We start from the raw sequence: 46,575 nt of genomic DNA on the forward strand, positions 1-46,575 counted from the left end.
TGCTGTTCACCTTAAGTGAGCAGCATTACCGTAAAAAGCGCTTAATTTTATCTAGTGAATAGTGGTAGTAAAATTAAGCTCGGTTACCACTGGTGTGGTTAGTTTTGGCTTAGGCAATATTTGCCAGCTTGAACCATCAGGACCCCGCAATACAAAACTTTGTTCACCAAACTCGTTTTGTTGGATGGTAGTAGTATGAATACCCTGTTGTTGCGCCAACTGGTTAATCAATTCAGGTTTCTCAGCAAACAGGGAATGTAAGGTAATGCCAGCATATCCCGGTTTTTGAAATGCTCTACGATCGGGCCGTTGATCGGGGTTAACAAAAAATTTGAGTTTGCCAGAAATGTTGTTTGGGCTCACAAATCCACGATAATAATGGCTAGCTCCTTCGGCCATGTTAAAAACTACTTTGGGGCCATCTTGCCAATCACCGTCAAGCACAACGGGGCCCTCTGGTCTAAAACCGAACACATCACGGTAATAATCAGTTTGTGAATGCATATCAGCTGCTGTGTTGCCAGCAATAATAAAGTCATTGTGAGTGATTTCGCTGGTTTGCAATGGGCTATCAGGCGTAATTGAACCATATCCTTTAATCACGTAACCATAACGCTGAAACAACACGAGGTTAAACAACTCGCCATATATAGCCATTTCACGCACTCCGACACGACGGTTAAGAGCGTCGGGCTTACCTTCAGTCATGGCATACAAGTCAGCATAGACTGGAGAGGTGGGTAACCATTTTTGCCCTGCTTTTCTGCCATCAACAAATGCGTCATAGATTCGAAAGATATCTGCAGTGCGCATCACCATCATTCGTTGCCCCACGGTTTCAGGTTGTGCATACCCTACCCCCGTGCCCAAAAGGTTTTCCCACTCCAATATTCGGATTAAACCATGGCTATCGGTGTGGCCATTTTGCATGCGATAGGAAGTTAACCCGCTATCTACTCCATAAAGCGCTAGGGATTTTTCTGCCACTATTTGACCTTTGTCAATTTGTCGAAACCCAAATTGACGCAAATATTTAAGTAAGGTTTCGGCATCATCAGTACCTATCATTACTTCGTAAACGCCACTGACACCAGTATCTGGAAGAGATTCTGATTCGGCGCAACTACCCCATGAAATGCTCAATAAAAGCCCCAAAATCCACAAACCAGTAATTGTCCGCATCTAGTTACCTTTTCTAGTCGAGTTGTATATGATTTATCGACACTAACATTTGTACGGACAAATTTTAAATGAGTTTAAGATTGAACAAGCACTTTTTGATATTAATCATGGGAACTCTGTTAAGCAGCGCGATTACCATGGAATATGCCTACGGCGCATCAAAAGATGCATTAGCCCCCAAAACTCAGGTACAAGACGCACTTGCCCTGCCATTACACACAGTCACTATTGCTACTGTATCCCTTGAACAAAGTTTACTTTTTTACCGTGACGGCATGGGTATGCAAGCAAAAGGCCCAATAACTATTTCTGCTCCACTAAAAGCGTCGCAACGCAAATTATGGAACATGCCAGATGATATAGACTGGCAGACTTATCACTTGTATCGAGAAGGTATTGATAACGCAATTCATATTCGTTTATTAGTGTTAAACAAACCTATGCCGACTATTCACGATAGCTGGAATCCTCGTGAGTTAGGGCCATTTTCTTTAGGTTTTCCTAACAACAATACTGCCGCGTTGGACAAACACGTTCGTACTGTAGGTTTTGGCTCTTTGAATTCTCTTGAGAGTTATCCTATACCTCGCACTGATGGCAGCACCTACCAAATTGACGAAACCATTTTTAACGCTCCTGATTTTAATCATGGTGTAGCGATTACGCGAGGTAATGGCATGTCACAACTGGGTCCAATTGACCAAAACGGTAAAGGGGGTCCGGCTTATTCGGCGCAAATAATCACAGATTCCGAAAATCATTTACAGTTTTATACCGAGGTTTTGGGTCTTGAAATACGTTCAGATAGATTATTCAAATCTGCTGGCGAGGAAGGTGCCATGAATCTACCTAATGGCACGGAATTTAGATTTGCAATTGTTTATAGTAAAGGTGCAACAACTGGCCACATGTTGTTTGTAGACTTTAAAAATATTGAGCCAATTAAACCTAAAAACGCCCCTAGTCTGCCGAATATTGGTTTAGGCATGTGGAGCTTTCCTGTGCGTTCATTGCAACAAGTCTTAAGCAACGCTAAAACTTATGGTTCAGAAATAGTTAGTGGTCCACTTGTTGTTGAAGACCCAATAATTGGCAATAAAAAAGTAGCCACAATGCGCGCTCCTAATGGCTTTTTAATCGAAGTGTTTGAGGAATTAAAATAATGCGTGTTTTGCTAGCGGTACTGTTACTTTTCAGCCTACAGACTCCTGCTCAAGGCTTTAATATTAAAGGCTTCACAGAAACCGTTTTTATTGTTTCAGATATTCAAAAAGCCAGGCAGTTTTACATTGATTATGCAGGTTGGGAAGTGCGTTCTTCAGCGCCAGTTGATCCGAATTTAAAGCAACTTTGGCAGCTTCCCGAAAAGGTTAAAATCACTCAAGTATTGCTGGCAAACAAAGGTGAGCAGCGCGGATATGTGCGCTTAATTGAAATTGCCAACGTGCCTCAAAAAGTCATACGTGCAAACACGCAGTCATGGGACGTAGGTGGCATATTTGACGTGAATGTACGTGTAGCCGACATGGTTAAAAAACGCCAAGCGTTACAAAGCGCTGGTTGGCGCGGCACCAGTGATCCGGTTTCTTTTACGTTCGGCCCTTATGAAGTCACCGAATGGATCACCACCGGATTCGACGGTATTAGTTTTGCGATGATTGAACGAATCAAACCTACCTTAACTGGCTGGCCCAATGTAAAACACATGAGCCGAGTATTTAATTCGACTCAAGTCGTCAATGACATTGATACTTCATTGGCGTTTTATCGAGATGTATTAGGCTTTCAGGTGTACTTAGAACACAAAGGAGCCAGCAAAGAAGCGGGACCAAACGTATTGGGCTTGCCTTATAATTTGACTACAGAAATTCCCCGTTCAGTGTACATTTTGCACCCTCAAAAAATAAACGAAGGTTCGGTGGAATTGTTGCAATTTCATGGTGCTCAAGGAAAAAATGTGAGTGAACTTGCCTCTCCACCTAATTTAGGTATTGTCACCTTACGTTTTCCAGTAGACAATTTGTCAGCGCTAAGTAAACATTTACAACAAAATAATGTCAAAATAGTGTCTCGGGCGACTCTGGATTTACCTCCATACGAACAAGTGGATATGCTGGCGATTAGAACGCCAGACCTAACATGGATCGAGTTTTATCAGGAACGTACAAAAAAATAAAAGTAGGCTGAATATATGTCACTCGATATCAATAAAGTAGTTATTAAAACCTCTCTTACCTCTTGTTTTGGCAATCATTTTAAAGAAGTTGAAGGAGCCAGTGCATTTATCGATGAGCTGGCAGAAGACGCCGAAGAAATATCGTTAGCGCAAGGTGAATATGTATTTAAGGAGAAGGATGTTCCAGAATACATTTATATCCCTGAGTCAGGCTCATTAATGTTGGAGCGCTCTACGGCCTCAGGATCTAGGCAAGTATTTGCGTTTTTATTTACGGGGAATCTGGCAGGGTTATCTGAAAACGTTAGCTACAGTTTTAGCGCAAAAGCATTAACAAATTGCGTGGTTATTAGGATCAGTCGTCAGTTGATGCAAGATATTTTTGATAAATATCCTGCTGTAGCTAAACGTTATCATGACGTGACTGGGCACATATTATCTTTGATCCTTGACCAGCTATTTATCATGGGTCAAAAGTCTGCTCACCAGCGATTAGGGCATTTCTTATTAGATATGGAACACCGTTTAGGACGTGGCACCCATAAGTTTTTTTTACCTATGAGTCGCCAGGACATAGCTGATTATCTGGGAATGAGTTTAGAAACCGCGAGCCGTGGATTTAGCAAACTTAAAAAAGACGGCTTGATCACCATAGAAAGCAATTACCAAATTACGGTTTTAGACAAAGAAAAACTCAAAGTTTACGCCGACTAGCTTTTAAATACTTCTATACACTTGATTATTATCAATGCGCCTTTTTACTAAGGCGTAGATATTAATGGCTACTAAATAACTCTAATAATGAACAATGGATAATCCAATGAAACTCAAACTTCCGCTTTTTTTGCTATTGCTATGTGCCATGCCATCTATGTCGGTTTTGGCAGAGCCGGTTGACGCAGAGCAACGTATTTCTGTCGATATCAGGCGCACCACTTATATAGTTACCGACATCGACAACTCACTCAAGTTGTACCGCGACGCGTTGGGGTTAAAGGTGATTTATGACCAAATGATCAACAGCCCAATGGAAAACGGCGAAACCCGTAAACGCCGCTTAGTGTTGATGCAAGCAAACGATACTTTTATTGGGGCCTTAGGTTTATTGCAATATATTTATCCTGAAAAACCACAGCGCCAAGAAAAGTTTGATGAACCTGTGCCTGGCGATCCCATAGTTGTGATGAACGTTTCAGACTTAGACACACGCTGGCAAGCCGTAGCCGACTCGCCAAAAGTCAACGTGATTGAAGCCCCCCATCGTGTGGAATACCCCCGAGCCGGCGGTGGAAAAATTGCAGTGATGGTGTCAATGATCCGCGATCCAGACGGTTACTGGGTAGAAATAAATCAACTTCTCGATGCGCCAGCTAAAGCTAGCGACTAAAACACTAGCTACACCAAATTAGTCTTTTTAATTAAAAAATACCTATGTAACACATTGTTATTTAGGTATTTTTTCCGTTTCCAAATTTTACTTTTCGTCTTCTAGTTTCAATTTTCTCGCCATTATTTTGATGTTTGACCTTGTTGATTTTTATCAAACCTACACAAAGCTGTCAGTGCTAGATTAACTGAGCTTAAAAAAGCATCAATTTGTCCGTACATATCAACACAACTAGGAAAGCCGATGAAAATAAAAATGAAAAAACTAAATTTGGCAATTGTTACGATCTTAATGGGTCAGTCCATAACACATGCACAGGAAGCTAGCGAAAATCAAACTAGTCAAGTTGAATTAGAAATAATAGAAGTCACGTCCAGAAAAAAAGTCGAGTCATTAAATCGTACTCCAGTTTCGGTAGCTGCGTTTTCCGACACTATGATTGAACAACAAGGTTTTCAGAGCATAGATGATATAGCTCGTTTTTCATCTGGTTTAAGTTTTTCAAAAGCTTTCGGGCGATCTACTGAGCGCCCTGTTATCCGAGGTATGGGCAACGTACTTGCTGGCATACAATTTGGGGTTGAATCTGGGGCAGCTTACTTTATTGATGGTAATTATTATTCAGGTGACGTCCAGAGTTTAGATATGTCTGATATTGCTCGAGTTGAAGTGGTAAAGGGCCCTCAAAGTGCCTTATACGGACGTAATTCTTATTCAGGGGCAATTAACTTTATCACTAAAGGTCCAGATCATGACGAATTTATTGGTAATGTTAAGGCCAATTTTGCACAAGATTCAGAACGAACCGTATCGGCCTATCTGAGCGCTCCCTTAAACGACTGGCTGGCAGCAAGCCTCAACGTGCGTGACTATCAGGTTGATGGTGATGAGCGCTGGCGTAATACAGTTACTGACGAACTAATTGGTGGCGAAGACACTAGATCAGTCAGTCTGGTTTTAGACGCCTCCCCCTCTGACAAACTAGGAGTGCGTTTCAGGATCCAAAACCAAGAAGACAGAGACGAGACTCGTCCATTTTTCACAACCCCAACAACTGAAAATAACTGTGCTCCGGGTTATCGCTCGTTAGCTTCGTGGGCAGCATCTGGTACTGATAACAACTTCCAATATTTTTGCGGTGAAATAAAGAATCAACCCATAGCGCTTAACGACAAAGCTGACGCAGATGGCATTCCAAATGAAGTCCCAGGCGTGCCAGTAGATGGTTTTTTACCCTCAGGTTCTACTTTCTTCGGTAACCCTTATGATACTGCTGATGGCACCGCTTATGATGGAGTTGGCAGAGATTTACTGATTTCCAGTTTAGCTATAAATTATGAAACCGACTCTGGTTATGCGATGTCTTTGGCTTACGGCTATCGTGATAATGATTTGAGCACAGGCTCGGATGGAGACAATGCGTCCGTAAATTATACTTTTGCGCCTGGACAAGAAGCGTTTTTTGCCAATACATCTCGTCAAGAAACTAAAGACCAAAGCTTAGAATTTACGTTGAGTTCACCAGTAGGTGATTTAGAGTGGATGGCGGGTGCATTTTATTATGATCAAGAAAATGACAGCTTTGATTTGACTTTCGCTGATACAAAAGTAGGGGTATTTCAAGACAACAGCACAATCACTAACAAAGCGATTTACGCGTCAGTTGATTATCAACTCAGTGACAAAGTTGATGCAACACTTGAAGTCAGATGGGCTGAAGAAGATAAAACCGTAACAGAGTTCGACCCAGAAGGGGTTGTAACTTTTGATGCCGACGGCAGTTGGAACAACTTTACCCCAAGAGCAACCTTAAATTATCGCTACGATGAGGATACCATTTTTTATGGCATCCTCGCTCAAGGTGTTAAACCTGGTGGTATAAATGGCTCTGCCGGTGCGGATACAGGGAAACCGACTTACGAGCAGGAAGAAATTACTACCTTCGAACTAGGCTTAAAAAGCAAAATGTTGAGTAATGTATATGCGACAGTCGCCATGTACTACAACGATGTAAGTGATATTCAGCTCACCACGCCACTAAACATTCCTTCTGGTAATGTGACATCAGTCGCGACAAATCAAGGGGAAGGCGAAGTATTAGGTATTGAGATTGATATCGATGCTCAATTCAGTGATAACCTATCTGGTAGGTTTACTTATGCATTGGCCGACACAAAATTCACTAAGGGCTGTGACGACTTTCAATGGTCACTATCCAGTGGCGGCGGTGTACTCACTCCAGGAACAACTACCGGAACGGATTTCCGAGATGACTTCGGAGTGACCGAGGAAGCCAGTTGTTCTATAGAAGGCAATGCATTTCCACTAAGCTCAAAACATCAGGCAAGTGCCTTTTTGGAATACATCACCCCCATCACTGGTGAGCTCGAAGCCTTCTTTAATGTAGATGCGAGTTACGAATCAAGAAAATACGTGCAAGTGCATAACCTAGCCTATGTGCCAAGTGCCATTATTGCGGGAGCACGAATGGGCGTTAGTGGTGAAAATTGGAGAGTGAGTTTATACGCGCGCAACTTAACAGATGAGGATGCCCCTATTCTGACATCTCGCTGGTTAGGTATCCCCTACTTTACATTTGCATCTCTAAATACCGCTCCAGAGGGTGCTGATATGGGTTCACCCCGCGCCTTTTTTAGTGCCGCACGTCGCGGTAGGCAAATCGGTGTTGACATGACCTATCATTTCTAAATTTTGGTTTTAATGACAAGTGTTTTGATAGGTTAATGTCTGTAAGTGCTGATTAATTTTGGCAAATGATTGACCGATTAAACTGATATAAATGTAAATCCGATGAGTATTAGTCATCGGATTTTTTTATATGTTTTATGAGCGCTCTCGCTCCTTGCGTGTTTATTATTTAAATAATTGTATACCTCTAACTATGTTTGTTACTTAGCAAATTAGATGGACTGAATACATAAAATGCTAAACCTTCCCCATGACCTCTTGCGCCGCCCGTAATCCTGAGACCATAGCCGATTCCATACCCGAATTCATAAACTCTGTATGTTCTCCAGCAAAATGTAATTTGTCTTCGACTGTGGCCATATGGGGAACTAAGGATTGCACTTGCCCGGCGGCAAACTGTATATAGGCGCCTTTAGAGAATTTTTCATTAGCCCAAGATTGGTGATGCACCACTTCAACTTTATCTTTCAGGCCCGGATAATATTTGTGCAAGGACTGTTGCACAATTTTGATGGCGTCTACCTCTGGCAATGTATCCAACTGTTGTGCTTGTTGGCCATTTATCCAACTCGTCAGATAAGTCAATTCACCTTTATCATTGGTTTGACTGAATACCCTACCTAAGGCATTGTCCGTCCATAAATTGTTTGACTCTAACATTGACACATCAGCTTGTTTTTTGACTGAAAAATGCACTTGAGTAACAGGTGTATAAAAAGCCTCATTTATGGCTTTACGTTTTAAGTGACTAATCGTACCGCTAAGCTCAACGTTTTTTAATACACTAAAAGGTGTAGTGATAATCGCACGCTTAGCGTTGTATTCACTGCCATCACCACAACGAATCTTCACCTTTTGGCCTTGCTGGTTGATATGAGTGACTTCTTTTTGGGTTTGCAGTTCACCTTGTAAATTATTGGCTAAGGCGTCTGTAAATCGGCCGTTACCCCCTTCAACTCGATGAGCGCCTCTGCCGCCAGCACGGGCTAAGCTCAAACGATAAAAGGCGTCAGCCGCTGACAGATTTTGCAAACTTTGGGCGTTGAGATTAGCATTAATTAAACGTAGAGCTTCGTCAGATACTTGCTGTTGTTTAAAATATTCTAATAGCGGAATATCTAGGTGGGTATATTTTGGTGATGTCCAATCAGTCGGCAAACCAAAGGCAGGACCTTTAGCCATGTTTTTAAAATACAAAGCCGAAGGTAAAGTGTTTTTTTCCACTTTGGATAACTGATTAGCAACATGAGAGGGCCAATCAGCAGCATTGATAATTTGTTCATTTACCACATAGGTGGTTTGTTTAGCATAATTTCCCAATGACACCAAAGGCAAGCTTAATCGCTGTGCGTAAGTGCGCATCAGTCCATAACCTTGGCCTATCTGTAGCCCACCTACTTCAGGCTTATTAAGCTGGTTATTAAGGGTTAGTATACGCCCCCCTACTCGCTCCCGAGCTTCAAGCACTAACACTTTATACCCCTGATTTTTAAGGTATTCTGCACTCGTTAAACCGGCAAGTCCGGCACCTATAACTATCACATCAAATGAATGGTCATTCCCAGCAAATAGTGGCGTGGTGATAGCGCTTGCACCCAATAGAACCGAGCTAGCAGCTAGGCCTTTAATAATGTCTCTACGATGCATGATATTACCTACTTTTTAGACTTTACAATAAACGTCAGGCAATAAAAAAGCGAGATAACTCGCTTTTTTGAATTGCATGATTTGTGACTAAAACCGTCTCATGAAGGTTTTAGAATTTGTATGACGCAGTCACACCCACTTCACGACCTCGGCTAGGCGCGATAGGGAATGCACGAGAGCCATAGGCAAAACTTTGCACGTCAACATACCTAAATACATAAGTTGGAGTATCGTCGTCGGTGGCATTGTTCATCCATGCCGTGATACGCCAATCTTCTAATTGCACACCCGCTTTAAGGTTCACTAACTTACGTGAGCCAGTCTCAATCAAGTTATGTACGTGGGCGTAGCGGCTTGAATCATAGCTAAAGTCCATACGACCAAACAATTCCATGTCATCTTTAATAGTGGTCGAATAATTTAATGCTAAGGTCATTTCATTCTTAGGCACTTGTGGAGGCGTATTACCCTTTACGCTACCAAATTCGCGTAGGTTATCCCCTACACAAAAACTTGAAGCACCACCTGGGGCATAGAAACGACAATGATTACTATCAAATAACTCAGTAAACTTGGCATCGGTGCGAGAAATACCAAAATCTAAGTTAAACTCTTCATTGATCAGCCATCTAGCCTGAATTTCAATACCATTGATCTCTGTTGAACCCGCATTAGAAGTATAAGATACAGGTGGGCCTTCTACTTCATCATAACTATCTGTTAGCTGTTGCTTCGTCCAGTCCATGGTATAAGCGGCGGCCGACACGTAAAACTTACCATCTGCCATAGTGGACTTAACACCCACTTCATACATCACCATATCTTCTTCATCGACTACCACTAAATCTGCCGGAAGCTGAGTACTAGTATTAAATGAACCCGGACTATTACCTTCAGAACGCGTTAAGTAAACAAGGGTATCGTCGTTGACGTCATACTCACCAATAAAACGTGTTGTTGTACTATCAAACTCATTGCTGATATCTGAAAACCCTTCGTTTTGAATCAGCGTATCATACGCTTCGGTTGTGACTTCATCACTAGAACGGCGAACCTCAGCAGATAAGCGGAAAGTGTCAGTAAATTCATAAGTTGCCATGGCCATAAAGGCAGTGTTATCTAACTCTTCTGAGAAGTTATCAACTGCTGAAGGATCACGCTCAGAGTGCCAAACATAAGCGCCTACCGACCAATATAACCTGTCATCAAAAGCGCTTGAATTAAATCGAACCTCATGACTGTATTCTTCCGAGCCTGATTCATCGAGAGTATACCAAGCGTCCGCAGGCGTTAGGAATGGACCACCTGCGAAGTAGCCGAAACTAAAGGACTCTTCATCGCCATGATAGGTTTGATCTAAACCAGTTTCACCATCATATGAATTCCAGCCGCTAATGACCGAAACCGTACCAAACTCAAAATGATGTTTTAGATTAAAACTAAAATGTTCACTAGTGGTGCGTAAACCATAGTCTTCGTTGTCTAGGAAACCGCCACCACCTATGCTGATAGGTTGATTTCTAAGAGCTTCACCACAGTAATAAGGGCGAGTGTCTAAGAAACAGTTGTTGAACTCAGCACCTTGTGAACCAAATGGTTGAGCTTCATCATCATTTTCATTGTAGATGTAGTTCAACGCAATATCAGTATCACTTGTTGGTGTAATGTACAGTCCAAACATACCGGATTTAGTTTTTTCACCGCCTACTTCAGGGCCATCTTCTTTGGTATTGACCCAGTCGCCATCATAGTTATCAGCCGAGATAGACGCTCTAAAAGCCACCATATCATTTATTTTACTTGATGCGCCGGCAGCGATTTTACGATTACCGTATTGACCTAGAGTCAAATTGACATAGCCTGTTAATTCATCAGTGGGTTTGCGAGAAATAAAGTTGATTGCACCAGAAAAGGTTCGACGACCATACTGAGCACTTTGTGGTCCTTTGACTATTTCTACCCGCTCAACTAAATCAAGTGGCAAACTTTGAATCGACCCACCAAAGTATACGCCATCTATAAAGTACGAGGCTTTTTGTGAACCAAAACCTGGGATCCAAGACACACCACGAATAACAGGAATATCCGATTGACGACCAAAGGTTTTTTCCATCGACATGCCGACAGCACTAGTGGCGATATCATTAATATTTTGTAATCCAGCTTTCTCAATATCCTTAGAATCAAAGGTAGTCACTGAAATTGGGATCTTGTTCAAGGTTTCTTTACGATAACGAGATGTCACCTCGATCAACTCGATGGCTTCTTTGTTTAATTCAGTTTCTGAATCTGACGCAGCCTCTTGTGCAAAGGTGCTAAGTGGCGTTAATACAAGTGGAGCCACTAGGGCTAACTTTATTAGTTTTGCTAATTTGTTGGGACTGTAATGCAAGTTCATGGTTGTTCCCTCTAACATTATTATAATAATTGGGTTTTTGTGCATCCCCGAAAACATTAATGTATCGAGTTGACATGCATCACTCTATCCAAATTTGCACGGACAAATTTGTCCAAGAATTCCACGATTGACATTTATCAATGGAATTCCCTTGATAAATGTCAATGTGTCGCGGTGTTAGTGAATTTGTTGTCACACCAATCTGATCCTTTTTTTTGAGCTTGATTTGAACGTTTTAGTAGGCAATAAAAAAGGCGGGTTAATAATTAACCCACCTTTTTTTTCAACTTACACTACCAACAACACTAAAAGCCAAAGTGTGGTCGTGTTTCTTTTACTTTTAAGCCTGCTTGCATCCAACGTAGGTTCATTCCTGTGGTTGGATTAGTGCGATCGCTCCAGATATAGGTAATGGTTTTTCCTGTGGCATCATCAATCAACCCTAATTTAAAAATGGGGTCTGAAGTATTTTGATAGGTCAACAACGCTAGCTGAATAGAATACCCAGATTTTTCACCGGTTTTGGCATCTTGTAGTGCCACGATTTGCCCTTCGTTGTGTAACAATAAATCTCGACTAAAGGCCCATTTTGCATCTTCAGGGGCATCTTTTCCGCCAATACGCGCGCCGCCCCAACCTGTGAAATATACCACTTTACGGTTGATGTGTGGAATGCCCGCTTTGTTGCCAAAGATATAATTGCCGTCTGCATCCGAGGCTTTATCGGCAATCCAAATTTCATTGTCTGTTAAACGCAAAGTATCGTTGAAGAATATTTTTTTACCACTGCGTTTGGAGACTATGCTGCAAGTGTTAATCCCCATATTGCCGTCGAAATATTCGCCATTGAAGGTCCAATAAACTTCGCAACCAGGATAAGTTGTGATCTCATCCTTAGTAAGAGTTTGATAAAGTTCTGGTTGTAAGTGGGCATCTTCATATTTGGCATCATCGTTAAAACGATAAATATTAAGTTGTAACGCGCCTTTTTCTTGATTTTGAACAAATTGATACAAGCGTTGACGGTACACCTTGCTTGGGTCGCCATCCATATACTGCTTCACAAAATAGGTAGTTCCTTCAAGCGCAGGGGTGGCCAAAGGTGCAAACACATGGTGAATATGTTCGTGCACTTGTATATCTGGGTTCTTTTCTTTTTCGATATTGTCTTGCCAGTGTTGTTCGTGATTATCAAACTCCGCAGCAAACCACTTATGAAACAGCGCTTCCTGAATGGTGTCTACTTTAGGGGTTGATACTTGAGTTGTATTATTTTGATTGGCGCACCCTGCCAAGCTAGCCGTTACACATAAGGCTGCGATTATTTTCTTCATATCACTCTCTATTAGGTTAGATAAACGCATTGTTTTTGCGCATGGTTGTAATTTGTTGCTCGCTATACCCCAACTCACGTAACAGCGCTTCAGTATCTTCGCTGAATTTGGGTAACGTAAATTTCGGTTGAGCGGGCTCTTGCTGATATTTTACTGGCACCCCTAAATGTAAATTGCCATTATCGTCTGTCAGTAACATATCTCGCTGCATCAAATGTTCATCACGGATAGCGTCATTTAAGCTGCGCACCGGTGACCAACACACATCAATATTGGCTAAAAATCCACACCAATATTCCAAGGTTTGTGCAGCAAAAGTAGTCTCAAAAAAGGCTTTAACTGGCAGTTGTGCTTGTCCTGGCGGTTGTTGGCACAGTGTAATTAAATCTTCACGGCCCAAAGCAGTCAGTAGGTTTTTAGCGAATTTAATTTCGCTGCCACCTAGTGTTAAGTGTTGACCATCACTAGTCTGATAAATGTTATACATTGCCGCGCCGCCCCAACTGCGTTCTTGTTGCGGTTCAGGCGAACGGTTTTCGGCAAAAGGAGGCCCCATTACATTGGCATACCAGGCGACCAGTGAGTCTTGCATCGATATATCGATGTAATCACCTTGACCAGTTTTTTGGCTGCGCAGTAATGCCATTAATACACCTGAAAATGCCATTAAGCTGCCTGCCATATCAGCTACTGGCATTGCGGGTTGCGCGGGTTGGCCGTCTTTACCTTGATTGATTTGCAGTGCCCCTGAGTCAGCTTGAATACTTAAATCGTGAGCAGGGTTTAAACGTTTAGGACCGGTTTGCCCATAGGCGGAAATCGAACAGTAAACGATCTTTGGATTGAATTTTTTGATGCTGTCATAGTCGATACCTAAGCGGCTCACTACTCCGGGGCGAAAGGCTTCAACCACTACGTCAACGGTTTCACACAGCTTGTAAAACGCCTCTTTGCCCGCCGCGCTTTTTAAGTTTAGGTTGATACTTTTTTTACCGCGAAATACATTTCTAAACCATACGGATTGGCCATTTTGTTTGAGGCCAATTTCGCGCACTGGTTCGCCAGTTGGCGGCTCTAAACTTATGACCTCAGCGCCGTGGTCTGCCATCATCATAGTAAAGTGTGGACCGGGTAAAAAAAGCGACAGGTCCAGTACTCGAATTCCGTCTAACTTCATCGCGTTCCCCTTAGATTCTGCAGACTAAACCGCAATCTAAACTGAAATCTAAACCCAACCACAATCACACCGCTTTGCTGGCGTTTAGCGCAGCAATTTGCGCCGCGGTGTAACCTAGCTCTTCGAGAATATTCTGGGTATCTGTGCCCATAGGTACTGCTGATTTACCTTGTAAGCGTTGACCATCAAGCTTGATAGGATTAGCTAAAATTTCCATTTCTTTGTTGTCTGGATGGGGCACATTTTGCACCATTCCAATATCACGGATGTATTGATTATTAAGGGCTTCGGGTAAATCGTAAACCGGAGCACAAGGAATACGCCCTTTGAGCACTTCTAACCAATAAGCCGTAGGGTGTGTCGCCAAAACTCTATCGATTTCTTGGGTTAACAAATCACGATTTTCGCGGCGACCTGCTACTTTTGCAAAACGTGACTCTTTCAATACATCGTCATCGAGAATGTCCACTAACACATCCCAAAATTTGTCTGTCATGGCCATAAGAAAAACAAAACTATCTTGAGTTTTATATAACTGACAAGGCACAGTTGCTGGATGAGCCGAGCGCGCGACACGTTCAACTACGTGTTTTTCGTTCAAATACCAAGTAGCGGGATAAGACAATTGATGTAAAGCCACGTCAAACAAAGACACATCCACATCTCGGCCTTGACCCGTTCGATGGGCACCTAACATAGCCGCAGTTAAGCCTAACGAAGCCACCGCGCCTGTCATGAAATCAACCATGGATACCCCAAAACGAGTCGGCGCTTGATCAGGCTCGCCTGTTAGCGACATTAATCCTGCTTCAGCCTGCATTAAATAGTCGTAACCTGGCCAACTAGCGCGGTCGTTGTCACGGCCGTAGGCAGATAAATGACCGCATACTACCTTGGGATTAATGTGTTTTAGTTGTTCATAGGTAATACCTAACTTTTTAGGCTGATCACCACGTAAATTATTGGTTACCGCATCAGCGGTTTTAACCAGCTTTTCAAAAACTTCACGCCCTTCGGGAGATTTTAGATTTAAGGTCAAACTCTTTTTATTAACGTTAAAAGTTTGATAAAAATAACTGTCGTTTTCGCCCAAGAAAAAAGGCCCGGTTTGTCGAGACACATCCCCACCTATCGCTGGGTTTTCGATTTTAATCACTTCGGCGCCTAAGTCAGCTAAATACATAGATCCATACGGACCGGCTCCATATTGTTCAACTGCAATAATGCGAACGCCATCTAGAGGAAGATGTGACATGGCTGTGTCCTTTTTGTCTTGCTGCTAAACCTTTACAGGCTTAGCAGTGAATTAAATTTTATTTTTTTCGATAACTTGTTTTGAGATAATGATGCGCTGCATTTCGTTGGTACCTTCACCAATACACATCAACATGGCATCTCGGTAATAACGCTCAATATCGTACTCCACCGAATAGCTGTAACCGCCGAATATACGCATGGCTTCATTGGCACAAAATACCCCGGCTTCAGATCCAAAATACTTCGCCATACCGGCTTCCATGTCACATCGTTCATTGGCATCGTATTTAGCGGCGGCTTGTTCAATCAACAAACGGGCGGCTTCTACCTGAGTCGCCATTTCGCCGATTTTAAGCTGAATAGCTTGATGCTCACTAATGGCTTTACCAAAGGTTTCACGTTCTTGGGCGTAGCGCACTGCCAGTTCGGTAGCGCCTCTGGCGATGCCGGCACCACGTGCGGCCACGTTAATGCGGCCTAGTTCGAGTCCGCCAATAGCATGTATAAACCCAGAGCCTTCTTTTTCACCCACTAAGTTAGCGGCAGGTACTCGCACGTTTTCAAATACCACTTCACAGGTATCAATTGAGCGGTAACCAAGCTTTTTCATTTTAGAAACACTGATACCTGGTTTGAACTCACCGTTTTCGTCTTTTGTTTCGACGATAAACATACTGGTACCTCTATGGGCAGGAACCGCATTGAGGTCAGTTTTTACCAGTACCGCAAGTGAATTACCGTTTAAAGAGTTAGTGATCCAGGTCTTGGCTCCGTTGATAATATAATCGTCACCGTCTCGAACCGCAGTGGTTCGAATCGCTTGTAAATCAGTACCTGCATTAGGTTCAGTTAACGCCACACCTCCACGTAATTCACCTATTGCCATGCGTGGTAAAAAACGCTTCTTTTGCAGCTCAGTGCCACAGCGCTCTATTGCTGATGCTTGAATCAAATGAGAGTTAAATATGCCACTAGGCGCCATCCACGCAGACGCGACTTTCATGACAATTTTGGCGTAAATAGAAGCCGGTAGGCCTAAGCCACCGAATTCTTGGCCAATAGTTGCACCGAATAATCCCAACTCTTTCATTTGCTCAGCAAGTGCATGGGGATATTTGTCTTCTTGATCATATTCTTTAGCGATAGGACGAACATCGTTCTCTACCCATTTATCGATCATATCTATGATCGCCATCTCATCTTCTTTTGACCAGACGTCAGACATAACAAACCTCTAATGATTAATAATTAACTTTTTCTTCGACCGAATGGCCTATCTTGGCAATCAACATTTTGCGCACAAAACTACACACCATTTTGCCGTCTTGGTTAAAACCTAGGGTTTTCACTGTGACTATGCCGGCACCCGGACGAGATTTAGACTCACGTTTATCGAGCACTTCAGATTCAGCGTACAAGGTGTCATCTTCAAATAGTGGGTAAGTCATCTTGATGTCTTCCCAACCTAAGTTGGCAATGGCTTTTTGACTCACGTCAGTGACACTCATGCCAACCATCAAAGCAACAGTAAAAGGTGAACACACAATACATTTTCCGAATTCACTGGCTTTTGCATACTCGTCATCAAAATGCATCGGATGGGTATTCATGGTTAACAAGGTAAACCAGGTATTGTCGGTTTTAGTGATGGTGCGCCCTGGGCGATGTTCGTATATGTCACCTACTGTGAAATCTTCAAAACATCTACCAAAGGTTTCGCGATAACGGTTTTCACCGACTTTTTTTACATTCTGTACCATAAGTATTCTCTCTCGGTTATGGATTTGAAGACGTGTTTTTGACTAGCGCTAGAATGCGCTGACAAGCTAAAATAATAGGTCGGTCGACCATTCTACTGTTGACTACTACTACACCAGCATCTGGGCCATCAACAACAGCCATCACAGATTCGGCATAGGCGATTTGCTCTTCACTGGGCATAAAAGTTTGATGAATAGCTGCAATTTGACCAGGATGAATTGCCGCTTTGCCGCTAAAACCTAACGCTTTAACTTTGCCGGTTTCGTCGAGTAAACCCGCCTCATTTTTGATATCCACAAAGGGCACATCGATTAAACCAACATTGGCCTTTGCAGCGGCAAATACCAACTGGCTGCGCACAAATAGCAGGGGCTCATAACTAAATTCACAGCGTAGTTCCGCGGCCATATCAGCCCCACCAAACATAATCTGCTCAACTTGTTCACAGGCGCTGGCTATTTGATAAGCATTTTCGAGCCCAGTTATGGTTTCGATTAAAGGGATAAACTTTACGTTCTCTTGGTTAATCACCTGTTTGGCATGTAACACATCGGCTGCAGACTCACATTTTGCCAACATCACAACATCAGGTGCGCACTGTTGATTGGCAAAGCTTTGTAAGTCTTTTTCTCCTTCAGGGGTATTAACCGGATTGATGCGAACACAAAGCTTTTTTGTAGCTTGAACACAAGCTAACACCGCTTTTCTGGCATTATCTTTGTCTTGTGGCAGCACAGCATCTTCTAAATCGATACACACCAAATCGGCACCGGCTGCCAAGGCTTTTTCGAAACGTTCAGGTCTTGAACCCGGCACAAACAATAAAGAGCGCAAAATATTCATATCAATTACTCACTTTCACTGTTTGCTGTCACAAAATTAGTGGCTGGAACTTGGTCTTTAAAGGTTTCAGCAATGGCTTGGCGAGTAGTGAACCACACTCCAGGCTTTTCACTGACATACTTAAGAAAAGCTTCAAGTGCGCCAATTCGTCCTGGACGTCCAATAATACGAAGGTGCAAACCTAAGCTCATCATTCGTGGTTGTTCTGCACCTTCCTCGTATAAAACGTCAAAGGTGTCGATGGCATATTTTAGCCATGCATCAGGCGTCAGAGAGGGTGCTACCCACATTTTCATATCGTTTGAATCCAGTGCATAAGGCACAATAACCATAGGTTCATCTGTGCCCGTCACTGCATCCCAAAACGGGGCATCGGCGCTATAGTCGTCCATGTGATACAAGAAACCTTCTTCTTGTAACAAGCGGCGAGTGTTTTCGGTCAGTAAATAACGAGACAACCAGCCAAGAGGACGTTTACCTGTGGTTTTTTGAATACTGCTGACCGCATCTTTTATAAACTGACGCTCTTCTGCTTCATCCATCCGAAATTGAAACACCCAGCGATAGCCATGAGAACAGGTTTCATCATTACGGCGACGGATCGCTTCAGCGATTTGTGGAGCACGCTCTAGACTCAAAGCTGCGGCTGTCCACGTAGCTGGCATTTGGTATTTATCGAGCAACTTAATAATGCGCGGCGCGCCTTCGTTAATACCATATTGGTAGTTAGACTCATTACCATAGTTGCGCATTGGCTTTTTTAAGTGAACTTGCAATTCGTCCACTGGCTCCATGCCTTTGTCGCCTTCTTTTATACTGTACTCTGAGCCTTCTTCGACGTTTACCACTATGGACATGGCAAGTCTTTTATCTTGTGGCCACTTATAATTTGACATCAATTTGCTCTCTTAACTTTAATGATATTCTTCGCCGCCGGACACGTTCATGCACTCACCCGTGATGTAACTGGCTTGTTCTGAACATAAAAAAGCGCAGGCTTTGGCTATGTCTTCTTGTAAACCCGGTCGCCCCATTGGGATACGATCGCGCATGTCTTGCATATATTGTTCGTAACCTTTGCCTGTTACCTCTGAAAAATGTGCATTTTGCCAAGCGCCTAGACCTGTAGTGACGTGGTTAGGACAAATTTCGTTAACATTGATTTTATGACTACCCAGCTCAATTGCGGCAACACGGGTTAGACCGTTCATGCCGTGTTTTGAAGTGGTGTAAGCAGAGGCATGACCAAAGGCTGACTTAGATGCTTGGGAGCCGATATTGATAATTTTGCCGCCTTGGCCTTGTTTCACCATTTGCGCCGCGGCGTACTTCACACCTAAAAACGCGCCCCGCAGATTAACGCCAAGTACCGCGTCCCATTCGTCTACTTGCATTTCTAAAATAGACTTCATTAAGTACCCGATACCAGCATTATTAACCCAGATATCAACTGAGCCATATGTGGCTACCGCAAAATCCACCGCGCCTTGCACTTCATGTTCGTTTAAAACATTACACACAAAAGCACTGGCTTCTCCACCAGCTTGTTTGATGTCTGCCACTATTTGATTCATTTCATCAGTGTGGCCAATGGCGTCATCAGGCGTATGTTCACTAACTGATTTACCGATATCGGTTATGATAACTTTGCAACCTTCTGCAGCTAGGCGTTTTGCCATGGCTTCTCCCAGCCCAGCTTGTCGCCCTGCACCGGTAATCACTGCCACTTTGCCTTTTAGTTCTGGATATTGAGACATAGGACCCTCTAGAGTTTTGAAGTCATGATGAAGGTAGGGTTATCAGCAAACTTTTGAAATTCGCTCGCCACTTTTTGCATCGTTTCGCTGGCAACTTCCTGACCAAACTTGTCCATATCATTGATTTTGAGTATTTCAATATATTGATAGGGAGGCGTCGCCTCACTCATTAATATGCCTTCAGCTTTTAACACTTCGAAGGAATCAACCGACGCGAGTCCGCCAGCGGTAGGAATATCAGTTTCTGTGGCCCATTGTTGATACACACTTTCGTCAACACCGGCTTGTAGATTAAATAATACAACTATAGTGGTCATTAGATTTGCTCGACTCAATTAATTTGTACGGACAAATTTAGAGTGCCTCATATCACAAGTCAATCTTTGCCGAAATTAGCTCTAAGGTATTTGACAAAAAGCAATTTGGGTTAGGGGAATGCAACAGAAAAGCAATAAAATTTGGGTGATTTTGTGGATGCACACCTTAAAAGTGATTCTTAAATTTTAGCTTGCCGTTACTATTTTTTTAATTGAACTGGTCATATGTAGGTCAACGCGGTAGCTTTACAACACATCACTAGATAAAAACTATAAAAGGAAATTAAATGGGTATCTTTAGGCTCCATAATCAGTCAAGGCCAAGGAACACAACAATCAGTTTAGGCCCGTTTCGTCACATCAAACTTGGGATTTCATGCTTACTAACTTTACTTTTAGTGATACCAAGTGCCGCAGCTAAAGAAGAGCAAACTGACTTATTTAATGCTAAATATTGCTCACTCACAGACAAACAAGCCAAGCTTGATCTATCTAAGGTTAAGTTAAAGCGAGAATCGGATATTCCGCTAATGTATCAAGGGGCAAATAACCTTGAAGGACCTTTGTGGCATAACGGTGCGTTGTACTATACCAATATGGGCTCACATCAAGCCGACGCTCAAGGTTTTGTGTTAACGAATCAAACCACTATCTGGCGCTGGGTACCGGGTACAAAACCTAAAGTTTGGCTAGATGATAGGGTAGCAGGAACCAATGGGTTAGCCGTCGATAAAGATGGAAATCTAGTGGCAACTAGACAGCTTGACGGTTCACTGGTGAATATCGATTGGCACACTAAAAAACTGTCAACCATAGTAAGTCAATATGAAGATAAACGTTTTAATTCACCCAACGACTTAACTATCGCTTCTGACAACAGCATATATTTCACTGATCCTAACTGGAATGTGCCTTCCAACATTGATGCCGCTACCACGCAAGGAGGTGGTGCTCCTGGCTCGCAAACACCGGGGCAGCGCATTTATCGCGTCAGTGCTGATGGAAACGTTCGCCCAACTTTAGTCACCGAGCTCGCACCAGCCTTGCGGGATAAGCCAAATGGTATTGCGTTGTCTTTAGACCAAAAGCAGCTACTGGTTGGTGGGCTAGCAGGGCTGTGGGTATTTGAACTAAGCGCTGGACAAGTAACCAACCCGAGTCAAATCCTTGATACCCCAATAGACGGTTTAGGGAAGGATTGTACTGGTAATATTTATGTCACTACCAGTCGAAAATCAGCGACGCGAAATGATGGACAATTTGTGGTGATTTTAGATAAGCACTATCGGGAAATTGGTGCATTAGAGGTGCCAGGTATCCACATAGTCACAAACGTCGCTTTTGGTGCACAAGATGGTCGCACTTTATTTGTAACAGGTTTAACCGCACCAATGGATGGCGACAAACCACGCCTATGTGGTGACACAGTTTGTCAAAGTGCCGGCATTTATAGCGCTAAGCTCAATGTGCAAGGATTTCCTTATTAACTGTTACTAACTGTTATTAACTGTTATTAACTGATAGTGCCGATAGCTATGCAGCTCACTGCATAGCTAATACTCACTTTTAGTCAGCTCATCCTGAACACTTTGCATATCAGGATCATTAGCTTCTAGTTCTTCTTTGTCTTGCTGCATAATACGCAACACTCTCGCTAAATAAGCTTGGGTGTCTACACTGCGTTTTGCCACTTCTTCTTTGCTTGGTTGGTAGTGATCTAACTCACCCTTTGCAATCAGCCCTTTATCGACCAGGAGACATTCAAGTGATGCCAAACGTTCTTTGGTGACCGACAATTCCATCGCCAAAGTCATAGCCACAGATAAGGCTTGTTCGGTTTGTTTATCTGCTAAAAAATACGGCCGTTGCCCTTTAGCCTTAGTGCCTGCCAAGTTAATTTTTTCAGCATCAGATAGCTGTGTATTTAGTTCACTCATGCCACTTTCTCACTTATTTTTGCGTTTTTTCCTTTCCATAAACCTAAAGCGTTCCAAACCGGTGAACGACCATAGTCTTCGCCTTCACTCTTAGGTTTACCAAATATTTTCTCATCTACTTTGGATACCACTCCCACATCAAACATGTCTTGAGGATCAAAACCACAATCCGCAAATACTTGTTTTAGATCGAGTTCATGCATTGGCCCCCAATAAGGTTCATTGTTGAAGTAGGTATCCCAATCTCGAATGAACTGCTGGTATACATCCATACCCGCATATTGTGGCTGCTCTAAATGTAAGTTAAGACCACCGTCAGCTAACAACCGGTTAATATTTTTAAGGATTTTTGGCATCGCTTGATGGGACAGTTCATGCAAAAACATCGAGGTAGTGATTAAATCAAACGAACCATCTGCATACTGACTCAAGTCTTCGGCATTGGCTTGTACGAATTGAATATTGTTTAATCCCAACGACTTGGCCCTTGCATGGGCATATCGCAAACTAGGGCGCGCCACATCTACAGCTATCACTTGGGCGTCAGGGAAATGTTCTGCCAAAGGCAAAGCATTGTGACCCACAGTACAACCAATATCCAAAATACGTTTTGGTTTAAAGTCTGGATGTTGGGTTTTCAGCCAATTGGCAATACCTTGACCACCACCATCACTGAGAGCACCGAGCAAACCGGCTGTGGTAACAAACAACCCCAAGTCATAGCTCGCCGCTACAGTCACATCATTTTCGAAGTACTCTTGATAATAACAACCAGGCTGACAATGAATGTCTACCATCGCAACATTGGGTGGTACCACTACGTTATCATCAAGTTGTAGATTAGCGTCGTTGTGGCAGGCCTTATCGACCTTATCTACTATATTTTCAATTTGCCCCAGCACTTGAGCACGAGCAGCTTGATGACGCATTTCCATGGTATTACGTCGCAGCGCACTCCACATTTGAAAATAACCATTGTTTAACATATGTTGACGCACTTGGTGCCGAGAGCTTGGCTCTTCTCCGGTTTCAGCAACAATTTCAGGCTTAACTTGTGTTTCGTAAGCGGTCTTTACGCCAGGTAATATTTGACTACTTAGATGCACATTTAAGTGAGTCAAAAAGTTTAAGCGGGCCACTTCATCATGATTAGCCACGGGAAACACGTTGTGCTTAGTGAGTACATCCCATGAAGGTAAAGCGCTACTATTACTCATGACTCATCTCCAATGATTTGATATTCGGTTAATTCGTAGTGGGTTTGCATATAACCGTCAACACCGGCTTTAAGCAAAAGGTAATCATCATCAGCGGTCACCCATAGATTATATGGAGGGTGCTCTTCTGGTAAATTACCCGCTGTATCCACAACTTGAAAATGCCGTGAATTGAATTTTCCAGCCTGGACTTCGATTTCTTCTTCACCTACATACTGAATTCCTAGGCCATTCATTTTAAACAACAATGGGCCCGTAGCACCGCGGTGATCCGGTGAAGTTAGCATAATGTCTGGAAAAAAGGTTTTACCCGGCCCTTTTGACAAATCATAAAGCTTCATCAATAAGCCATCACCGACTATGGGATGCGCTTGCAACCACTTAACAGGTTGCTCTATTTCAATACGCTGAGTAATACGGCCGTCGCGCTGGTTATGGGTTTCACATTCTGCGTAACTATCAGTAAAACGGATCCAACCACTGCCTTCATATTTATCACCTACACTGAGGCGCACACTACAATCAATGGGGCTACAATCTTGACGCATAGATTGCACCACATCCCGAATCACATTTGGTTCATCATCAATTTCGCAATGAGCATGCATCACTTGTACACCGTCTGATTGAGTGGTCAGAGTGAAAAACTCTCGGCCTCTTTCCATGCCAAATCGTTCTGGTTTTTTACTGGTGTATTGAATTACGCCGCGGATAGTTCTGTGCTTCATTTAGTTGACCGCCTTATCTGTGTCTTAAATGTGGGTCTTGCCAATCTCTTATAATCGTTTGGCTTTTGTTGGCAAATTAACATTAAGCAAATTGTCGCTATTTTTATTTGCAAGCTATGCTAAAACTAGGATATAACTAAATTGTTATATCAATAGAACATTAATAATCAATTGCCGTAAAAGTTAAGATATTTCTAGGTTAAATTGTGATCACTATCCATCCAAAAACCTATGACAATTATCAAAGATTTGAAGGAAAACCCATGCAAACAAGCTCTAAAACCGCAAAAGAAATTTACTACGACATAAAAAACAATCCGGCTCGAAAACGTTTTGGATTTGGCAACAAGGCCGTGTTAGTTAATATCGATCCACAAAAAGCCTATACCTGTACCGACGAGTTTGCGACAGCCTACGAAACCGATCCTCGCCAAATGGAATATATCAATGAGATGTCGAAAGCCTTTCGAGCCTTAGGTTGGCCAGTAGTTTGGACCCACGTAGCCTATATGGAAAGCGCCGAAGATGCGGGTATTTGGGGAACCCGTACCGATACCCCTGACTCTTTACAAAATATCAAATTTGACTCACGACGCAGCGAATTTGATGACCGCTTAGAAATCGATTACGTCAAAGACGTGGTGTATTTAAAAAAAATGCCCTCTGCTTTTTTTGAAACCCAATTGCAATCGTTGTTGGTATGGCATCAAGTGGATACCGTCATTCTCACCGGCGGTTCAACATCAGGATGTATTCGTGCCACAGCGGTTGATTCTTTATCTCGAGGCTATCGCACTATTGTTCCGGAAGAATGTGTGGCAGACAAACATGAAAGTTATCACTATGCCAATTTAACGGATTTATCTCTGAAATATGCTGATGTCCTTACCCTTGATGAAGTGAATCAATGGTTATCTCAACAAAGCCCTAAGTAACGCTAAGTTACTTTAGGTAACTCTCAGCAATCAAAAGCATTAAAAAGGTAAGGTAAATGAAAAGTGATCCCGGTTTTTACGATTATTGGCCCTATGAAAATCGCCCTAAAATTCGCTGGCCCGGTGGCAAAAAAATGGCTTTCTGGGTTGCGCCTAATATAGAATTTTATGAGCTCAATCCACCCGCGAATCCTTCTCGCAAAGCGTGGCCGCAACCCTACCCTGCAACCCAAGGGTACAGTATCCGTGATTACGGTAACCGTGTGGGACACAAACGACAAATGGATTTGCTGGATAAATACGGCATTCGTGGTTCGATTTCTTTGTCGACAGCGCTGTGTGATCACCACCCTGAAATCATTCAAATGTGTAAAGAACGCAATTGGGAGTTTTTCAGCCACGGCATTTACAATACGCGCTATACCTACGGAATGTCAGAGCAACAAGAGCGCGACATGATAAAAGATTCTATGGAAACTATTTATCAGCACACCGGCCAAAAATGTGGTGGTTATTTAGCGCCAGCCTTATCCCACTCCGAATTAACCTTAGACTTGTTCGCAGAAGTGGGCACTGAACTATTTGGTAACGAAGGCGGTATTTACACCTGTGATTTATTTCATGATGATCAACCGACCCCCATCCACACTCGCAGTAATAAACCCTTTGTATCAATCCCTTATTCACTAGAAATGAATGACACTATCGCTTATGTGGTCAATAAAATTGAGCCGAGACGTTATGGTCAAATGTTAAAAAACAACTTTGACCGCCTCTACGCTGAAGGTGACGAGTCAGGCACTATCATGTGTATCCCCACCCATAATTATCAGGTGTCTTGTCCACATAGAATGAAAGCCTTCGAAGAAGCCCTTGATTACATTACTAGCCACGATGATGTTTGGGTGACCACAGGTAAAGAAATTGCTGAATATTACCTTGAACACTATTACGAGCAAGCCAAAGTGGATATCGCACACAAAAACGCGGCACTGATAAGGAGTGACAAATAATGGCACTTGATAAATCTTACCTAGAATACGCCAAACGTCAGTATGGTATGGATCATGACAGATACGATTGGTCAATGTTGACCGACCGGCCTCAAGTGACCTGGCCCAGTGGCAAAAAGTTAGCGTTATGGGTCAATGTACCTTTGCAGTTTTTTCCACTCGACCAAAAAGGAGAGCCTTTTAAAATTCAAGGTGGCATGACTATGCCCTACCCTGATTTAAGGCATTTTAGCTTACGAGATTATGGAAACCGCGTGGGCATTTATCGATTTTTAAAAGCCTTTGATCAATACGGCGTGACACCCACATTTGCCATGAACACCGAATTGGCGAAACGCACCCCTTATCTACTCAACACCATTAAAGAGCGTGGCAACGAAGTTATATGTCATGGCATGCACATGGATGCGTTGCACTTTGGAGGACAAGACAAACAACTTGAATCCCAATTAGTACAAGATTCGTTAAATCAATTACGAGACTTAACGGAACAAAAAGTGACAGGTTGGTTAAGTCCAGGGCGTAACGAAAGCGAAAATACCCCAGAGTTATTAGCCGCCAACGGCATCGAATTTTGCTGTGATTGGGTAAATGACGACATGCCCTACACCTTCAAAACTCAGCAAGGTAACTTATGGACCATGCCATTATCTAACGAGTTAGATGATGCCTTTATTATGCTCAATAACTTACACAGTGAAGATTCATACGCCGATCAAATCGTTGATGCATGTGATTATTTACTTAAAGAGGCCAACGAACAAGGAGGGCGAATTTTAAGCTTAAATATTCATCCTTGGATGTTAGGGCAACCTCATCGTATCTCCGCTTTAGAGCGTGTGCTTGAATATGTAATGTCGCAAGATGTATGGAGCGCTTCTGCAGGCAATATTTTGTCGGCATTTAAGGCACAACAAAATGCTTAATATTAGTGACTAGGCAAAATATAAGGGAGCGAAGTGAGTCGAGAGTCTGTGATACTGGTTACACTAATTGCATATAAGTTGTTACTTATTGGGATTGGTTTTTGGGCAAGTCGTCGCACACAAACTAGCGAAGATTTCTTTATTGGAGGGAAGGCTCTCGGTCCGTGGGTTGCCGCAGTAAGTTCATCGGCCAGTGCATCGTCGGCATGGAGTTTGTTAGGTGTCAGCGGTGCAGCCTATGCTATGGGGTTATCTTCATTGTTGCTTTTTCCTGCGGTAGTGGGAGGTTATGTCTTTAACTGGTTGTGGCTTGCTCCGCGAATTCGCGATAGAGGGAACAAATCAGGCGCGGTGACATTGACCGAATTATTAGCAGGCAAAGACAGTTGGACTCGGCTAATCGTATTTATCTGTAGTTTTGCCATTGTGTTTTCATTCGCGTTCTATATTGCCGCTCAATTTCAGGCTGCTGGTAGTACCTTTTCCAGTAGTTTTGGTATTTCTGTAGAAAATGCCATCGTCACAGGCACCGCTATTATCTTAATTTATACTTTGCTCGGTGGATTTTGGGCTGTCAGTGTGACAGATACTATACAAGGTATGTTGATGGCGGTTGTTGCTATTGTCTTACCCGCTGCCGCACTATATGAGGTTGGCGGTCCAGCTGAACTCGTAGAAAGTATGACTCAGGTATTCGACCAAGATCAACTCTCCATATCCAGTTCATTTTTTGGCTATTCTGCAGTAGCTTTTGTAATTGGCCTTTTGGGTGTAGGCCTTGGAAACCCCGGGCAACCGCATGTTGTCAATCGCTTTATGGCGATCAAAGATGAACGCTCAATGAGGATTGGTAAGTATATTGGCATTGCTTGGCCGGTGATTGTGTACGGCGGTATGTTAATTTTAGGATTATGTGCCAGAGTATTGATGCCTAGTAGCGAAGATAGTGAGAAAGTATTATTTGAAGTCACCAATAGGTTGTTTCACCCTTTAGTTGCTGGCGTAATTATCGCAGCGGTGTTATCAGCCATTATGTCTACTGCTGATAGTCAATTGTTAGTATCCGCCTCATCGTTATCATACGACCTCAACAAAACCTTATCACACAAAAAGAGCTTACTCTTTTCTCGTTTTAGCGTATTCGTGATGTGTTTGATTTCTTTGCTAATTGCACTGTATGCCCCACAGGCTATATTCTCAAGAGTGCTATTTGCATGGGCTGCAATTGGTTCAGCATTTGCACCGCTACTGATCGTGATGTTAATGGGATATAACGTCAATGGGCCGTATCGCTTTGCCGCCATTCTTAGCGGTTTTACACTAACGGTAATATTTAATTGGTTAGAAAACACACCGGGTGACGTTTTAGAAAGAGTGATACCTTTTGTCTTAGCATTTGCTATAGCTTGGGTAGGTAGAAAACAACCTGACTTAACCACCCAAGATTCTCGCTAACAAAATGAAACATACACATCTAGATTGGCTTAAATCATATACTCCTTAGCATCAGATTTAACCAAGTTTTTGGGATCCTTGTTTTAGTCTTCTACCCTCAAAAGTACCATTTCCTGATACAGTTTGATTATTAACCGGTTTCCCGTGGTGATAGTTGTAGCTGGAATTAAAGCGTGAACAAAACAAAGGGGCCAGCTTTAAACAGTTTAATCAAAAGCTTCATTACATCTAAAAAATGCTGTCAATAAGTTGCCTTAACCGATTTAGGGTGTTCAGTAAAAATTGACTAGGCATAATTACGGCTTTTATAAAAAAGGGCGGCCTCTAGGCCGCCCTTTAGGGAGATTGCTTTAGCGACTAATGACTCTTATTTTTATTGAATTTACCGCCTTCCACGTCATTTTTATAACCAATCCAGCTGGTTTCATTTTCACGTTTGTCATCTAAAGGAGGTGGATTTTTATAAAGAGGAGCATGAGTATTAATATACTCTTTCATCACTTCACCCATCTCATCAAACCCAGCGACTTTAAAACCTGACGTATTAAAATAGATTGAACCTTCTCTGCCTGACATCATCATCCAAGGCAACCAATCAGAGATACGAACCCAACCGATATGAGCGTCTGCGGTTTTGGTGTCAGAACTCACTAAATTGTCCACACTTCCAGACCACGTAAACATTTCTGTGGCGTGATATACGCCGCCTACTTGCTTTTGATAATCGCCAGCTAAGACATTGTGATAAAACAAAGGAATGGCAAATGACGTGGACCACATATTATCTGAGATTTGTCCACCAAAACTCTTAGTCCAAGGGAAGGCCTTACCGTTTTTGTCAAAAGGGAAACCAGAGGTATTATTGACCGGATCATTTAATACATGATGCACTTCTAGCTCCTCGTCAGTCCAAGGATTTGTCCATTTTTCCAAGGGTTTCCCCGTCTTCTTATCGGTATATAATAAAATTTCACGTGAAATTATTCGGTAAGATTTGCCCTGAATTCCACCATCAATTGTGACGCAGGTTCTAACATTCATTCCTTCTACATCAAATAAACGCATATCTGGCTCGCCTTGTCTGCGAGAATACGCCTGCCCTTTCCACCAATAATAGACAGGCTCACCATCTACAGTAGAACATTGGATTTTTCGTGAAGCCTCTTTGGCACCTTCTGGAGTATTTAGATCCAGCTTAGCGGCCGCAAATGCGCTGCCAACTGACGTACTAGCAAGCAGTAACAGTGACGCAAGTTTAAGTTTTATCATATATTTATTCTCTTATTATTGACCGTATCTAGACTAGATGAATGCAGTTAGGGTGCATTGAGAATTATCAATTAACACCCAAGATTTTCCAGACTCCGCTGGCTTGTAAAATCGTATGTTTAGTAGTAAAAATTCGCCCCTCAGCAAAAATCACACTTTTAGTTTTGCGGACTATGTTACCTGTTGCGAACAGCACATCGCCATCCTTAGCCGCAGCAATTAAATTGCTGTTTAAGTTGATGGTGGCAAAACGAATATCATGGCCTATTTCATCACCAATGGCGCGATAAATTATGTAGTCGGCAAATGACAAAGTGACACCACCGTGCACTACCCCTTCGGGATTAAGGTGATGAGCTTTGATTTCTAAGGCGCGATGCATCACACCATTAACGTTTTTTTCAAAAAATGGCCCGATATGCTGTGAAAACCCTTGCTGCTTTTCGCATTGAGTAAAACTGCTATCAAAGTGAAGCTCTGCATTGGCGCTTACCGATGTGTTCGCTAATGTTTTCACCATTATATAAACCTCCCAGGGCGTTTTTCGGTAAAGGCTGCAGCGCCTTCTTTAAAGTCATCGCCGTGAAATGCTTTATCAAACAAGCTTTGAATTGCCAAAGTGTCAGCTTCGCTGGGCATCACTTCGCTTAGGTGCGCTAACGAGCGTTTAGTGCCGCTCACCGAATAACCGCTGACACTGAGTATCGATTGAACTAAGGATTCTACGGCCGATTCCAATTCATCTGGTGCCACAATTTGATTAACCAACGCCCAGCGCTCGGCGGTAGCAGCGTCAATTTTTCTACCTAAATAAAGCAATTCCTTGGCACGAGCCAACCCTACTAAGCCTACTAATCTTTTGGTATCTTCTAGGCTATATAACAAACCCAATTTTGAGGGTGTAATCGCAAAACTCGCTTGCTTAACCGTTACTCTAAAATCACAACACATCACCAGTCCCATGCCCCCCCCTACACAGACACCGTTTATTTGCGCGATAGTGGCAAAGGGTAGCGCGGCTAATTTTTTTTGAGCCAGCTGCACTATTTCATTGCTAGCGGCGAATCTATCGGGAAGACTAAGCATTTCGTGCAATTCGTTTATGTCTGCACCGGCGCAAAAGGCTTTTTCACCTGCCGCACTGAGCACTAACACTCGCACGGTTTTGTGATTAGCTAGACTATCGCAAGCGTCAGCGATGGCTTGCCACATATCTTGGGTTAACGCATTGTATTTTTCTGGCCTGTTGATGCGCAAATAAGCGACTTTTTCCTTAATATTCAAGATGATCGTTGACATAAATCAATAAGCTCCGGTGTCGGTTTAGCACTAGGTTGCGTTGTAGGCTGTGATACGCCAAATTATCAGCTATTCATCCCAATTTTAAATTGCGATTTAGCAATCTAACAGAGAAAACAATATGAGCGACCCTTTTTTAGGTCCAATAGTCGGCGCAACGCTGTTAACAAACAACATTAAATTTGCCAGTGAGTCCTATCAAGCGAGCATGGGTTACACCTTAGTCAGAGACGATCTGGTAAGCCAAGCACTGTGTGATTTATGGCATACCCCTAATTTACTTAACAACCCAATGCATATTTTGGCAGCAGCCAACGGCCATGCTTGGTTACGGATTGTAGAGGACTCCAATTGTGGCTCCGCTATACCGCTTAAAACCCAAGGTTGGATGGCACTTGAGGTGAATGTGGCCGATGTAGACTTAATCCGCAACGAAATCGATTGCGACGTTTTCAAAATCATAGGTGAGCCAGCGTATTTGCAAATCAGTGATGCAATTAAAGCGATGCAAGTCATTGGTCCGTGTAACGAAGTCAGCTACGTCACCCAAGTCGACAAAGCCGTACCTCCATTTCATCTACCTATGACCCAATCACGCACTGGTAGTTTGTTTATTCCGGTACTGTGCACCCAAAATCGAGATACTAGCTTGGCATTTTATGAAGCCTTAAACCAACACAGCGGGTTAAAGTTTGAGACTAAAGTAACAGTGCTCAACAATGCTTGGGGTAAAGATATCGAACATCAATACCCAGTAGCCACGTTACAATTGGCGGGCGACTGTTTGTTCGAAATTGATCAAGTTCCCGATGCCCAGCCGAATATTGTCAATTCGGGCTCTCTGCCCTCTGGAATTGCAATGATCACTTGTGTTGTCGAAGACATTGAAGCCGCTGCTAAACAGCTTAATACAACAGTAAGCCACACTAATGACCACTACTACCCCGGCCAAAAAGTGATTTTGACTCAAGGACCATCTGGTGAGCTGCTTGAGTTAGTTGAACAATCTAATAAATAACAGCGATTATGAGATTAAACGTTCGTCGCATAATGTACGCTTAAAACACTCGCCATTTTTAAACCAATGCCAAGTTCTGGCGCGATGTTTTTTGTCTGGGCCCATCACAATGCTTTCGTAAAACCAAGCGCCGGGCTCATCTTTGCGTTCTAGTTCCAATAAAAATATGGATGGGCTGGCGACCCAACCGTAACCTTTGAAAGTTTCTGTATCCCAATAAATCTTGTTGTTTTGAATAATACCGTCAAATGCCACTTTGAAGACACGACCGTCATCCCAACTAAACTGGTTACGCTGGGTGTACACAACAAGGCCTTCAACTGGGAAAACACATTCAACCAAACTTTGATGGCAATCTAGGGTTTCACCGTGAATATCTATATGTCGATAGGTACCTTGCCAGGTGCCTGCATGTTCGAGAACAGTCGGCATCAATAACTGCAATTTAGATGTCATAAAATTAGGTGTTCCAAATAAAAATGAGTCTAGGCATCAAAAAAACTTAACAGTTCAACTGCGACATCTTCAGGAAAGGCATCTAAAAAGCCTGCTGCCCACTGAAAATAATCTTTACGCAATCCGTTATTCAAATAGCTATCCACCCGCTCACTTTGCTCGCGCATATCGTCGTCTAAATTTATCACTAATAGTCGATGTGATAAGGTTTTGATCTGTTCAATATACTGAGCTGCGTGATTAAATGCCGCCATATGCCCCCACTCGTAGGCATCACCAGCTCGCAAGTTTTCAGCCATGGAGTCGGCACACATTTCTAAGGTCATACCTGGGCCACGGTAGTGAATGATACGTTCCCACATAATTCGAAACCTATTCCCCTGTTCATCAAGAGGGATAGGTGCAAATTTATCGCAGAATGTTTGTACTTCACTGGGTAAAAATATAGGAGCAGCGATATTGACTACTTTATTGACCCACTGCGGCTGCTGGTGCGCCGCACACACCGACACCATACATCCAGTGTGATAGCCAACAAAATCAACCTTAGTGACCGACAGATGTGTTAACACTTGCCACACAGCAGTTGCGTAGTTTTCGATGTTTGCTTGAGATTCACTAAAGGGAAGCGAAGACTCACCGTAACCCGGGTAATCAATGGCAATAGCCAACCTATCTTGGCCGAGTATGGGTAAAATATGTTGAAACGAGCGGCTAGACTTAGATACCATGTGTAAACACACAATGGCAGGCTTGGCCGAAGCCTCACCTGCTATACGATAATGAAGTTGCCCGAATTCACCGTCAGTAAAATGTCGTGTCACTTTACAAGAATTCATGACAGCTCCAATTAAAAGCGGTATTCGGCGTCAACGCCCCACATTAACGGGTCGGCTGCATACTGGGAAAAATCCGCGGCTGCAGCAGCTCGAGCGTAGTGTTCGTCGGTGAGGTTTTTACCCCAAAGCGCTAGCGCCCACTTTCCATTATTAGGCTCATAAGCAATGCGCGCATTAACAAGTGTGTCTACTGAAGTAAGCGAGTGTGTGGGTGCATTCGCCACTAAGCTATAAGAGTCACCTTCAGATGAAAAATCAATACGACTCGTTAACTCACCGTCTCCCAGCGCCATTCTATGGGTAAAACCAATAGTACCTTTGTAATCTGGCGCATTTTTCAATTGTAAATCTTTGGCGCACTCAATAGACACAACGTCGTTACAACCCGGGCTGACACCGTTGTTAGTTAAACCACCGGCTTGAGCCAGAGTTAATTCGGTATATTCACCATCTATAGTGCCAAAGGTTAGATTAATCGTCAGACTATCAGACACTTGGTATATTGCTTCTAACTCAATACCACTGATTTCGGTTTCATCCACATTAAAACGGGTAAAGCCTACCCCAGGTACAGTTGAAGCAATTTGTAGGTTGTCATACATATTGTAAAAATAGGTCGCATTTAGTCGCAGACTGTTATCGAATAAATCACTTCGCACCCCAATCTCAAAAGCATCAAGCTCTTCTTCATCAACTGGCACAAAACAAGCGGCTTCAGAGAAACAATCTGGTGACCAACCACCACTCTTAAACCCCGTAGAATATGATACATACGCCATGACATCTTTGGTGAATTGATTATTTAACGCTATGTTATAAGTGGTATTGTCGAAGCCTAATTCTTCGGTACGACCATTACCGGTACCCGGTATAAAGCCATCGATTTCTTTAGTTTCGTCAGTAAACCTCAGGCCAGTAGTTAAGGTCAAAGTGTCGTTAAAGTCATAAGTAGTTTGCACAAATGCTGCATAGGCTTCGGTTTCGATACCTAACTCGCCAGGAAAAACAAAGACTGAATCCATTTGTACAGTTTCATTGAAATAATACACGCCTGACACGAAGTTAAATGCACCGTCATAATTCGAAGATAGGGTAATTTCTTGACTGAATTGGTCTTGATCTGTTTGTTGAGTGTAGGGAAAACCAATACGACTCGACAAATCATCTTCTAGCTCCCTGTAACCACTTAAGAAACTGAGATCATATTCATCAATACTGCCTTGAATATTTAAGGTAATGCCGCTGGTTTCAACTTTGCTACGATAATCATTAAAACAACCAATGCTTAAAAATGTGGCCGGTGTTGCAGCAGAACAGGTAACTCCTGGAACAGGCTCAATGGTAAATAGATTATCATCAGCATCCTGTTCCAGCGCGACACTGTCTGGTACCGGATCTGAGTTGTCTTTAGTGTAGTCCACCGCCAAATTCATAGTCCAGTCATCATTGAATTCAGTAAATAAAGCGATTCGTAAGGCTTTCGTATCTTTCTCACCGGCTTCAGTACCAGCCTGATTGGCAAAGTCACCATTAGGATTAACCGTATGCAATCCGTCACGTGATTTAGTTAATACCGTTGCTCGAATTGCAGTTGTATCCGAAATCCCAAGGTTACCGGTTAACCGTGCGTCTAAGCGGCCATCACTTCCCATAGTGGCTTTCACCACACCGTAGTTTTCGCCTACTTCAGGGGCTTTACTGATCAGTTTAATCGCTCCCCCGTTTGAATTACGTCCATAAAGTGTACCTTGAGGGCCACGTAATACTTCAACTCGTTCTAAATCCACCAAATCGAAGAGGGCGCCCACTTGACGTCCTACATACACACCGTCGACATAGACTCCCACAGCAGGGTCCGCCGATACTCGTGATTCATCTTCACCTACACCTCGTAAGAATAAACGAGCACCACTTGCTGTGCCGGTGTTTGTGGCAATACTGATATTGGGGATTTCGTATTGTAGATCTAACACGTTGCTAACTTGTTTTAATTCCAAATCAGCGGCACCAATTGAGGTAACCGCCACAGGGACTTCTTGAATAGACTGAACACGTCTTTGTGCAGTAACTAGGATTTTTTCTACTTCTTTTTGCTTAGCACTTTCATCCTGTTCGGCGTCCTGTGCCATTACAGGAGCCACAGAGAACGCTAACACTCCACTTATTAAAGTAGCTAGTTTCTGCTTCTTAAAAAACGTACTCATGGATTTCCCCTTAATGATGAATCAACTTTAAATTAATGTTATATCGTTTTAATGACATATTATTATAACATTAAACAAAGTCAAGAAATGGATTGGTTAAAGAACAAGCCACAAAGAAAACACCTAACCATATGTTTTATATAAATTTAATTGAAAATCAACAACTAACAGGTAAGAAAAAAACGCGTTTATTAATGACACTTTTTTAAGATTAAATATCGAGGACTTGTAGGTTTTTAAGACAACTTAGATCTATTGAAATGGGATTTTGATTTGAATTGGGGGGGTAAGTATAAAAAATTCCACCTTGAAATATTCATCAATTAATATTTATACATCAGTAAAATTGCAAGTGTTAGCAACATTACTATTTACATAACCTGAACTCGGGATACATATTCAGTCGCATAAAAAAACAAAACCCGCTGTAACACGGGTTTATGGTTTTTGGGTCGATAAATATTTGGAGAAGCAACACTTCCCATTTTATTCGTTCACCTTGTTTACACTTTCACCACTGATTTACCCATATTTTCACCGCGCATTAAACGGCAAAAGGCTTCTGGCGCTGCTGCAAGGCCATGGGCAACATCTTCACGTACAACAAGTTTGCCTTGTTTGAGATATTCCAAACAAGCCTCTACAAATTCAGCGCGTCGCGGTTCGAAATCGTAAACCACCAAACCATATATAATGGCTCTCGCTTTGATCCACATGGCTGGCGGTGGCCCCATGCTGCGAGTAGTTTTGTTATAATCAGCCATCAAACCACACAAAATAACGCGTGCCCCCACTGCTAACCGCTCTGAAACAGTATTGAGCATTTCGCCACCTACCAAATCAAAAAAGATATCAATTCCGTTAGGGCAAAGTTGGTCTAATTGTTCAGCTAAGTTACCTTTCTTTCGATTAATACAGGCGTCGTACCCCAAATTTGCTACTGCGTACTCACATTTCTCGTCAGAGCCTGCAATTCCAATCACAGTACAACCATATATTTTTGCCAACTGCCCAGCAACTGAGCCTACGCCACCAATTGCTGCGGGGATCACCACCACATCACCGGCTTTAGGTTGCGCTTGCCAAATTAGGCCGGCGTAAGCGGTTAACCCTGGCATACCTAGCGCTGATAGTGCGTATGATGGATTTTCAATGTCTTTTTGTACTTTAAAGATCTCGTCACCATCATGTACTGAATAATTTTGCCAACCTCCAAAACAACGCACTAGGTCTCCTGGTTGAAACTCAGGATGATTTGACTCAATCACCTTACTCACGGTTTCACCCCGCAGTACATCCCCTGGATTAACCGACCCCGACATATGACGCCCAGCAATCTGGCTGCGCATATAAGGGTCGAGTGATAAGTATTGCGTTTCACATAACACTTGTCGGTTTTTGGCCACAGGCATTGGGCCTTTTACCAAGGTAAAGTTTTCTGGTTGCGGTTCTGATTCTGGGGTTGAGACTAGCTGAACCTGCATATTTTCTTTCATATTTACCTTTCCCATTCTTATTTATTTGTCTTTTTGTCTATTTATCTATTCGTCGATTCAATAGGATCCGCTTACGATTGCTGCTGTTGAAACGCTGCAAATGCATTGGCCATTTCATCAATACCAAGCTGCACTTCTGTATCGCTGCGCACCCAATCCCACCATTGATTCAATGTGTGCAAGCCTTCGGTTATTTTACTATTGGCATCTGAACCAACAGTGACATCTACCCACCAAAAAGTTGGAGCAAGTATAATATCGCCTAAGGTTAACTGATGGTTATCAAGTTCAATGTTGCAGCTAAGCCAGCGATCGAGTTTTTCGAGAACGGTTCTAACAAGCTGCTGTTGCTCATTTTGGTCAAATTTAAAATTAGCTAGCATCATTGCTTTAAAGTACGGCAGCAAGGCTGGCGCTAAATGGGTATCGGTAAAACTCGCCATTACCCTGGAATTAGCGGCATCTAAGGGTGCTTTAGGTCTAAACGGCTGCTCTGGATAACAGTCTTCTAGATACTCCATGATTGCCACTGATTCTGGCAGGTATTGGCCATTATCAAGGGCTAACAATGGAATTTTACCTAATGGAAAACGTGCCAAAAACTCTGGTGTCTTTAGTGCCAGCGTAGGGGCAACAAACTCGACTTCTAACTTCTTTTTTCGGATCAATATACGCACTCGGGTGGCGTAAGGAGAATGATCTAGATTGATTAATTGCATCGTAATTTCACTTTTGTAATTGCCCATAAATTGCTAGCTTGTTAGCCCAAACACTAATGTTGCAGGTTGCAGCCCGTCGCTTACCTTTTATCGCTTATCTTTTATCACCTATCACTATCATTCAACATTGCCGGCAAACTTGGCACTGGCCATAGCAGGAGCCGCTTCAATGTCGGTTTTAAAGGTGGCATTCCAACGGTTTAGAAAACCAAATAGTGAAATCACTGCCACAATTTCTACTATCTGTACTTCGCTAAAATACGTTTTAAGCCGGGTAAATTGTTCGTCAGTGACCGCGTTAGGCACCAGTGCTGCGTTACGTGCAACATCTAAGGCTTCTCGTTCAGCAGGGCTAAACAACTCGCTACTTTGATACTCCCAAATCGCAGCGATTTTTTGCTCGGTAATACCATGCTTTAAGGCCCCGTATTGGGTATGCGCTTGGCAATATTGGCAACCGCTGGCACTGCTGGTCATCAAACCTAAGAGTTTTTTAAGATCGTTATCTAGCTCACTGGGTTGATATATAGATTGCACCAAAGCTAAAAATGCATTGAGCATCTGCGGTGAGCGCGCCATGATCAGCCCATCGTTTGGAGTAAACCCCATGATGTTTTCACCTTGTGCCATAATGCTTTGAAGCTCGGCTGGCAATGAATCTATGGGTAAAGCAGAAAGTCGCGACATCAGTTATCCTTTTGGACGATTATAATTACTAGGCTCGTTGAAAACCTTTAGGAAACCCCGCATCCGGAGTAAAACCGTATAAGGGTTCATTTGGTAATAACTTGGCCAAAATCTTGCGGGCCGCAAACATTCGTTCAAAATCAATTCCGGTTTTTAAGCCCATGGCTTCTAGCATAAACACCAAATCTTCCGTGACTATATTACCACTGGCACCAGGCGCAGCAGGACAACCACCAATACCACCCATGGAAGAATCAACTGTGGTGATACCCACTTCTACCGCAGCCAAAGCGTTAGCCAAACCTTGACCTCGAGTGTTATGCAAATGAATGCCTGTGAGGTTTTCTTTACCCACAGCGGCCCAAACTTTTTTAACTAAACGTTTCACTTGAGCCGGATTGCCAGAGCCTGTGGTATCCGATAGCCCCACTTCATCGCAGCCTGCTTCCATTAATGCGACCGCCAGTTCTACAACTTTATCTTCGCTAATTGCGCCTTCTATGGTGCAACCAAATGCAGTAGCTAAACCGCCTTCAAATTTAGGGCGTTGTCCTTGAGGTAGAGTTTTTAGCAGTTCTGCAATTCGTTTTACTTCTTCCAACATTTGCTGATGAGTGCGTTTTACGTTTCGTAAGCTATGAGTTTCACTCACTGAAAAAGGAATGCTCATTTTGGTTGGGCCCACTTCAATAGCATTTTGTGCACCACGTAAATTAGGTACCAAGACTGCGATTGATAACCCTGCAATTTCTTTAGCATAACGGGCAACTTCTGCAGTATCTGCAAGTTGTGGTAAGACTTTGGCAGGTACAAAGGATCCCACCTCGATTTCAGGAATGCCTGCCGCAGCTAACGCATCAATCCACCGCAACTTATCAGCCGTGGGCATAATAGTACTAATGCTTTGAAGACCATCTCTGGGGCCAACTTCACTGATTTCTATGTCAAATTTTGCCATGTGTTTTCCAAATTTATGCCTTGCGAATTCTGAAGGCGAAATAATGAGATCTCATTGGTATGTTGAGATCCAAAGACCAAAAATAAAATACACGTCATGAGCCATCTCATGCAATGCGGTTTGATGGCAACACTGCCCTCAAATTGACAAATGTTAATTCGCAACTTTTACATTCAAACTCTATTGTTATAATATTATAACATAAAGACAAAAAGTAGTCTTTTCACCAAATAACATTGCAAGATTTCAGAAATACAGGGAACAAAATTTAATGACAAATTCAGAACAACTGCCTTTAAGTGGCATAAAAGTGATTGAATTTACGCACATGGTCATGGGGCCGACGGCAGGAGTAATTCTGGCTGACTTGGGGGCTGAAGTGATTAAAATTGAACCATTAGGGGGTGACAATACTCGGCGCCTAAAAGGTTCAGGTTCGGGTTATTTTTCTATGTATAACCGCAATAAAAAAAGTGTATTTATTAATATTAAATCTGCTGAAGGCAAAGATGTGGCGAAGTCGCTAATACAAGAAGCAGACATATTACTAGAAAACTTTCGCCCAGGGGCGATGGACAAATTAGGCCTAGGATACGAACAGCTTAAAACGCTGAATCCGCGTTTAATCTATTGTTCTCTAAAAGGTTTTTTAAGTGGTCCTTATGCGCACCGCACCGCACTCGATGAAGTCACCCAAATGATGGGCGGATTAGCCTACATGACAGGATTACCCAACAAACCGATGCGCGCAGGCTCATCTGTGATTGATATTACCGGTGGCATGTTTGGTGTAATCGGTATTTTGGCGGCGCTTGAAGAGCGTCACCGCACTCAGCAGGGTAAAAATGTCACTTGCTCCTTATACGAAACCACTGCCTTTATGGTGGGCCAACATATGGCGCAGCAGGTAGTAACAGGTGAGGCACCTCCTCCAATGTCGGTGCGCCGTTCAGCGTGGGCAATTTACGATATTTTTCATTGTGCTAATAATGAACAAGTATTCATTGGGGTGGTAAGTGATAGCCAGTGGCGTATTTTTTGTGACGCATTTGGTCTGGAAGAATTTGCACAAGACCAAAGCTTAGCACTCAACAATGGTCGGGTTGCGCAGCGAGAGCGTATTTTACCTGTCATTAATGAGGTCTTTGCAACACTGAGCAAAGAACAACTCATGGCCAAATTAGAAAAATCCGGTTTGCCTTTTGCTCCTATCAATAAACCATCTGACTTATTTGATGATCCGCACTTAAACGCCGGTGGTTTAGTTGATGTAACCTTGCCAGATGGTACTAAAACCAAATTACCAGGGTTGCCTCTGGAAATGAATAACGAACGTATGCCACTACGCCACGACATTCCAAAAGACCAAGGTAATTCAGTAGCGACCCTACAGGATGCAGGATTTAGTGAAGAAGACATTCAAAAATTGCTGTCGCTAGGCATTATCGACGCTTAGGCAAGTTTAGCATCAAAGTGATACCTTATTAAAAAGCGGCCTGTTATGGTTAATAACAGGCCGCTTTTTTAGTCAATCTATTTTAAATACTCACTTGACCCCCCCTAGGGTTCGGCTCAATTCACTCACCGCCTGACTCAACACTAACTCAGTGCGGATTCCATCCTAAGTTAACCATGGGTATTGGACTTGATAACTTCCTTTAAACGCCTCTATTTTTGATTGGGATTTAAGGGTCAAAGCTATGCCATCTAAGCCCTCGAGTAACATCGCTTGCTGGGCCGCTAAAATCGAAAAATCAAAACGTTGAATTTCAAGATTGTCACTCAATGAAACAGCGCTGACATAAGTTTCGAGCAAATTGATGTTGAGCTGATGGTTCTGAGGATCTTGCTGTACATGTTTTGCTAACATCAACACTTGTTGGTTTTCTAAGACCACGGGCAAAATGCCATTTCTAATACAATTATGATAAAAAATCGAGCCAAAACCCGGCGCAATAACCGCTTTAATACCGTACTCTTTTAGCGCCCAAACCGCGTGCTCACGTGACGAGCCACAGCCAAAATTATCCCCCGCCAACAATATACTGGTGCGCGAGTACTGAGGTTGATTCAGTACAAACTCAGGATTAGGCTCGCGGCCATTAGGCAAGGTATAACGCCATCCGGCGAATAGTCCCTCACCTAACCCTTGTTTGGATACCAGTTTCATTTCCCGGGAAGGGATAATCGCATCTGTATCGATATTTATTTGCAGCATAGGTGCTGCCACACCCTGATGAATAGTGAACTTTTCCATTACAAATATTCCCTCACATCAGCGATACACCCTGCAATCGCCGAAGCGGCGACTGTAGCGGGACTGGCTAAATGTGAACGAGTTTCTGGCCCTTGACGGCTTTCAAAGTTGCGGTTGGTGCTAGTCACCACCCTTTGCCGATAACCAAAACTTTCACCACCAGCAAAAAAACACATCGAACAACCTGATTCACGCCACTGGAAACCGGCATCCATAAAAATTTTGTCGAGGCCTTCGGCTTCGGCTGCACGTTTAACCGTAGACGAACCGGGAACACATATAGCGTTAATACCCGCAGCTACTTTACGCCCCTTTAGTACCTTTGCCGCTAAGCGTAAATCCGACAATCGGCTGTTGGTGCATGACCCAATAAACGCTGCGCCAATTGGCAAACCTTTTAAGGAAGTACCAGGTTGCAAATCCATATATTCAAAGGCACGACTCATGGCTTTAACTTGGTTTTCGGTAGCGTTATTGTCTATTTCAGGTACCACTGAGTCCACGCCACAAGCATGTTGTGGGCTGTTTCCCCACGTTATAGTTGGACTAATATCGGCGCAATCGATATCAATGATTGTGTCAAATTCGGCTTGTTCATCACTAAACAAAGTTTGCCAAGAATTAACCGCTTGCTCCCACAACTCGCCCTTAGGCGAATATTCTCGCCCTTGCAGGTATTCTATGGCCTTAGCATCAGGCGCAACTAAGCCTGTAAACGCCGAAAACTCAACCGCCATGTTACACAAGGTTAAACGCCCTTCGATATCTAAATCAGTAACGGCGCTGCCACTAAATTCGATAACATAACCCGCACCACCCGCCGCTCCATAGGCGCCGATAAGGTGTAAAATCATATCTTTAGCGCTCACACCAAACCCTAATTCACCATTAAAATTGACTTTCATGGTTCTAGGTTTGCTTACCCTAAGTGTTTTAGTAGCCAGTGCATGTTCTGCCTCACTTGAACCTATGCCCCAAGCCAATGCTCCCAAAGCACCTTGAGAGCAAGTATGACTATCGGGACACACTAAGGTAGCACCAGGTTGCACTATGCCAAGTTCGGGAGAAACGACATGTACTATGCCTTGCTGTGGATCATTCACATCAAATAGCTTGATATTGGCATCCACACAAGCTTGCCGCGTGGCCAAAATAAAGTCCTTACCGCTTGGTACTTTTGTGTTGTCATCTCTGCCAATAACGGTGTCTACTATGTGGTCCATAGTGCAAAACACGTGCTCTGGCGAGACTACAGCTCTGCCATCAGCTTGCAAACTTTTAAGGGCGATAGAGCCGGTACGTTCATGTAGAAATACCCTATCGATATAAATCAATGCAGCACCATCGTCTAGTTCAGTCACTAAGTGCCTCTGCCAAATCTTTTCAAATAATGTTCTTTGCAAAATATTTACTCACTTACTGTTTGACTAAGACTTCCCATTGACGCCTTGATAGCTGCGAAACGTCCTTCGATGCCACTTTTGGCGAAACACATCTGAATATTTTCTGGTAAATTTGCATCGTCTAACCTGTCCACATAGTGCTTTAACACACTGGAAGACCAGCGAATGATATGAGTAGGTACAGTGACCGGGCGCAACTGTTCAGGGCGCTCATTAATAAAGGCGGCTCGATAGGCTAAGTGGTAATTTTCACCGGCGTTGAAATAAGCCATTAACGTATCATGCACTGCTTCAGGTGGGATGTCGGCTTGACTCACTCTGGCTTGTTCCGAGGTATCAAACCACGGGAAGTAATGAAACAGCTGACTCGCCATTTTCCATACCAATGTTAAATGTGAACCATCTTTTTGGGGTTTAATGTCTGGAAAATAGTGTTTCACTATGGCGTTACGCTCTTCGTCTTTAAACCACGCGGCGTTTTCAAGCACAATCCCCTTGATAGCGGTTGGGTAAACTTTAGCGAACTCTATGGCAATTTGTGCGCCGGTAGCTGAGCCATAAATAATTGGCGTGTGGATCTCAAGCTTTTCGATAAAAGCATGCAAGGCTGCGACGTAAGGCTGCAAACTGGTGTTGGGTTGTTGCTCTAAATCATTATCGCTTTGTGGTAAAGGATCAGACTGGCCATAGCCTGGAGTGTCTATGGCAATCACGTTAAATGAGTCGGATAACGCGTTCATCATAGGCACCATCATCGCGGATGACATGGGTGATGCATGCAACAAAATAACAGTAGGCAAATCGCTTGGGCCTTGGCTGCGATAATGAATCTGCCAGGGCCTAGCGTCACCCAAAGTCACATAATGTTTAAGAACGGGTAGAACGGACATGACAGCTACTCCAAACCTAAAGTTTGTGGGTTAACCCGCGCATCAGGATCAACTAACGCCTTAATACCTTGAATGATCTTATAGGTATCTGTCTGTAAGCCCTCTTTGAAAGAATATGTTTTGCCAATCTGTAAATGCACCCCGCCTAGCTCCTTAAAGAAGGTACTGAGCTCGCTGCGGATTTCGTGGACTTTGTCTCTTGCCGGCAGGTTTTCTTCAAACTTGGTGATTTTTGCAAGATAGTCGGCTTCAACGCTCTTTTCATGGATTTCAGTGTAAGCATCAGGCCAGAAAAATACTGGCTCTAATACAAAACAATTAGTGGAGACAGTAGCAAATAAATAACCCACACCTATCTCAAATTTTTCCATGTCGGTAGCATGTTTGGCAAAAATAGCTTCCACCCCATCATGGGCTTGTTTAATTTTTGAATGGGAAAATAAACCATGCACAGGTACCCAACGCTCACCTTGTGGACCCAGCATATTATTGACCGGTCCAAATGGATTGGAGCGGGTTATTTTTGGAATACTATTTTCAATTTCGTTACCGTTAAATTGTTTAGCGATTGCACGAATATCGCTGATGCGCGCATCGACCGCTGCGTCGATTCGATCTTCCACAATGATTTGTACCGAATAAGCCACGTCTTTCATATAGCTGCGCCCTGCCATCGCCAGTTTCGCACCATCTTTAATGGCTCCAAGAAGCGAGCCTGACGATTTCATCACGCCAGCTAAGGCTTTGACATCTTTACCAAGGCTTTCTCTTTTTAGTCGCTGTGCTTGTAAAAATGGATCAAAACCAAAACATTCCATGGCTAAACCTTGTCGTGAAATCTCGCTCATGGCAGCAATACAATCATCTGCTTGTTTAAAATCGAACGCTAAAAAGCCTTTGGCGGGTAATTCGGGGATTAAGCGAAACGTCGCTGTTGCTTTAAAGCCGAATGCACCATTGTCACAGGTAAATAGGCCGGTAAGATCAGGACCATAATGACGAAAAAACGGCGTGCTATTCACTTGTGCAGCTGAGCCTGTGGTCACTAAGGTGCCATCACCTAAGGCCACTTCTAACCCCAGTACTGAGTCGACTGCGGTGCCAAACTGACCTGAGCCCCAAAAAATCGAATTTTGCGACAAGCCACCGCCAATCGTGGCTTTGCTGCCTGAGAGTGTTCCCCAATACGGAGTACGAAAACCCGAGCCTTTAAGGGACTCATGCAGTTTTTTCCAACTACAGCCACATTCAACTGTTACGTACATATCTTGAGTATTGATTTCGAGCACTCTATTCATACGGCTCAAATCGACTAAAACACTGTTCTTTTTAGCAGGCACATAACCTTTTGTGTATGACATGCCACCACCACGTGGCACCACAAACATATCAAATGCGGCGGCAATTCTTAGAATTTCGCTCAACTGTTGTTTGTTGTCAGGACTGACTACTATCTCTGCAGGAATGTCTTTGGTAAACACATCCTGTGCAAACAGACTGGTAGAATAATCGTCGACCAACACATTATCTTTACCCAAAACCGCTTCCATGGCAGTTAATACGTCTTGTTTAGAATGTATATTTTTATCCAATGTCATTTCCTTAGCACTTTTTACAAAATGCGCTTTAAGTTAATGTAAATGCCACCAAAACACTAATGACCTATCAATATGTCTTTATAACACCGAATTGAATTCACGACAATTGATTCTTTGCGGCTTATGCCATATTGATATATCATTTTGGCTCATCATGGCAATACTAAACTGAGAAGGATAAATCATGTCATTTGATTCTCGATTCGCGTCTTTGGCACAGTCTCCATTAGATAATGGCTCCCCTACTCCTCTATATTTTCAGCTATACAGTTTGCTCAAAAAAAATATCCTTAATGGAAGTTTAGAAGATGGTTCGCAACTCCCAACTGAGCTCAATTTATCCGAGACATTTAATATTTCACGGATAACAGCGAAACGCGCCCTAGACGAATTAGCCGCCGATGGATTAGTTGCTAGGCGCAGAGCCAAAGGAACACATGTTACCCATCAATATCAGCCTAATCCGATAAAAGCACCGCTCGTAGGCATGCTGCAGGAACTGGAATTTATGGGTCAGCATTCCGATGCAAAAGTGATTGAATTACTCAACACTCGACCTCCTGCAAACATAGCTAAGGAATTTAATTTAGGTGATGGAGAAACCCTATTAAAAATGACGCGGGTGCGTAGTCGTCAACATGAGGCGTTTGGATATTACTCAAGCTGGAGTAAAGGGCTACAGAAACTCAATGATAAAGCCAGTATCGAATCCCTTACTAGGCTCGAAATTTTTCGTGAAAACGGCATAGAAATCAAACATGTAAAACAAATACTCAGCGCATCTGCAGCGACACCTGAAGTCGCCAAAGAACTGGGGGTTGATGTGGGCTTTCCGCTGCTTAACTTAACGCGTCAGTCTTATGATGAGAACGAAAACTTAGTAGATTATTTAAACGCTTTGTATCATCCAGACCGTTTCCAATACCGCATGGACTTAACACCAGACTCCGCAGGTTAATTGCATAATTAAAGCGATTTTTTATAGTGTTTTATTTAAAGTGTTAACTGTTAATCTAGACTGCTCTTTAGAGAAAAGAACACATAAAAAACGCCATTTAAATTCAATGCCGATCAGTTAAGAAAACGTTTAATGCTCGAGTGATAAATTATTGATGTAAACAATAAAAGTGGATTCCGGCTAAAAGACTACCGGAATGACAAGGGTGAGGGAAGGCAATACAGGCTGCCGGAATGACCGTAATCCCCCTTGTCATTCCCGAATGCTTTTATCGGGAATCCAATGTTAAATAAACTGACTGGCGTTCCATAAAGAACGCCATTTAAAATCGATGCCGTTCAGTTAAGAAAACGTTTAATACTCGATTG

Annotated in this window: 42 protein-coding genes and 1 pseudogene; 13 read left to right on the forward strand and 30 right to left on the reverse strand. The window is 43.0% G+C overall.

Annotation, left to right across the window (positions count from 1 at the left end; genetic code table 11):
• Positions 1 to 51 precede the first annotated feature (51 nt).
• Positions 52 to 1,182: a hypothetical protein gene (locus KO534_RS04465; protein ID WP_215927702.1), complete on the reverse strand. Its 1,131-nt coding sequence runs from the start codon at positions 1,180 to 1,182 to the stop codon at positions 52 to 54.
• Positions 1,183 to 1,250: 68 nt separating this feature from the next.
• Between KO534_RS04465 and KO534_RS04470 the strand changes: the two genes are divergently transcribed.
• The 5 genes from KO534_RS04470 (at position 1,251) to KO534_RS04490 (ending at position 7,454) form a co-directional block, all read left to right on the forward strand.
• Complete coding sequence (locus KO534_RS04470) at positions 1,251 to 2,345, forward strand: VOC family protein (protein WP_215927704.1); 1,095 nt, start codon at positions 1,251 to 1,253, stop codon at positions 2,343 to 2,345.
• Positions 2,345 to 3,358 (forward strand): VOC family protein, encoded by a 1,014-nt coding sequence (locus tag KO534_RS04475; protein WP_215927706.1) that lies wholly within the window; start codon positions 2,345 to 2,347, stop codon positions 3,356 to 3,358. Before KO534_RS04470 ends, KO534_RS04475 begins: the two co-directional genes overlap by 1 nt.
• Before the next feature lie 15 nt (positions 3,359 to 3,373).
• Positions 3,374 to 4,072 carry a Crp/Fnr family transcriptional regulator gene (locus KO534_RS04480; RefSeq protein ID WP_215927708.1) on the forward strand — a complete coding sequence of 233 codons (699 nt, stop codon included), beginning with the start codon at positions 3,374 to 3,376 and terminating at the stop codon, positions 4,070 to 4,072.
• 106 nt (positions 4,073 to 4,178) lie between these two features.
• Entirely contained in the window at positions 4,179 to 4,745 is a 567-nt protein-coding gene (locus KO534_RS04485; protein WP_215927710.1) for a VOC family protein, read from the forward strand.
• Between the two features lie 243 nt (positions 4,746 to 4,988).
• Positions 4,989 to 7,454 carry a TonB-dependent receptor gene (locus KO534_RS04490; protein ID WP_215927712.1) on the forward strand — a complete coding sequence of 822 codons (2,466 nt, stop codon included), beginning with the start codon at positions 4,989 to 4,991 and terminating at the stop codon, positions 7,452 to 7,454.
• 237 nt (positions 7,455 to 7,691) lie between these two features.
• Here the strand turns inward: KO534_RS04490 and KO534_RS04495 are convergent, their stop codons facing one another.
• From KO534_RS04495 to KO534_RS04545, 11 genes are all read right to left on the reverse strand, one after another.
• The gene (locus KO534_RS04495) at positions 7,692 to 9,101 is read right to left on the reverse strand and encodes a flavin monoamine oxidase family protein (protein WP_215927714.1); all 1,410 of its coding nucleotides are present in this window, start codon (positions 9,099 to 9,101) and stop codon (positions 7,692 to 7,694) included.
• 109 nt (positions 9,102 to 9,210) lie between these two features.
• On the reverse strand, positions 9,211 to 11,499 hold the full coding sequence (locus KO534_RS04500; protein ID WP_215927716.1) for a TonB-dependent receptor: 2,289 nt from the start codon (positions 11,497 to 11,499) through the stop codon (positions 9,211 to 9,213).
• A gap of 305 nt (positions 11,500 to 11,804) precedes the next feature.
• Positions 11,805 to 12,833, reverse strand: coding sequence for a chromophore lyase CpcT/CpeT (locus KO534_RS04505; RefSeq protein WP_215927718.1), 1,029 nt, complete (start codon positions 12,831 to 12,833; stop codon positions 11,805 to 11,807).
• A 16-nt stretch (positions 12,834 to 12,849) separates the two neighbouring features.
• On the reverse strand, positions 12,850 to 14,010 hold the full coding sequence (locus KO534_RS04510) for a CaiB/BaiF CoA transferase family protein (protein WP_215927720.1): 1,161 nt from the start codon (positions 14,008 to 14,010) through the stop codon (positions 12,850 to 12,852).
• Positions 14,011 to 14,074: 64 nt separating this feature from the next.
• Positions 14,075 to 15,265, reverse strand: coding sequence for a CaiB/BaiF CoA transferase family protein (locus KO534_RS04515; protein ID WP_215927722.1), 1,191 nt, complete (start codon positions 15,263 to 15,265; stop codon positions 14,075 to 14,077).
• Between the two features lie 51 nt (positions 15,266 to 15,316).
• Positions 15,317 to 16,492, reverse strand: coding sequence for an acyl-CoA dehydrogenase family protein (locus KO534_RS04520; RefSeq protein WP_215927724.1), 1,176 nt, complete (start codon positions 16,490 to 16,492; stop codon positions 15,317 to 15,319).
• Positions 16,493 to 16,508: 16 nt separating this feature from the next.
• Positions 16,509 to 17,027, reverse strand: a complete 519-nt coding sequence (locus KO534_RS04525) for a MaoC family dehydratase (RefSeq protein WP_215927726.1) — start codon at positions 17,025 to 17,027, stop codon at positions 16,509 to 16,511.
• Positions 17,028 to 17,043: 16 nt separating this feature from the next.
• Positions 17,044 to 17,871 carry an HpcH/HpaI aldolase/citrate lyase family protein gene (locus KO534_RS04530; protein ID WP_215927728.1) on the reverse strand — a complete coding sequence of 276 codons (828 nt, stop codon included), beginning with the start codon at positions 17,869 to 17,871 and terminating at the stop codon, positions 17,044 to 17,046.
• A 5-nt stretch (positions 17,872 to 17,876) separates the two neighbouring features.
• On the reverse strand, positions 17,877 to 18,767 hold the full coding sequence (locus tag KO534_RS04535) for a polysaccharide deacetylase family protein (protein ID WP_215927730.1): 891 nt from the start codon (positions 18,765 to 18,767) through the stop codon (positions 17,877 to 17,879).
• An 18-nt stretch (positions 18,768 to 18,785) separates the two neighbouring features.
• Positions 18,786 to 19,628 carry an SDR family NAD(P)-dependent oxidoreductase gene (locus KO534_RS04540; RefSeq protein WP_215927733.1) on the reverse strand — a complete coding sequence of 281 codons (843 nt, stop codon included), beginning with the start codon at positions 19,626 to 19,628 and terminating at the stop codon, positions 18,786 to 18,788.
• A gap of 8 nt (positions 19,629 to 19,636) precedes the next feature.
• Complete coding sequence (locus KO534_RS04545; protein ID WP_215927735.1) at positions 19,637 to 19,945, reverse strand: REDY-like protein HapK; 309 nt, start codon at positions 19,943 to 19,945, stop codon at positions 19,637 to 19,639.
• Between the two features lie 287 nt (positions 19,946 to 20,232).
• On the opposite strand from KO534_RS04545, the gene KO534_RS04550 reads away from it, so the two are divergent.
• A complete protein-coding gene (locus tag KO534_RS04550) occupies positions 20,233 to 21,432 on the forward strand; it encodes an SMP-30/gluconolactonase/LRE family protein (protein ID WP_215927737.1) in 1,200 nt (399 codons plus the stop codon).
• 66 nt (positions 21,433 to 21,498) lie between these two features.
• On the opposite strand, the gene KO534_RS04555 is transcribed toward KO534_RS04550, so the two are convergent.
• From KO534_RS04555 to KO534_RS04565, 3 genes are read right to left on the reverse strand one after another with little or no spacing between them, the layout of a single operon-like run.
• Positions 21,499 to 21,882, reverse strand: coding sequence for a hypothetical protein (locus tag KO534_RS04555; protein WP_215927739.1), 384 nt, complete (start codon positions 21,880 to 21,882; stop codon positions 21,499 to 21,501).
• The gene (locus tag KO534_RS04560; protein ID WP_215927741.1) at positions 21,879 to 23,099 is read right to left on the reverse strand and encodes a class I SAM-dependent methyltransferase; all 1,221 of its coding nucleotides are present in this window, start codon (positions 23,097 to 23,099) and stop codon (positions 21,879 to 21,881) included. Before KO534_RS04560 ends, KO534_RS04555 begins: the two co-directional genes overlap by 4 nt.
• A complete protein-coding gene (locus KO534_RS04565) occupies positions 23,096 to 23,827 on the reverse strand; it encodes a hypothetical protein (RefSeq protein WP_215927743.1) in 732 nt (243 codons plus the stop codon). Before KO534_RS04565 ends, KO534_RS04560 begins: the two co-directional genes overlap by 4 nt.
• A 263-nt stretch (positions 23,828 to 24,090) precedes the next feature.
• On the opposite strand from KO534_RS04565, the gene KO534_RS04570 reads away from it, so the two are divergent.
• Genes KO534_RS04570 through KO534_RS04585 form a run of 4 tightly spaced genes read left to right on the forward strand, consistent with a single transcriptional unit; the run spans position 24,091 to position 28,156 of the window.
• The gene (locus tag KO534_RS04570) at positions 24,091 to 24,762 is read left to right on the forward strand and encodes an isochorismatase family protein (protein ID WP_215927745.1); all 672 of its coding nucleotides are present in this window, start codon (positions 24,091 to 24,093) and stop codon (positions 24,760 to 24,762) included.
• Positions 24,763 to 24,818: 56 nt separating this feature from the next.
• Complete coding sequence (locus KO534_RS04575; protein ID WP_215927747.1) at positions 24,819 to 25,775, forward strand: polysaccharide deacetylase family protein; 957 nt, start codon at positions 24,819 to 24,821, stop codon at positions 25,773 to 25,775.
• On the forward strand, positions 25,775 to 26,701 hold the full coding sequence (locus tag KO534_RS04580; protein WP_215927749.1) for a polysaccharide deacetylase family protein: 927 nt from the start codon (positions 25,775 to 25,777) through the stop codon (positions 26,699 to 26,701). The genes KO534_RS04575 and KO534_RS04580 overlap by 1 nt, the downstream gene beginning before the upstream one ends.
• A gap of 33 nt (positions 26,702 to 26,734) precedes the next feature.
• Complete coding sequence (locus tag KO534_RS04585) at positions 26,735 to 28,156, forward strand: sodium/proline symporter (RefSeq protein WP_215927751.1); 1,422 nt, start codon at positions 26,735 to 26,737, stop codon at positions 28,154 to 28,156.
• 83 nt (positions 28,157 to 28,239) lie between these two features.
• Here KO534_RS04585 and KO534_RS23675 read toward each other — a convergent pair.
• The 4 genes and pseudogenes from KO534_RS23675 to KO534_RS04600 all read right to left on the reverse strand — a co-directional run.
• Positions 28,240 to 28,329, reverse strand: a pseudogene (locus KO534_RS23675) (hypothetical protein); the annotation flags it as partial.
• 184 nt (positions 28,330 to 28,513) lie between these two features.
• Entirely contained in the window at positions 28,514 to 29,425 is a 912-nt protein-coding gene (locus KO534_RS04590) for a DUF1838 family protein (protein WP_215927753.1), read from the reverse strand.
• Positions 29,426 to 29,492: 67 nt separating this feature from the next.
• Positions 29,493 to 29,945, reverse strand: a complete 453-nt coding sequence (locus tag KO534_RS04595) for a PaaI family thioesterase (protein ID WP_215927755.1) — start codon at positions 29,943 to 29,945, stop codon at positions 29,493 to 29,495.
• Complete coding sequence (locus KO534_RS04600; protein ID WP_215927757.1) at positions 29,945 to 30,724, reverse strand: enoyl-CoA hydratase/isomerase family protein; 780 nt, start codon at positions 30,722 to 30,724, stop codon at positions 29,945 to 29,947. The genes KO534_RS04595 and KO534_RS04600 overlap by 1 nt, the downstream gene beginning before the upstream one ends.
• 121 nt (positions 30,725 to 30,845) lie before the next feature.
• Between KO534_RS04600 and KO534_RS04605 the strand changes: the two genes are divergently transcribed.
• Positions 30,846 to 31,742 (forward strand): VOC family protein, encoded by an 897-nt coding sequence (locus tag KO534_RS04605; protein WP_215927759.1) that lies wholly within the window; start codon positions 30,846 to 30,848, stop codon positions 31,740 to 31,742.
• 6 nt (positions 31,743 to 31,748) lie between these two features.
• On the opposite strand, the gene KO534_RS04610 is transcribed toward KO534_RS04605, so the two are convergent.
• The 7 genes from KO534_RS04610 to KO534_RS04640 form a co-directional block, all read right to left on the reverse strand.
• Entirely contained in the window at positions 31,749 to 32,198 is a 450-nt protein-coding gene (locus KO534_RS04610; protein WP_215927761.1) for a hypothetical protein, read from the reverse strand.
• A gap of 29 nt (positions 32,199 to 32,227) precedes the next feature.
• Positions 32,228 to 33,037 (reverse strand): alpha/beta fold hydrolase, encoded by an 810-nt coding sequence (locus KO534_RS04615; RefSeq protein ID WP_215927763.1) that lies wholly within the window; start codon positions 33,035 to 33,037, stop codon positions 32,228 to 32,230.
• A gap of 11 nt (positions 33,038 to 33,048) precedes the next feature.
• Positions 33,049 to 35,241 (reverse strand): TonB-dependent receptor, encoded by a 2,193-nt coding sequence (locus KO534_RS04620; RefSeq protein WP_215927765.1) that lies wholly within the window; start codon positions 35,239 to 35,241, stop codon positions 33,049 to 33,051.
• A gap of 503 nt (positions 35,242 to 35,744) precedes the next feature.
• Complete coding sequence (locus KO534_RS04625; protein WP_215927767.1) at positions 35,745 to 36,737, reverse strand: NADP-dependent oxidoreductase; 993 nt, start codon at positions 36,735 to 36,737, stop codon at positions 35,745 to 35,747.
• 71 nt (positions 36,738 to 36,808) lie between these two features.
• Positions 36,809 to 37,456: a glutathione S-transferase family protein gene (locus KO534_RS04630; RefSeq protein WP_215927769.1), complete on the reverse strand. Its 648-nt coding sequence runs from the start codon at positions 37,454 to 37,456 to the stop codon at positions 36,809 to 36,811.
• 117 nt (positions 37,457 to 37,573) lie between these two features.
• Positions 37,574 to 38,143, reverse strand: a complete 570-nt coding sequence (locus KO534_RS04635; RefSeq protein WP_215927779.1) for a carboxymuconolactone decarboxylase family protein — start codon at positions 38,141 to 38,143, stop codon at positions 37,574 to 37,576.
• A 28-nt stretch (positions 38,144 to 38,171) separates the two neighbouring features.
• Entirely contained in the window at positions 38,172 to 39,101 is a 930-nt protein-coding gene (locus KO534_RS04640; protein WP_215927781.1) for a hydroxymethylglutaryl-CoA lyase, read from the reverse strand.
• 271 nt (positions 39,102 to 39,372) lie between these two features.
• On the opposite strand from KO534_RS04640, the gene KO534_RS04645 reads away from it, so the two are divergent.
• Positions 39,373 to 40,557 (forward strand): CaiB/BaiF CoA transferase family protein, encoded by a 1,185-nt coding sequence (locus KO534_RS04645; protein ID WP_215927783.1) that lies wholly within the window; start codon positions 39,373 to 39,375, stop codon positions 40,555 to 40,557.
• A gap of 165 nt (positions 40,558 to 40,722) precedes the next feature.
• Here the strand turns inward: KO534_RS04645 and leuD are convergent, their stop codons facing one another.
• From leuD to KO534_RS04665, 4 genes are read right to left on the reverse strand one after another with little or no spacing between them, the layout of a single operon-like run.
• On the reverse strand, positions 40,723 to 41,358 hold the full coding sequence (gene leuD, locus KO534_RS04650) for a 3-isopropylmalate dehydratase small subunit (protein WP_215927786.1): 636 nt from the start codon (positions 41,356 to 41,358) through the stop codon (positions 40,723 to 40,725).
• A complete protein-coding gene (locus tag KO534_RS04655) occupies positions 41,358 to 42,761 on the reverse strand; it encodes a 3-isopropylmalate dehydratase large subunit (RefSeq protein ID WP_215927788.1) in 1,404 nt (467 codons plus the stop codon). Before KO534_RS04655 ends, leuD begins: the two co-directional genes overlap by 1 nt.
• 5 nt (positions 42,762 to 42,766) lie before the next feature.
• Positions 42,767 to 43,651: an alpha/beta hydrolase gene (locus KO534_RS04660; protein ID WP_215927790.1), complete on the reverse strand. Its 885-nt coding sequence runs from the start codon at positions 43,649 to 43,651 to the stop codon at positions 42,767 to 42,769.
• Between the two features lie 5 nt (positions 43,652 to 43,656).
• Positions 43,657 to 45,243: an FAD-binding oxidoreductase gene (locus KO534_RS04665; RefSeq protein ID WP_252731957.1), complete on the reverse strand. Its 1,587-nt coding sequence runs from the start codon at positions 45,241 to 45,243 to the stop codon at positions 43,657 to 43,659.
• Between the two features lie 190 nt (positions 45,244 to 45,433).
• Here KO534_RS04665 and KO534_RS04670 point away from each other — a divergent pair, with 190 nt between their 5' ends.
• Entirely contained in the window at positions 45,434 to 46,207 is a 774-nt protein-coding gene (locus tag KO534_RS04670) for a GntR family transcriptional regulator (RefSeq protein ID WP_215927795.1), read from the forward strand.
• The last annotated feature ends 368 nt before the right edge of the window (positions 46,208 to 46,575 follow it).

It is taken from the genome of Paraglaciecola arctica (genome assembly GCF_018861065.1).
Lineage (GTDB): Bacteria > Pseudomonadota > Gammaproteobacteria > Enterobacterales > Alteromonadaceae > Paraglaciecola > Paraglaciecola arctica_B.

Excerpts from the sequence above, each read along its gene's own strand:
- KO534_RS04625 (WP_215927767.1), bottom strand. The coding sequence starts at position 36,737 with ATGAAAGAAAATATGCAGGTTCAGCTAGTCTCAACCCCAGAATCAGAA.
- KO534_RS04635 (WP_215927779.1), bottom strand. The coding sequence starts at position 38,143 with ATGTCGCGACTTTCTGCTTTACCCATAGATTCATTGCCAGCCGAGCTT.
- KO534_RS04495 (WP_215927714.1), bottom strand. The coding sequence starts at position 9,101 with ATGCATCGTAGAGACATTATTAAAGGCCTAGCTGCTAGCTCGGTTCTA.
- KO534_RS04520 (WP_215927724.1), bottom strand. The coding sequence starts at position 16,492 with ATGTCTGACGTCTGGTCAAAAGAAGATGAGATGGCGATCATAGATATG.
- leuD (WP_215927786.1), bottom strand. The coding sequence starts at position 41,358 with ATGGAAAAGTTCACTATTCATCAGGGTGTGGCAGCACCTATGCTGCAA.
- KO534_RS04490 (WP_215927712.1), top strand. The coding sequence starts at position 4,989 with ATGAAAATAAAAATGAAAAAACTAAATTTGGCAATTGTTACGATCTTA.
- KO534_RS04550 (WP_215927737.1), top strand. The coding sequence starts at position 20,233 with ATGGGTATCTTTAGGCTCCATAATCAGTCAAGGCCAAGGAACACAACA.
- KO534_RS04555 (WP_215927739.1), bottom strand. The coding sequence starts at position 21,882 with ATGAGTGAACTAAATACACAGCTATCTGATGCTGAAAAAATTAACTTG.
- KO534_RS04565 (WP_215927743.1), bottom strand. The coding sequence starts at position 23,827 with ATGAAGCACAGAACTATCCGCGGCGTAATTCAATACACCAGTAAAAAA.
- KO534_RS04475 (WP_215927706.1), top strand. The coding sequence starts at position 2,345 with ATGCGTGTTTTGCTAGCGGTACTGTTACTTTTCAGCCTACAGACTCCT.
- KO534_RS04610 (WP_215927761.1), bottom strand. The coding sequence starts at position 32,198 with ATGACATCTAAATTGCAGTTATTGATGCCGACTGTTCTCGAACATGCA.
- KO534_RS04525 (WP_215927726.1), bottom strand. The coding sequence starts at position 17,027 with ATGGTACAGAATGTAAAAAAAGTCGGTGAAAACCGTTATCGCGAAACC.
- KO534_RS04505 (WP_215927718.1), bottom strand. The coding sequence starts at position 12,833 with ATGAAGAAAATAATCGCAGCCTTATGTGTAACGGCTAGCTTGGCAGGG.
- KO534_RS04570 (WP_215927745.1), top strand. The coding sequence starts at position 24,091 with ATGCAAACAAGCTCTAAAACCGCAAAAGAAATTTACTACGACATAAAA.
- KO534_RS04510 (WP_215927720.1), bottom strand. The coding sequence starts at position 14,010 with ATGAAGTTAGACGGAATTCGAGTACTGGACCTGTCGCTTTTTTTACCC.
- KO534_RS04470 (WP_215927704.1), top strand. The coding sequence starts at position 1,251 with ATGAGTTTAAGATTGAACAAGCACTTTTTGATATTAATCATGGGAACT.
- KO534_RS04485 (WP_215927710.1), top strand. The coding sequence starts at position 4,179 with ATGAAACTCAAACTTCCGCTTTTTTTGCTATTGCTATGTGCCATGCCA.
- KO534_RS04515 (WP_215927722.1), bottom strand. The coding sequence starts at position 15,265 with ATGTCACATCTTCCTCTAGATGGCGTTCGCATTATTGCAGTTGAACAA.
- KO534_RS04545 (WP_215927735.1), bottom strand. The coding sequence starts at position 19,945 with ATGACCACTATAGTTGTATTATTTAATCTACAAGCCGGTGTTGACGAA.
- KO534_RS04595 (WP_215927755.1), bottom strand. The coding sequence starts at position 29,945 with ATGGTGAAAACATTAGCGAACACATCGGTAAGCGCCAATGCAGAGCTT.
- KO534_RS04590 (WP_215927753.1), bottom strand. The coding sequence starts at position 29,425 with ATGATAAAACTTAAACTTGCGTCACTGTTACTGCTTGCTAGTACGTCA.
- KO534_RS04535 (WP_215927730.1), bottom strand. The coding sequence starts at position 18,767 with ATGTCAAATTATAAGTGGCCACAAGATAAAAGACTTGCCATGTCCATA.
- KO534_RS04465 (WP_215927702.1), bottom strand. The coding sequence starts at position 1,182 with ATGCGGACAATTACTGGTTTGTGGATTTTGGGGCTTTTATTGAGCATT.
- KO534_RS04560 (WP_215927741.1), bottom strand. The coding sequence starts at position 23,099 with ATGAGTAATAGTAGCGCTTTACCTTCATGGGATGTACTCACTAAGCAC.
- KO534_RS04540 (WP_215927733.1), bottom strand. The coding sequence starts at position 19,628 with ATGTCTCAATATCCAGAACTAAAAGGCAAAGTGGCAGTGATTACCGGT.
- KO534_RS04575 (WP_215927747.1), top strand. The coding sequence starts at position 24,819 with ATGAAAAGTGATCCCGGTTTTTACGATTATTGGCCCTATGAAAATCGC.
- KO534_RS04530 (WP_215927728.1), bottom strand. The coding sequence starts at position 17,871 with ATGAATATTTTGCGCTCTTTATTGTTTGTGCCGGGTTCAAGACCTGAA.
- KO534_RS04630 (WP_215927769.1), bottom strand. The coding sequence starts at position 37,456 with ATGCAATTAATCAATCTAGATCATTCTCCTTACGCCACCCGAGTGCGT.
- KO534_RS04580 (WP_215927749.1), top strand. The coding sequence starts at position 25,775 with ATGGCACTTGATAAATCTTACCTAGAATACGCCAAACGTCAGTATGGT.
- KO534_RS04500 (WP_215927716.1), bottom strand. The coding sequence starts at position 11,499 with ATGAACTTGCATTACAGTCCCAACAAATTAGCAAAACTAATAAAGTTA.
- KO534_RS04645 (WP_215927783.1), top strand. The coding sequence starts at position 39,373 with ATGACAAATTCAGAACAACTGCCTTTAAGTGGCATAAAAGTGATTGAA.
- KO534_RS04480 (WP_215927708.1), top strand. The coding sequence starts at position 3,374 with ATGTCACTCGATATCAATAAAGTAGTTATTAAAACCTCTCTTACCTCT.
- KO534_RS04620 (WP_215927765.1), bottom strand. The coding sequence starts at position 35,241 with ATGAGTACGTTTTTTAAGAAGCAGAAACTAGCTACTTTAATAAGTGGA.
- KO534_RS04660 (WP_215927790.1), bottom strand. The coding sequence starts at position 43,651 with ATGTCCGTTCTACCCGTTCTTAAACATTATGTGACTTTGGGTGACGCT.
- KO534_RS04605 (WP_215927759.1), top strand. The coding sequence starts at position 30,846 with ATGAGCGACCCTTTTTTAGGTCCAATAGTCGGCGCAACGCTGTTAACA.
- KO534_RS04600 (WP_215927757.1), bottom strand. The coding sequence starts at position 30,724 with ATGTCAACGATCATCTTGAATATTAAGGAAAAAGTCGCTTATTTGCGC.
- KO534_RS04670 (WP_215927795.1), top strand. The coding sequence starts at position 45,434 with ATGTCATTTGATTCTCGATTCGCGTCTTTGGCACAGTCTCCATTAGAT.
- KO534_RS04640 (WP_215927781.1), bottom strand. The coding sequence starts at position 39,101 with ATGGCAAAATTTGACATAGAAATCAGTGAAGTTGGCCCCAGAGATGGT.
- KO534_RS04615 (WP_215927763.1), bottom strand. The coding sequence starts at position 33,037 with ATGAATTCTTGTAAAGTGACACGACATTTTACTGACGGTGAATTCGGG.